This window comes from Paenibacillus sp. J22P143 (assembly GCF_059692035.1).
Genome location: NZ_JCAUAQ010000025.1, coordinates 1 through 57,452, shown reverse-complemented (window position 1 = coordinate 57,452; position 57,452 = coordinate 1). Strand labels below are relative to the sequence as shown.

The window sequence follows — 57,452 nt, the reverse complement described above, 5'->3', positions numbered from 1 at the left end:
CCGAGGTTTGCGTGAGCTGGTCGATCATATGGCGTAGCTGCTCGTTAAGCTCAACTTCCATGTCGAGGTAGCGCATCGCATCCGGATCATCCTCGGCAGGCAGCAAGCCGCCAGCGTCACCAGCAAAATGCAACTCCAACACATCGCGGAAGGACAGCCCTTGCTTCTTGTGCACCTGTTTCATAATCTGCTCGACCTGTGCCATGAATTTCGGGTCGAGCTGAATCCAGTTGCCGCGAATCTGGATCAGCTTGCGCTTCTCCTCTAACAGCTGACGGAATTCTTCTTCCGTCAGCTCCAAATCCCCAACAGCCAGCTTCCAGTCGAACTGCATCAGCTGGGTCAGCCCGAACATCGTCTCCCGTCCAGAACCGACGGAAGACTTGATCTTCGCGCGCAGCTTCGGCCGCATCTTACGGATGCGCTCCCACCACGCTGGCAGGAACACGCTTGTTCCTGCCTCAACAAGGCGGACGCTTCCCTCTGCGAGGAAGCGCCAAGCCTCTTCCTCCGTCAACGACTGACGGAGGACGCTCTCGCCCGCATCCAGCCACGGCAGGATGCGCACCCACTTCGCCGCGTCGCGTTCGACGCGGCCGATCTCAGGCAGCCACGCCTCCGGCAGTGGCTGTTCCCCCGCGACCGGCTCGCCGACGGTCGTGACGGTGCGCAGCACCTCCGGCGCGAGCCGGTCCTGCAGCAGCACGCGCAGCTGCCAGCCTGTGCCGTGCGCCAGGTCGGGCTCGACGAGCTGCAGGCACGTCCTCATCGGCGTCCGGTCCTGACGCCAACCAATGCTGACGAGCCAGTCTTCCTCGTCCAGCCACACTTCCGCGCTGGCATCCGCGCGGCGCATTAAGGGATACGCAGCTTCCAGCTTGCGTAAATTGTCTTTCATGATCCCGTCGGCATCGACCCATTCCGGGATCAGTGCATGAATCCAGCGTGCAACCGCTGGTGTCTCAAGCGTCTGCAGCTCCTCCGGCAGCTGCAGCTTCCAGCCGATTTCGCCGGACTTCCATTTCTCGTAGTCCGGCATGAAGCGGCCTGTCGCCAGCGACTCGCGAATAGCAGGAGCTAGCGCAATGACATCCGCGCAAGAAGCATGCCACTTCAATTGTAGATGCTGAACCGGCTGCGGTTCGCTGAAATAGTCGAGCGCCTCTAGTGGCTGCAGCTCGATGCCTTCCCGATTCTGCCATTCACTCGGTTCCATGAAGGTGCCGAAGAAGGAGGCGCGATGCCAGGCGAATAGCATATGTTTTAAATCAAGAGCATCCCAAATACCGCCGTTTTCACGGGAACCCCAAAGAAATAATGACCCGTTAGGTAAGGAGCTAACGTGAACGGTCAGCGCGCTGGTTTCGATCATCGAATCCATTTTCCTTTCTTGAGCTCTTCTTGGAAAGCACGCAAACGCGAGAACTTATCCGCTAAGCGGTAAATATAGTGCTCCCAGCGGTCATCCTGGCCGATGTGTTTATAAATGCTATGCAGCTTCTTCAACAGGCGGACTGCCGTCTTGTAAGAAGCCCTATTTTTCTCCAGAACAGCCCGTTCGGCTGCTTGATGATAGAGCGGAAGAAGCAGCGCTGAGTCATGCTCTTCGATCGCTTTGAGCTCCATTCCATACAGATTCAAGGGTGAAATCCGATTCGCAAGCTGCAAATCCACCCATTGACGGTACCGCTTCGTTTGAAGCAAATACGCCGTGTAATAGTAGTAGGAACGCGGCAGTAAGGACTCCATCACCTGTACCCACTCGCTATCGTTCGCTAGATGCTTGGTCGTATCTAGCCAATATTGGCAGAACGTACGGAAATCATCGTGATTCGCGTTCGTAATCGAAGGGAATAGCCAACGCAGCCAGACCAGCATGTGGTCCCACTGTCCATCGTTCGCAAATTTATTTAAATAAAGGAAGAAATCCTTCGCATGCGGATGAGCCAGCTGTCCGAGGCGTTCGAAGGCTTGCTCGGTATGCCCCTGCATAATATCAAAATGCGCCCTAGCCGCAAGCAACGTATCCTTCTTTTTCGGAAGCAGCTCCTTCTTGGCCAGAAGACCATCGAGACGCGTTACTTCCTCTTTTTGTGCGCTAGGTTGATCGGTCAGCTTCCACCAGATGAAACGATACACGAACAACCAATCAACGGGACTGTCCTTGCCTTGAAGGGCGGATTCTCCAACCATTTTCATCGTGGACAGCCAGATCTTCGGCTCCGCTTGAAAGGAATGATTGAATTTCATGCGTTCCACGAATTCGACAAGCTTATCTTCACAGTTTTTGGCGGCGATTTTGCACCCATTTTCGTGATAGTAAGACAGGTAAGAGCTTTTCGTTTCTTGATAAAATTGTTCGATCTTTCGCATCATGAACAGCACAATGTGGAACATATAGAGCTCACGCGTCGTGTCGCGCCAGCTCGCTGCATAAGGCGGCAACGACTCCAAGGCGGAATCGTAGAAGGTTTCTATGGAATGCTGATGAGAAATCGAGAAGCCGTGGAATTTCCCTTCAAAGAAACGATGCCAATCGCTAGGCATACTTTCTTCCAAAGGCACATTCGCCTGTGCGGCCGCTTTACGTTCTTGGATAACAGAAGCTGCCGCACTGCGGGCTGGCTTCTTCCGTGTATGGATTTGTTGCTTTAACTGCTGTAGGACAAGCTCTGGCCGACCATAAGGGGCGTACAGGCTAAAAAATGTAGCACCAATATGCTGACAGAAGCCCTCAAAGGAGCAAGTGCAGGTACTCGCTGCGAAATTTTCTAAATGAACTTCTGCCGTATGGATCTGTTTGCCTGCGACGGTTGCTAGGACACTCAGCCCTTTGAGATCAACCTCAGTCACTCGGCCTTTATGATAATACTCCCAGCCTTGCTCCAGACGGGTGGCGTCAAAGTGCAGCGGGATTTGCTTGATGAGGTAGTTCATTCGATTTTTGGGAATTTGAAGTTTCAACATGTGATCGTTCCTACCCTCCGAGCGGCGCATTCCTTCTTCCATAGTAACAGATTTTTTCCGAAATTGCCCATTTCCACAGTTTATGCCAAAGAGGATATTTTTAATCCGTCCCCAAAGGGGTTAACCCTGCATTCTTACCTAGAATATGATAAAGTGAAGCTAGAAGAAATGCTTCTTGAAGGGAGACTGCGCGAGTGGGTATTAAATTTGGTCGTGAATATAAGGACATTGTTACTGATTTTGTACGTGGGATCGAAATGGTGAATGGATTCTATGAGCTGCTGGAGATGAATGCAGAAGACTGGCAGGAGCTGGATGAAAGTGAACAGGAAGAATGCCTGCGTACGCTGGCTGATGATATATTTTACGGATTAGGTAGTTCACCGGTTATGCAGGTTGGAGCGGGTTCGGTTAGACATGATGCAGGTAATCACGTACTCAAGGTACATGATGGCGAAAAGTTAGTTTCGGTCATCTATCTGGTCTAAAACAGGCAGAACCGCGATATAGAAAGGTGTAAAGAAGCTATGTTGGATGGCGCAAGAAAGGTTCTACAACAGGTTTATGGGTATCCTGAATTTCGCGAGGGTCAGAAAAATATTATTACGAACCTTCTCGAGGGTAAGGATACTTTAGGCATTATGCCAACGGGCGGCGGGAAATCGATCTGTTACCAAGTGCCAGCGATGCTGATGGAGGGTGTGACCTTAGTCATTTCCCCGCTCATTTCCTTGATGAAGGATCAGGTAGATGCGCTTGGTGCGCTAGGTGTTGCTGCCACGTTCATTAATAGTACGCTGGAAGCTAGAGAAGTGGAACAGCGCATGCAGGGGGCTATGCAAGGTAAGTATAAACTGCTCTACATCGCACCCGAGCGTCTGGAGTCGGAGCGGTTTCGCGCACGCATGGCGGCTTTGAATCTGCCTCTCGTTGCGATTGATGAGGCACACTGTGTCTCGCAGTGGGGTCATGATTTCCGTCCGAGCTACGTCTCGATTGCGCCGTTCATTCGGGGGCTGCCGAATCGGCCGATTGTGGCGGCGTTCACAGCAACGGCAACGGCTGAGGTCACAGCGGACATCGCCCGATTGCTGGAGCTGGATACCGCAGGGATATTCATCAATGGCTTCTCGCGCGACAATTTGGAGCTAACCATTCTTCGTGGTGAGAAAAAGCGGGATTACATACAGAACTATGTGAAGGAACATACGCATCAGCCCGGCATTATTTACGCTGCGACGCGTAAGGATGTTGAGGATTTGTACGAGACGTTGCGTAAAAAAGGCTTTGCCGCAGGCAAGTATCATGCCGGAATGTCGGATGATGAGCGCTCCTACATGCAGGAGGCGTTCCTCTACGATGATATTCGCGTGATGATCGCGACGAACGCTTTTGGGATGGGCATTGATAAGTCCAATGTACGGTATGTTATTCACTACAATATGCCGAAAAATATGGAAGCTTATTACCAGGAAGCCGGTCGTGCGGGGCGTGATGGTGAGCCGAGCGAGTGTATTCTGCTGTTCAGTGCGCAGGATATTATGACGCAGAAGTTCCTCATTGAGCAGAACCAGCTCTCGCCTGAGCGCAAAGCGAACGAGTACAAAAAGCTTCAAACCATGATCGACTACTGCTATTCGCCGCGCTGTTTGCGGAATGCTATTTTACATTATTTTGATGAGCAAAATATTAAAGATACTTGCGGGAACTGCAGTTCCTGCAAGGACGATCGCGACACCGTCGACATTACCGTCGAAGCGCAAAAGATCTTCTCCTGCATTCGCCGCATGAACGAGCGCTTTGGGATCTCGATGGTCGCTTCGGTGCTGAAGGGCTCCAAGGCGAAGAAAATCATGGACTATCGGTTCGATCGTCTGCCGACACACGGGATCATGAGCAATTTGCCGGAAAAGGAAATCGCAGAATTGATTAATGTGCTGATTTCGGAGGGGTTTTTGCAGTTGTCCGAGGGGCAATACCCGGTTGTTCGGTTGATGCAGCCTGCAGCGGAAGTGCTTCAGGGCAAGCTGCCTGTGAATCAAAAGGTGCGCAAACAGCCCGTTCGCGCTGTCGCCGCGATGGACAATACGTTATTCGAGCAGCTTCGGTTGCTGCGTCGTGAAATGGCTGCGCGCGAGAAGGTGCCGCCGTATATTATTTTCGCCGACAGTACGCTGCGTGAGATGAGTGAGAGCTGTCCGACCACAGAAGCCGCGATGCTGCGCATCAAGGGGGTCGGTGAGGTGAAATACCGTAACTACGGGAAGCCGTTCCTTGAGCTGCTTCGCACGTATGCGGGTGAGAGCGATATGGGCGTGGTTGCTTACGATTACGAGTGAGGAAGTGCGAGGGCGTTGATGAGGGTGAAGCTAGAGAAAGCTGAAGTTGATGCTCGGCTTGCCGAGCTGGGGACGTGGAACCTAGAGGCTGAGGAGAGCAAATGGATCGTGCGCAAATACCGATTCAAGGCTTTCCTGCAGGGAATCACCTTCGTTAACGAGGTCGCTCGAATCTCGGAGGCGGTGAACCACCACCCCATGATCGCGATTGATTATAAAATGGTGACGTTGCGCCTGACCTCGTGGAGTGCAGGTGGCTTGACTGAGCTCGATTTCTCGACTGCTTTGAAATTTGATCAGGCGTATGCGGAGGTTAACGCGTTAGGATGAGGAGCGGACCGGTGTATACCATGCAGTAGAAGTCTGCGGGACCGGTCGGTGTCCACTTCTCGTAGGTATCCGTGATGGTGAAGCCGGCACGTTGGTAGGCCTTGATGGCTCGCTCGTTCCAGACGAGCACCTCGAGATCGATCTCTTGCTCGGGTTTGCTAAGCTGGGCTTCGGCCACGAGCATCTGAACGAATTGCGCGCCGAGTCCGCTGCTGCTAGCCCCGCCTTTACCGCAAAGATCTGGCCGAAGCCCAAGGCCTAGTCGGGTCACGCCCACGATGGGGAAGAACTGAACGAATCCTTGTAATGTTCCTGATTCATCGACAATACCGCGATACTGGTCATCTCTGATTTGGGGATCAGCAAATTCGAATTGGTTCTGCAGCATTGTGGTCCAGTTGGGCCAGTTATAGAGATCGTAAGGAGCGGGATAGTGCCACGTGCACAGCTCCTGACACGCTGTTTCGGTTAGCGGAACCACACGCCAAGGTAAAGTTAAGGTAATAGGTTGAGGCATATTGTGGGCAACCTTTCTATATGAAGCTGATATTACTTATTTATACCATACCAATCGAAGAATAAGGAGGGCACCCGTGATGACACAAGTGACCATTCGTGAAGCCGTAATATCCGATATCCCCCAGCTCAAAACTTTAATGCTCGCTTATATTGTGGATTTCTATCAGTACCGACAACCTGAAGATGAGAAGCTGAACGCTTTGATTCATGAACTGCTTGAACAGAAGATCGGTATTCAATTTGTGGCAGAGACGGAGGAGGGGGCATTAGTTGGCTTTGCGACCTTATATTTCAGCTACAGCACGCTGCGTGCCGCTAAGATTGCCATCATGAACGATTTGTTCGTTATTGAAACGGAGCGTGGGCAGGGAGCGGCGGCGAAGCTTTTTGCAGCTTGCAAAGGCTATGCAGCTAGACATCATTATGCCAAATTAACCTGGGAAACAGCTCCAGATAACTTACGCGCGCAAGCTTTTTACGATAAAATGGGTGGAGACCGAGGTCATTGGCTGACCTTTTCTGTGATACCTACAAGTGGGATGGGCGATTAATTATTTAGGGGAAGGTGGCAGGAACCGTGGAAAATATCGTAAGTCAGAGTTGGCTGCTAGGGCAGCTTGGGGATGCAAATATCGTCATTGCGGATTGCCGCTTTGCGCTTGGAAAGCCTGATTTCGGCCGTGAACAGTATGAGCAGGAGCATATTGAAGGAGCCGTGTATGTCGACTTGGAGAAGGACTTATCCGGTGCCTTAATGGCACACGGCGGCCGACATCCGCTTCCGGATCTCGGGGCATTCTCGATCCTCGTCGGCAGCCTCGGCATTGACGGTACGAAGACCGTCGTTGCTTACGACGATCAAGGCGGAGCCATGGCATCACGCTTGTGGTGGATGCTGAAATTCCTCGGCCATTCCGAGGTATATGTTTTGGATCAAGGATTTAGTGCGTGGAAAACTGCAGAATATCCAGTTTCTACTGAAGTACCTGCGATATTCCCGCGGACCTTCTCACCGAAGGTGCACCGTTCCATGCTAGCGAGCATGGACGAAGTGAAAGACAAGCTCGGTCGCCCAGGCACCGTGCTGGTTGATTCGCGCGAGGAGCGCCGCTACCTCGGCTTGGAAGAGCCGATCGATGCGGTGGCTGGCCACATCCCAGGTGCGCGCAACTTCTTCTGGAAAGGCGTTCTCGGTGAGAACGGCGCTTGGTTGTCAGCTGCGGAGCAGGAGCAGCACTTTGCCGCGCTGCGCGACGCTGATGAAATCATCGTCTATTGCGGCTCCGGCGTGACGGCTTGCCCGAACGTGCTGGGCCTCAGCGAAGCGGGCTTCGACAACGTGAAGCTCTACAGCGGAAGCTGGAGTGATTGGATTTCGTGGGCAGATAATCCGATTGCGACCGGGGAAGAAGAATAGTGGGAAGACCGCGTGGGACGCGGGTTTGGCGTACGGTGTACTTTTGCTGTACGTCTTTTTCGATGCTTCTAAAGAGGCTCTAAGTCAACAAGGAGTCAACAGTTGCATGCTGAAAATGCGGTACTTGGCACACTACCACGTAAGTGTCAATACTTTATGTGGATACACAAAGAGGCCGGGATACACTGGGCCTCAGAGAAGCGCTTTGAAAACGTGAAGCTGTATAGTGGAAGCTGGAGCGAATGGATCTCGTGGGAAGATAACCCGATTGCGGCTGGGGAAGGTTGTACACTTCTTTAAGCTTAACAACCATTGTTTCTCAAAAGATACATATTGATTTAGTCAACATACTGAAAATTGAATAGGGAAAATCAACGAAGAATCAACAATGTGAATTTGAAAATTAATCGAATTAAAAAGTATCATTGTTAGAGAATAGAGTTAAAGATGGATATAGCGATACTAAATGTCTTGTTTGCATTGTGGCGCGTTAGCGAGAGTCAACTTGCGGACGTCGCGCGGATAAAACAAGAATTTATGCAGGGGTATGAGGATGTACAGTCGATATCATTGGAGGAAACGATGACGGAAATGAAAGCCGGAGCGATCATCCTACTCGATGTTAGACCGCGGGATGAATATGAGGCGGGTCATCTTGCTGGGGCCATCTCCGTTCCGATGGATGAGTTGGAAACGTATCTCCACCATCTGCCTAGGCCTGCCCAAGTAGTGGTCTATTGCAGAGGTCCCTACTGCATCAGTTCGACAGAAACCGTTGCCAAGTTGCAACGGGAGGGGATCACGGCATACAAGTTGGAGGGGGGAGAGCATGAATGGCTGAAGGCAGCGAATTGATTAAAGAATATATTCATTCTCAGGAAAAACAGCAGCAGCTTTATCGCAGAACCTTAATGGTTGTGATCATAGCTCAACTATTTGGTGGAGCAGGGCTCGCTGCAGGCGTGACGGTTGGCGCATTGCTTGCTCAAGATATGCTCGGGACGGATAGCTTAGCTGGTCTCCCTGCAGCGTTATTGACGCTCGGTGCTGCATCGTCTGCACTGCTAGTTGGACGGTTATCGGGGCGCTTCGGCCGCCGTATAGGCTTAACTGCAGGCTTCCTTGCCGGAGGTGTTGGGGCGATTGGAGTCGTATTCGCAGCTATTGCGGAGAACCTTCCGCTTTTGTTTGCATCGATGCTGATTTACGGCGCCGGCACCTCGACGAACCTGCAAGCGCGTTATGCAGGAACTGACTTAGCGAGGCCTAAGCAGCGGGCAAGAGCCATCAGCATGGCTATGGTATTCACGACGTTTGGTGCCGTTGCGGGGCCGAACTTGGTGGGGGTCATGGGACGATTCGCGACATCTGTCGGCGCCCCTGCGCTGGCGGGCCCGTTTATGCTCGGGGCTGCGGCATTTGTTCTGGCGGGCTTGGTATTATGGGTAATGCTCCGCCCAGATCCCTATCTCGTGGTTAAAGCGATCGCCGAAGCACAAGAAGCGAATCCGTCTACAGGAACGGTTTCTGCGAATCCTTTGGTACCAGCTAGCCGTAACCGAGGAATTATCATCGGCACAACCGTGATGGTCCTAACGCAGATCGTGATGGTCGCAATCATGACGATGACGCCAATCCATATGAAACATCACGGACATGGGTTGAGCGCCGTCGGCATGGTGATCGGCATTCATATCGCGGCGATGTTTCTGCCTTCCTTGGTAACGGGGATACTCGTGGACAAGTTCGGGCGTACGTTTATGTCCTGCGTAGCGGGGGTTACGCTGCTGTTGGCGGGACTGCTTGCCGCATGGGCACCAGCCGATTCGATGGCCTGGCTCATCGTCGCTCTGGCGTTGCTTGGATTGGGCTGGAATTTCGGTCTGATCAGCGGAACTGCGCAGATCATCGATGCGACATCCCCAGCAACGCGTGCTAAGACACAAGGAAACGTTGATGTGTTGGTATCGTTGGCGGGAGCATCGGGTGGGGCTTTGTCAGGTATGGTCGTCGCCCATTCCAGCTTTGCCATTCTCTCACTATCGGGAGGCTTCCTATCCCTGTTGCTGATCCCGGTTATGATTTGGTCGCGTCGAGGGATAGGTCGATAATGGCCAGTTTTTTCACCAAGTAGCAACAACAAGACCCACCAAAAGCATCGCACTTCCATGCATGCTATTGGTGGTTTTTTCGCTGCGAATAAAAGCCGCTAACCTTGGCGAGGCTGTGGGTAGCATCTTTTGAAAGGGGGATTAGCAAATGAAATATGAACTTGGACGATGCATGTTACAAGAGCGATTAGATGAATACGGAATGGCTAGAGAAGAACTAACCCGTGCTTTGTTTTATAAGCCGGAGCGATTAGTCGACTATATGGAAAATAAGAGAATCATGCCCTTGAAAGTAGCCATTTCCATCGCGGATACCATCGGTTGTCAGGTGAGCGACTTGTACGAATTGATTGCGGTAGGTGCTGGTCCTACTTGTGTTGAGGATCTAGAAGTTCAGTAACGGCTGCTTTGTCAGAAATGATTTCCTGAAATTAACAATATTAAAATGATTACAAGCATTACGATTTACAATGTCGTTATACAATAATGGGATCACCGCAGGAATGAGAAGGGACAGTGAAGCCAGGCGATGCTGAAAGCCTTACTCGTGGTTGTCATCTTGTATTTCGCCCAGAGAAGCTTGGCTCTAGAACCTGCTGACCTGATAACTTTTTTAACGCACGCAGACTATCGGTTTTACATGTCTATGATTCTTTTTGCTATATTCTTAATGCTACAAGCGAGTATTTGGGTATTCATTGTCAATGCCGTAGGAGCTAGTGCGGGTAATAGCGCCAAACTGGGTTTACTGTCTGGTCTGCATATTTTTATTAACTCGCAATTCGCTAAGTATATACCAGGTGGCTTCTGGAACTATGCGGGCCGTATCGTGCTTGCCACTAAGGCGGGTATAAGTGCTCGCACAGACGTTCGATCAATACGTGGAAGAGCTGTGCGCAAGCCCACGGGTGGACAGGAAGCTAATCAGAAAACGAGCACACATGAAGCAGGATATGCGATAGGAGATTGAACATAGAAAAGCCCACTCTCAGTAAAATGGAGAGTGGGCTTTTCTAATACTACAAAGGAGGGACTGGATAAACATTGATTATGCCAGAAGAGGTTTCGATGGTTTTCGCAGTCTGACTAATAAATTGAACGGACCGGCTGGGTAAGGTTAATTGACTAATATAGATATTTTCAGCCACATAAATGGTTGACACTCTTTCATCGTTAAGCGCATTTTGTAATCCCGACCACTCATTAACAAACGCAGTAAGATTACCCGTTCCTTCAGAGACGAAGTAGTTTTGTTGCGATACTCTTTTAATAAATCCTTCAAATCCTCCTAGACCACTTACCATAACTTTATCTGGGAAGCTGCGAAGTGCTGTTTTGAGATTCGACTCGCTATTGCCAACTGTATACATAAAATCGCCGAATCGTACACTCGGATATGGTTGTGCATATTCAACTGTAAAACCTGGCGCAGTCAGTTTAATGTTGGGACTAGACACGGAGAGTCGTACGCTCCGATTGAATACGTATGGGTTGGTTAGATGTATATCATTGAGCAGTAAAATAAAAGGAATGGTTGGATTAGCCAAAGCTAATAGTAGTTCGCCTTCAGTCTGAACAGCAACACCGTGATCCAAATAATAATAAGCGGGATTCGAATTTTGCCCTTTATTAACAAAATACGATGGTATCTGTTGCGAAATATAACCTTCTTTCTCAAAAGTAAGTGTGTAGACTGCATTTGCAGGGATATTGCTAAATCGGTAATCACCATTAGCATCCGATATGACCGTTTGTACATAACTGCCGGTATTAGCCCTCAGTGTCACATTCACATTAGGTATCACCGGGTAACCCAAATCATAATCACTATCTTTAAGATTACCAGTTATTATTCCTACGGGTTGGAACTCAAGTGTTCCCATACTATTCGTATTGGGTGTAACCGTAAATGCGATTAGCGGCAGTACAGGCTGATAGTCTACAATAGCCAACTCTTGTATCGTATATCCCACAGGCAGGCAATAAAATGTGAATATACCCTCCCAATTTGTATAGGCTGTGTAGGTTGTTCCAGGTATATTAACTTGGGCATATGGTATGGGCCCGCCAGTCGAGGACTGTGCATAGCCTTGAACATTAGCTGTTTGTTGAGCAAGGCTTACCGAGACTGGCTGGGTCCCACTTTGCAGGACAGTCACCGATATATCTTGCCCCATATAATTCGCCGCTGAAATCTGAAGGGTATAGCTGCCTACTGGCAGGTTATTAATTGTAAAATCGCCAACTGCATTTGTATATTCAAATATTTCCGTACCTTTGACATGAATTTTTACGTTTCCTATGCCGCTTCCAATAATAGACGCAACATTGCCTGAAATACTTCCCGTCAACTGCGAAGGGATTTTCCTCAAAATTAAATTACCCAAATGACGTGTGTCCCCAGCCAACATATTAAAAACTTCCGAAGTAGCCGGGGTGTAGCCATCCTTCTCAACATGAACCGCCGTCTGATAGGTAATAGGGCCATCTATGAATTGAAATTGACCGTTAGCATCCGTCTCCGTGGACAAAATAGTTCCGTCAATCGTAACCATAGCGCCAACAACCGCCGCCCCCGTCTCATCAATGACAATGCCTGTAACTGTTCCTAGAATGGCACTCTGGATGTTAGGTTTAATTTGGCTTAATAGGCTTTGAATATCGGCTTTACTGAAGGTGCTATTCCCAGTAATGGAGCTTGCACCGTGATTAATGGCGTTCACCACATCCTCAATATCAACGCCATTCGTGTCTTGATCGAGTGTATAGCTGGCAAAAACCGATGTCGGTAACGTGGTTGCCAGTAAACAAATACTTATAAAAACCTTTAACTTTCGCATATGTATCTCTCTCCTACTAAGGTCATCTTTAGATAGGTAAATCGTAACATATATCGGGAGTTTTTTGTTGGTTTTTGTCGTTTTTCATTAAAAAAAGGGCAAGAAAGCCACCGATATTGGTGGCATCTAGCCCTTTTTATTTATAATCACACTGTAACAGGCATCAACTGCTCATGCTCGTCATCGTTGATTTCTTTCTTTTTACGAGAGAGAAAGTAAGCACTTGTTAGGATCACGGAAGCTACTAGGTAAATACTTAAGTAGCCTACTTGATGCCACATTTCAGCGTACTGACCGCTGGAAATGACATATCTGAACCCTTGAATCGCATAGGTCATGGGCAGCCAAGGATGAATGGCTTGCGCCCAGTTCGGCAGCAGCTCCAGCGGATACGTCCCCGCGCTTGAAGCCAACTGGAGAATCATCAGCAAGAGAACAACGAATCGACCTGGTTGATCAAGCCATGTGACCAGCATTTGAATGATCAGCATGAAGGTTAAGCCGACGACGAAGGTGAAGACATAGAACAAGGGAATACTCTGCACTTTCAAGTCTAAGACATAGGTAAGGACGGTCGTTGCAATTAAAGCTTGGAACGTACTCATCAGACTAAAGGTTAAAAGCTTGCTAACAAACAATCGAAAGCCTCGTGCACCGGGGGTAAAAGTGCTTCGTGCTGCATAGATGGTCGTGAAAACGAGTGAGCCTGCGAATAGAGCCATCGAAATGAAATAAGGGGCAATGCCATTCGCATAGATCGCAACCTTTCGGTCGTCATTTGCAGTTATTTTCACGGGCTCTGCCAGCATGCTAATCGTTTTGTCGTCCGCTTTGACGGCTGCAGTCTGCTTCGCGGCATCGTTCAATTTCGCAGCCAGTTGGCTGCTGCCATCAACTAACTTCAGTGCGCCTGCATCCAGCGCAGTCGCACCCTCATTCAGCTGCGCGGCGCCACTGGCTACTTTATGAATGCCTGCAGTCATTTGCGTCATGCCACTGGCCAAATCTCCAGCCCCGGTGCTGAGCCCCGCGGCGCCGGTTTGCAGCTTGGTGCCGCCAGCGGTTAGCTGCGGCATTTTCGAATTGAACGTGTGCAAGCCATCAGCCAGCTGCTGCTCACCCGTTTGTAGCTGAGTAGCACCAGCGACTAATTGCTGTTGTCCGTCACGGAGCTTCTCAGCTCCAGTTGCTAGCTTATCCGTGCCGGAAGCCACGGCCTGACCTCCCGTGAGAAGCTTCTTCTCGGCGTCGTGTAGCTTTTTGTTTCCTTCAGCGACCTGTTTACTGGCTGCGAGGAGCTTAGTTACTGTCTCAGAAGAAGCTAAATCCGGATGCGCCGCGACGAACGCCTCAAGACCTGAAGCAAGCCGCGTGGAGCCGTCTTCCAATTTCTCACTAGCGTTTACGGCTGATGTAAGACCTTCTACTAATTGTGCGCTGCCTTTAGAAGAGGAAACAAGGCCAGAGGCCAATTGATCCGCTCCTGTGTGGGAGGCTTGCAACCCCGAAACTAAGGAGGAGGTGCCTGCTAAGGTTTTCTGAGCACCTTGTTCCAACTGTGCGCCTGCATCTTGCAATTGGCTCGCTCCGCTCGATAGGGCAGCAGCACCCTTGCTGACCTCCAAAGCGCCTGAGCTGAGCCCCGTGGCTCCTTTTTGCAGCAAACCAGCATTGTCGTCGAGTTGCTTAGTACCGTCCGCAAGGGTGACTAAATTGGTTTTTACTTGATGAATCCCGTCACTTAAGGATTTGGTGCCAGCGCTAAGTTCAGAGGCACCTTTGCCAGCTTCACTGAGCCCGTTCGAAATGGTTTCGAACTCGGACAGAATACTTGTAGAGTAGGCCTCCGTGAGTGTTTTGGACAGCTTATTTTTCAATTCTTTCGTCGCGCTTTCCCCAATCTGACCGGCCACAAAATTGTAGTAGCTATTGGATTCGAAAATGATTTCCGCCTGCTTCGGATTGGTACTCGTAATCGAAGCTGCATCTGCTGAGAATGAAGCGGGCACGGTAATCGTGGCATAATAATGGTTATTTCTCATACCCTGAGCGGCGTCTTCTGCACTCATAAAGCCCCAGGAGAAGCTTTCGTTTTTGCGCAGCTCGTCCATAAACTCATTGCCTATATTTCGTGATTCTCCTTCAAATGCGGCGCCTTGATCGAGATTGACGACAGCGATAGGCAGTTTCTCGAGTTGACCGTAGGGATCCCATGTTCCTTTTAGTAAGAATCCGCTATATAGAATTGGGACTAATGCAACAGCGATGAATGTGATGATCATCATAGGGTTCTTAATAAAGCGGCGAAATTCACCTGCGAATACGTGTAAAATGTTTTTTTTCAATTGCAATGCTCCTTTACTTGTGACAATCGTCGTTAATGATGTTCCCTTTTTCCGAACAATTATTCGAAAGATGTATGGTGCCACCTAGGAAGGATTCGACAAGGTTCAAGAATGTTACTGTATAATACCACTGGTAACTGATAAAATATATTTAAGATTAATTTATATTAGTAAACAAAAAGTTAAGGATGATTGCAATTGAACATCATACAACTCCAGTATTTCATTGATTCAGCCGAGTCTGGTTCATTTACAGAAACGGCCAAAAAACATGGCATTACCGTTCCAGCCGTCAGTCAATCCATTAGTCAGCTAGAGAATGAATTAGAAGCTACGCTTTTTACCCGTTCCAAAAAAGGCATTGCTCTTACACAGGATGGGTTTAAGGCTATGAAATATGCACGTACCATTGTAACCAACATCCGAAATATGAGAAATGAGCTCTCCAAGTCCAATCCAATCAATACAGGGAATATCGTCATTGCTACGATACCTGGCATGGTTTCATTGGTCACAAACTCAACGATTACCTTTATGGGGATTTACCCTCATATTAATGTTCAACTTCTGGAGGGCGATAATACAGCGGTGATGAATCAGGTCATGAAAGGGGAAGCGGATATGGGGTTCGTCTCCTTGTCGCGTGAGAGTCAGGACGAAGCGTTTACTTGGGAGCCTGTGATTCGCGGGGAGGCTGTCATTGTTGTGAATAAACAATCACCTTTGCGATTTTTAACAGCCATAACAGGTTCTGAATTACATAATGAAGTATTCGTTATTTATAAAGACGCTTATATTGAGAAGATTGCAGCGGAGTTGATTTCCGGAGATACAGGGAACCGAATTGCGTTGACGACTAATAATACGGAAGCCATCATGCAAATGGTTAGCCGCGGCAATGCCATTACCATCGCGACGGATTACATTGTGACTACCATGCCGGAGAAGTTCAAGAGCGAGGTCGTCACGATTCCGATCGGGAAATATAGGAAGTACCCCAATTACTTGTGGCGGATCACGAAGAAGGACGTGGAGGTATCTGCGATTATTAAGGAGTATACGCAGCATTTGTATGCGAATTTGGAGTGAAGGGGGAAAGGGATAGCGATTTGATTGTTCGAATTATAACATATACGTTATAATCGATGAGGGAAACAAAGAACTAAGAGAGGAATGATCTAAATTAAAACATGGGATGAAATGTTTCAAGAGATGGATCCGGAAAATCAAGAAGAAATTGAGGTCATTCGGGAACGGGCGGCTATGGTTACGGAACTAATTGCAATTCGTGAACATAAAGGATGGACGCAAGACGATCTCGCTCGTAAGGTGGGTATGAAGCAATCGGCGATTGCCCGTTTCGAGGGTGGTTCTACAATGCCGCGGATGGACACTGTCTTAAAGATAGCTAGAGCCTTGGGGGTTAAAATGACATTTATGCCCCTCAGTGCGGGTATGGAAGAGGCGGCAGCTATAGTTAATTTGGAGGCATATGCTTAGTTAATATAAAGGGGATTTGATGAAATTCACTCTAAACAGGGAGGGCATTAGTATGGCGTTGACAATTTACGTAGTGGATGCTTTCACTGGAACTGCTTTCAAAGGCAACCCGGCCGCAGTTTGTTTAACTTCTGAACCTCTTGATGATGTTCACATGCAAAACATAGCTGCCGAAATGAATCTATCGGAGACGGCTTTCTTGTTCCCGCAGGACGCTGGGTACTCCCTTCGATGGTTTACTCCAGACGCAGAGGTTGACTTGTGTGGTCATGCTACATTAGCAAGCGCACATATGCTGTGGGGAACAAATATTTTAGCGCAGGATAAGACTGCGAATTTCTATACGAAAAGTGGACTTCTCACCGCGGTGAAGCAAGGTTCATGGATTCAATTAAATTTCCCTGCGGAACCCGTCAACGAAAGTGAATATCCTAAAGAATTAATTGAAGCATTACATATCGAGCCTATATTTGTTGGACGAAATAGATTTGATTATTTCATTGAAGTGGAATCCGAAGACATCGTCAAAAACTTAATGCCTAATTTCTACGTATTGAAAACAATAAACGCAAGAGGAATCATTATCACAAGCAGATCGAATGAATATGACTTTGTATCTAGATGCTTTTTCCCGGCAGTGGGGGTCAATGAAGATCCTGTAACCGGATCCGCCCACTGTGGTCTTGGTCCCTATTGGGGGAGGAAATTAAATAAAACGGAAATGGTCGCTTACCAGGCTTCTGAACGAGGTGGTTATCTTAAAATTAGTCTTTATAAAGACAGAGTATTAATGGCGGGTCAAGCAGTGACCATAATGAAGAGTGAGTTTTTAGTTGATTACAAGGAATCAGGTATCTCTGATCTCATGAGCATTAGAGGTACGATATCAGATGAACGTGCACAAGAGTGGTAAAAGGAAAATGAAGGAATGAAAAGCAGTGACTGAGGTAAGTAGTAACCTTAGCCATTGCTTTTTCTTTTACTTCTCCGCGCGCCCCTCAAAAGTAATAACCACATTCCCCTTCTTACGCCCTGTCTCCACATACCTGTGAGCCTCGGCCATCTGCTCCAACGGGTAGCGACGATCGATCACTGCTCTTATCTCTCCCATCTCAAAAAGCTCCGCGAGAAATACGAGATTTTCTTTCTTTTGCTGCAAGCCCGAAGCTGTGAACTTGGCTTTTTTGCCGCTGGATCTGGACGTCAGTAGCATGTTAAGCATAATCCCTAGCGTTGGAACCGTGGAGAGATAGACGCCTTGTGCAGTCAGCGATCCTTTACATTGTGAGAATGAACGCTTGCCTACCGCGTCGAAAATCACATCATAGGTCTGACCGTTTTTGGTGAAATCCGCTTGGGTATAATCAATGACACGATCAGCCCCTAGAGATTTCACTAGCCCCACGTTCATGGAACTACAAACCCCCGTGACCTCTGCCCCGAAGTACTTCGCGAGTTGTACTGCATAAGCCCCTACGGAACCGGAAGCTCCGTTGATCAATACCTTCTGACCGCGCTGCAGGCTTGCAGTATCTCTAAGAAATATTCTTGCGGTTAAAGCCCCGTCACAGAGACCCGCAGCCTCCTCATAGCTCGCATTAGCAGGAAGGAGAGCCAATGTGCCAGCTTCTGGCAGACAAGCGTACTCCCCATAGGCACCGAATGTAATCGGACTTATTGCGGAAACACGGTCACCAGGTCGGAAGGACGTTACGCTTTTGCCCACTGCATCAACCTCTCCAGCCAACTCCACACCTAGTATCGGATGCTTCGGCTTGCGCAGACCATACATCAAGCGGATGATAAAAGGGTCAGCCTTACGAAAAGCACAGTCCGAAGGTGTGACGATGGCTGCATGTAGTTTAATCCGTACTTCATTATCCTTAGGCGTCGGCGTTACTACCTCTTTGAGCTGAAGAACCTCGGGTGTTCCGTACTTTGCACATACAATCGCTCTCATAAGAATCCCTCCGGAATTGAGATTGGCCTTTCTCACACCTGTTCATCCTCAATAAAGAAAACATCTTCCAACGGTAATTGGAAGACACGAGCAATGCGAAAAGCCAATTCCAGTGAAGGGGAGTATTTGCCTTGTTCGAGGGCGACGATGGTTTGCCTTGTTACCCCGACTTTATCCGCCAACTGCTGTTGAGTCATTTCATCTTGATTAAAACGTAATTTCCGTATGTGATTGCTGATCAAACTTTTGCCCATCTTAAACTCCTTTCCGATAATGGTAGAGCTGTGTGGATACACCGGCTAACTCTGATAGAAATCCTGAAAAAATAAAAATGATAAACATGATAGAGGGTGACATATCCATGACAATGGATCCCATGGCGAGAAGAAAGCCAATGATGAACACATAGTGAGAAGTTCTAGTGGCTTTCAAATGAATTAGCTTGTCGAGCTCATCAGAGAAAGAAGGCTCCACTTCTTTGGACATTATGCGATTGAGGATGGTGAAGACAATGGAGATGATGATTTTGGCTATAATGGATATAGGAATTAAGATGAAGATAGCTAAGGCCCAATAGCGGAAGATTTCCGTTGGGTCCATGCTCGTATCCGGAGCCTTTTGAAATACATACAAACAATAGAAACCGAAAATCAACAAAGTGCTTATGAATGAGACGATATGCTTTTTCTCCTGATAGGACATTCTCCATGCCTCCTGTATAATTGGTTATTTTTACCTTTAGTAAAATATTACATACATAATGTAACTTACACTATACATGAAGTCAACTGTACATTACACCATTTAGCGAAATAAAATGCCTTTAACCCAAACATGATATAATCAGCCTAGAACTGATGCAGGACAAAGGGGATAGCTATGAGCGTAATTCGTTTAGAGAACGTCACGAAGAAATATGAAGATACGATGATCTTCCGCGATATTTATTTTAAGGTGAGCCAAGGTGAGCGTATCGGCCTAATTGGACGGAACGGTGCCGGGAAATCGACGGTTTTTAGACTGATCATGGGTAAGGAAGAGCCGACGTCAGGCAAAGTAGAGATAGATCCGCAGGTTAAAATAGGGTACTTCTCGCAATTCTCGGAAATGACCGGAAGCTTGTCGGTTCAGCAAGAGCTAGAAATGTGCTTCGAGCAGGTTGCGCTTATTGAACGCGAGTTGCAGGAAGTTGGAGAAAAGCTTGGTATCGTCACCGATGATGGGGAAATGGATAAGCTGTTGACGAGGCAGGCAGAGCTATTTGAGCAAATGGAGCATTTGGACGGATGGAATGTATCCGTTGAGATTAACACGGTGCTTACGAAGCTAGGCTTCAATGAGCGGTCGCGTCATCAGCCAATTGATGAGTTATCCGGTGGTTGGAGAAACCGTGCCGCGCTGGCCAAAATGCTCATCGAGCTACCTGATGTTGTCCTGTTGGATGAGCCGACCAACTACTTGGATATTGAAGGGATCGCTTGGTTGGAGCAGTGGCTCTATCGGTTCAAAGGCGCAATGATTCTCATATCCCATGACCGAGAATTCATCGATAAAGTAGTCACGCAGGTGATCGAGATCGAAAACTATCGTTTTCAGGACTATGAAGGCAATTACACCGACTATATCCGTAAAAAGAAGATGCGCAAAAAGGAGCTCGACCGCCAATTTGAGTGGGAAGAAGAGCTGCTCCTCATGGAATCGGAAGCCATCGATAGCCGCGCCAGCAAGAAAACGTCCAAGGACCGTCTCTCACGTCAGCTAGCCGATAACAAAAAGCGGATAGAACCGCACCCCGTCAACGTGCTGATCACGGATATTTATGAGCGTCTGCGGTTTCCTGACAAGCTGTGCGAGGTGAAGGGGATCGGGCAGACCTACGAGGATCGGACCATTTTTCAGAACGTCAGCTTCGATATTCAAAAGGAAGACCGCCTAGTCATCGTGGGCCCGAACGGAAGCGGGAAATCCACGCTCATTAAGGTGCTTACGGGACAGGAGAAGCCGGAGTCCGGCGAGGTCACCTGGGAGAAAGGCGTCAGCTACGCCTATTTTAACCGGATGTGGGAGGAACTTAATCCGAAGGATACCGTCAGTCATGCTGTGAATACGTATGGCCTGGGACTGGACGCCCCGCGGAAAAAGGTCAACAAATTCCTAGCCATGCTGCAATTCTCAGAGATGGATCTCAGCAAGTTTATCGGCAACTTATCTGGCGGTCAAAAAGCGCGTGTCGCGCTAGCCAAATGCCTACTCTCCGGCGCGGCGGTTATCATCTTGGATGAGCCGACGAATCATCTCGATCTCATGAGTATTCAAGTCATGGAGCAGGCTTTGATTCATTTCCCTGGTGCTGTGATTACGGTCAGCCATGATCGCTTCTTCATCGATAAAATCGGCACGAAAATGCTGACGTTCGATCCGGCGACGGGGGTAAGCGAGCAGAATTTATAATTCGGAGGGATCGCATGATGAAGCGGATTATGTCGAATTTGAAAATAGCGGCGTACGTCTAGCGATTTGTTCGAATCCTCTGATGGCTGATAATACGAATGATCATCCTTCGTTTAAGGAAGAGCGTAGAGGGCAAGCCTTTGAGTTCAATTTTCAATGTGATTCACCGGAAGAAGTGAGCGCTCTTTATCAGGAATACGTCTCCAAAGGAGCTACCCCGATTACAGAGCCGAAGCCCAAGTCATGGGGGCACACGACATGTTTCTTTGCTGACCCGGATGGGAATATTCATTCGCTGTTTGCGGTCAATCCTGCATCAACGCAGGAGACGTCCTCATAAACAAAGGACAGCCCCTTCACAATTGAACGGGCTGTCCGTATATCTATGGCTTACTTAAACGTTCAAGGGCTTTGTCATTCTTCGAGTCCCACCCGGTCTACAACTTTATTTTCTTCGTACAATAAGCCGCAATCACAACGGCCAGAAAAGCCAAAATAGCAAAAATCCAACTCCGCCGTCTTCTTCGGTTTCTTTTCACTTTGCATCCCTCACAGGTCATCGAATTTGATTTGACTCGATCGTACCATGTAGGAAGTTATTTCCAGCAGTGGCTATGGTCGGAGTGGGCACCCCTCCTGAAGTCGGGGATTGGGCTCAGTCCAGCTCACTAGGCTAATTCCAACTCCAAAACAACTGGACAATGATCGCTCCCCAGAATATCACAAGCAATCGATGCATCAGTAATCGTAGGTACTAAGCGCGCTGACGCGAGGAAATAGTCAATCCGCCATCCCACATTCCGGGCACGAACGCCTGGCATATTGGACCACCATGAGTACATGTCCGTTCTCTCCGGATAGAGATGTCTGAACGTATCGATAAAGCCTGCTGCCAGCAAGTCCGTCATTTTGCCACGCTCTTCGAGGGTGAAGCCGGAGTTGTTGTGATTGCCTTTGGCATTTTTCAAATCGATTTCGTTGTGGGCCACGTTCAAATCACCGCAAACCAATACGGGCTTAACCGTATCCAATCCGACCAAATAGTCACGAAACCGATCTTCCCACTCTAACCGATAGGGCAGTCTGGATAAATCGCGCTTCGCATTCGGTGTGTACACCGTCACGAGATAGAAGTTCTCGAATTCTAATGTTAGGATGCGACCTTCGGGCTCTGAATCTTCTTCGATGCCATAACGGACAGAAAGTGGCTCCACTTTGGAGAAAACGGCTGTGCCGGAATACCCTTTTTTCTCCGCATAATTCCAATATTGCTTATACCCCTCGCCGAGGTCGAGCTCGATCTGTCCCTCTTGCAATTTCGTCTCCTGCAGGCAAAATAGGTCAGCATCCACTTCTTTGAAATAATCCGTAAACCCTTTATTCACGCAGGCTCGCAAGCCATTTACATTCCAAGATACGAGTTTCATATGTTGTTTCTCCTTGCTTTCTGCTTATGATTTTGTACAACCTAAAAATCAGTGTACCATATGTTCGACCAATAGATCTTCGGCAGAATCCCCAATATAAGAAAATACCACACCCATTCATCAGGATTATTGATTTAAATTCCTTCACGGCTGGTGCTATACTTGGTTTATCCTACTAAACGTATAGGTTTAATATTACGCCTTTGAAAGTGAGGGTCCCCCAATGACCAAAATATATAATAACTTAACAGAGCTAATCGGCAATACACCGCTGCTTGAGCTCTGGAATTTCAATAAACGGCAAGAGGTAGAAGCGCGAATTGTCGCGAAGCTGGAGTATTTTAACCCGGCAGGCAGCGTGAAGGATCGCATTGGCTATGCCATGCTGAAGGATGCGGAACGCAAAGGGAAAATCAATCAAGACACCGTCATCATTGAGCCGACGAGTGGCAATACGGGCATTGGTCTTGCCTTTGCGGCAGCTGCCTTGGGCTACCGATTGATCATTATTTTGCCGGACTCATTTAGTGAGGAACGCCGCAAAATTGTCAGAGCGCTTGGCGCAGAGCTTGTGCTCACACCAGCTGCCGAAGGCATGCAAGGCGCAATTCGCAAAGCCAAGGAATTAGCTGCTGAACTGCCTAACTCCTATATCCCGCAGCAATTTAACAATCCAGCCAACCCCGAAATCCATCGCACAACAACAGCGGAAGAAATATGGCGAGATACGGGCGGTAAGGTTGATATTTTCGTGGCTGGCGTAGGTTCAGGAGGCACCATTACAGGTGTAGGAGAGATCCTGAAGCAGCGACATTCCGATGTTCAAATTGTTGCGGTAGAACCGGCAGATTCCCCTGTACTTTCAGGTGGCACACGAGGCGTGCACCAGATTCAAGGGATCGGCGCTGGATTTGTGCCAGATAATTTTAACCGGGCTGTCGTGGATGAAATTCTCACCGTAAGCAACGAACGGGCTATGGAGACGGCACGCCAATTGGCCAAGAGTGAAGGTCTTCTCGTCGGTATTTCATCTGGAGCGGCAGCATACGCAGCGGTCCAGTTAGCCAAACGACCTGAGAATAAAGGGAAGACGATCGTCGTCATCCTGCCGGATACCGGTGAGCGATATTTGTCATCGGCGCTTTTTGCAGAGCTCGAATAAGGGGAACCAACGAACCAATTCAACCGTGAAGGATAGTACAGTAAAAAGAGACTATGGGCCATCCCCATAGTCTCTTTCAGTTCGGGCAGAAGCCCGGCGTTTTGGCGCAGATGAGCTTGGCGTATTTCGGATCCAGCTTAGTCAGTTCATTGAAATAGCCGCTAACGGCATGATTACCTGCAAACGAGCCGGTCGGAAAGTCGAGCTCAACCCCTTTTTTAACATGAATATAATGATAGAGATCACCAGTGAGCGGAGATGTATAAACGAGCGGGGGAAGCTTAGGGACCATATCATTACGATTGTAGATGCGGTAGTGGGGGCCTGTTTTACGGTTAAATTGATTAGCGAAGGTCGTATTCCCTACGCGAGGCGAACCGTAGGTATAGACAGCAGGGTCTTTGAACTTCGTATTCGTTGCTAAATCAGAGGCGCATAATGTTGCGAGTGCACCACCTAAGCTATGCCCCGTGAGGTAAAGCTGCTTGTGAGCAGACAACTTGTTCATGGCCGTTATAATTTGCTTGCGCGCAGATTGATAGATAGCTAGAAACCCTTGGTGCGCAAGGCCGCCTTGTTTGGCGTAGGGAAATTCGGTTTGCCTAGCAATGGCGTCGGAGATCCAATCTGAGGCGGTGGAAGTCCCTCGAAATACAACGTCAATTTGGCTGTCGGATTCCGTTATGAAGCCGAATAGCTCGCGCCCGCCAAAGGCTGAATTCGCTGTAAAAGGAGTAACAATCCGATAAGTAGCAGGTAAAATAATGCCTTCCGTCCCTTGTTCAAGTTGGGTATAGCTTTGGCCGCACATCGCCGCGAGGCGAATGGCAGTTCGCGTATCCATAGAGTTGTTGAACATGATTCCATGCCTCCACAGCCAGGATATGATATACCTATTCATATGAAAATAAGGGATACATGTCCTCCGACAATTGCCTATTTGTGGAGGGTTTCAGGTATAATAGGCATGTTGCAACCAGTACAAATGCGAAGCCATGTTGGTTGTCAACGCTACGAAAGGTGGAATAGACACATGTTAAGAAGGTTTTTTTCATACTATCGGCCCTATAAGCACTTATTTATTTTGGATTTTACATGTGCTGTTGTGGCTGGGCTATTGGAACTTGGGTTCCCGCTCGCCGTCAATCAGGTTATCGATAAATTGCTTCCTGCAGGGAATTGGGCTTGGATTATATGGGCTTGTTTAGGTCTGCTTGCCGTCTATGGTATTAACACACTGCTCCATTTCGTCGTCACGTATTGGGGTCATAAGCTGGGGATTAATATTGAAACGGATATGCGCAAAAAGATGTTCAACCATCTGCAGAAGCTGAGCTTCCGATTCTATGACAACAACAAAACAGGGCAGTTAATGTCGCGTATGTCGAATGATTTGCTAGAAATCGGTGAGGTTGCGCATCATGGGCCTGAGGATCTGTTTATTGCCGTGATGACGCTCATTGGCGCACTTCTGCTCATGCTGCAAATCAATGTGAAGCTGGCGCTGCTCACGTTCGTCATTGTGCCGTTCCTGCTGTGGATTGCGGTATATTTTAATCGGAAAATGACCAAAACCTTCCGCCGCATGATGGGCGATCTCGCGGATATTAATGCCAGAGTCGAAGATAACATTGGCGGTATTCGAGTGGTTCAAGCATTCGCGAACGAAACCCATGAGAAGAAATTGTTCGATGTAAACAATGGCCGATTCCGATTGACGAAGCTGGCTTCTTATAAAATCATGGCCTGGAACATCTCCTTAAGCTACATCTTAATGCGTTCCGTTACGGTATTCGTGCTCATCTGTGGCACTTGGTTTGTGATCGATAAGCAAATTAGCTATGGCGAGTTTATTGCCTTTGTACTATTAACCAGTGTATTCTTGGGTCCCATTCAGAAAATCAATAACGTCATTGAGAGCTATCCGAAGGGGATTGCTGGCTTCAAAAGATACATCGAAGTGATTGACACCGAGCCAGAGGTGGCTGATCATCCGAATGCCCGCAAGGTGGATCACCTAGAGGGGCAGATCAAGTTTGATAGCGTCTCCTTCGGTTACGGGGACGAAGCTCGCGTGTTGAACAACATCTCCCTCTCGATTCGAGCGGGAGAGACGGTCGCATTCGTCGGGCCATCCGGCGCAGGCAAAACGACGATCTGCTCTTTGCTGCCTCGCTTCTACGACGTCACCGAAGGCAGCATTACGATCGACGGGCTTGATGTCCGTCAGATCGAACTGGAATCGCTGCGCCGCCAAATTGGCATCGTGCAGCAGGATGTGTTCCTGTTCTCCGGCACCATGCGGGAGAACATTGCGTACGGCAAGCTAGGCGCGACGGATGAGGAAATCTGGGACGCTGCGCGGCGCGCGCAGCTGCAGGGGTATATCCAGTCCCAGCCGAAGGGACTGGATACGGTGATCGGAGAGCGCGGCGTCAAGCTCTCCGGCGGGCAGAAGCAGCGCCTCGCGATCGCGCGCATGTTCTTGAAGAATCCGCCGATTCTCATCCTCGATGAGGCGACATCGGCGCTGGATACCGAGACCGAAGCGGCGATCCAGCAATCCTTGGCGGAGCTGTCGAAGGGCCGCACGACGCTCGTCATTGCACATCGACTCGCGACGATCAAGAACGCTGACCGCATCGTTGTTGTAACGGAAGATGGCATCACCGAGCAAGGCGCGCACGAGGAACTCATCGCTGTGGGCGGTGTGTACAGCCGACTGCATCATGCGCAGTTTAGCTCTTAAGTAAGGAAGCTTTCACCTCCCTGTTCGACCAGGGCGATGAAAGCTTTTTTCTCTTTCAATAGAATGTACTAGTCCATCCCAAAACCTTCGTGATAAACTATCACAATACGAAGACTATTTTACCTAAGGTAAATAATAAAGAGGTGGCATGGATTGAAGTCAATAGGACGGTGGCTTTTGCTGGGTGTGGTCACACTGATTGGTATTTTCTTGCTGAGTAATATCAGGCAGATGTTCTTGTCCGTCCAGCCCGATCAGATCAAAGTGGCGGTCAATGCCAGCATTAGCATTCAGAAGCTAAGTGAGATGCTGCCTGGCAGTAAGATTTTGAATGAGAAAAGCGGTCTGCTAGAGGTCCCCTACGGCAAGTTCTGGGAATACCAAGGTACAGCCATGACGATCAAAGGTGTACTGCGATCATCGGTCGTTCCGTTAGACAAGCCTATCATTTCGTGGCGTTATTATGGTTATACCGTCAAGGATCAGCTCAAAGGCTTCCTGCATGGCGATTTCGGTAAGTACCGAGATCCCTATACACGTAAAGAAGTGGCAATGACGCAAGCGATACCTAAAATGCTTTTAAAAACCTGCACCTACTTCATACCTGGCCTGCTGCTCGCGATCCTACTCAGTATGCTGTTTGCCCTGTGGGCTTCCATATCGAGGCGAATAGGCGTCATGCTGGATGGTATTCATGCGTTGCTTATTGGACTACCGGACTTTTTCCTGATCGTGCTTATACAATTGGCGGCAATTTACGCGACTAAGCTGTTAGGGCACTATGTTTTGCTCATCGTTCAAGTGGGGGACAGAACACCATTTCTTATTCCTTTCCTTACGATAGCCCTGATTCCGTCCGTTACGATTTATGGGACATTCCGTGTAGCCATTGCACGTGAATTGGGGCAGGATTACGTTGTAACCGCAATGGCCAAAGGATTGACGCGACGTGAGGTGCTCTTTTCGCATGTGCTGCGGAATGTGATGGAGGATGTGTTGGCTATTTTGCCAAGAGCTACGACATTAGCTCTAGCCAGTATGGCTGTCGCGGAGGCGATTTGTGGCATTGGGGGCTTGGGAGGCTTCATCATATTGCCGATCTACCAAGGGATTACCTCCATGTCCGCGATCTGCGTGGTGCTTGGATTGGTTGCGATGGCCTTTCATGTCCTGTATGCGCTATTGCGGAAGCGGTTCGTGGTACGTGCGGAGGAGGTGGCTAGACCATGAGAAAACGTCCGACTACCGCTTTTTATGTATCGATCGCTTTCCTAGCCATCTTCCTGCTTGTGATGGTGTTCGGGGGCTGGATGAAGCCGCATGGCATTACGCCAGAGGACAAAATCAACATGATCCAATATCAAGAAGACGGTAAAACCAGATACGCAATCCCGCCTTATGCACCTAACAGCACGTTCTTGCTCGGAACGGATCATCGAGGCTTCGACATGCTCAGCTTGTTATTGAATGGGTTAAAATACACACTTGGCACGGCACTTGCGCTAACCTTTCTTCGATTGGCTATGGCGTTGCCATGGGGATTGTGGAGCGGGATGACGGGCAGGGGCCGAGGCCTTCTCCGATCCTTACAGTGGGCGGTTGCAGCGGTACCGGCATTTATTTTCCTCTATCCGCCACTAGCGGGAATGTATTATGGGCTGAGGCTTGATCTCGGGGCCAAAGCGGATCCACACAACAAGCTGTTGTTCAGCACCACCTTCGTAATACTAATTACACTGATTGGCATGTTCCCATTAGCACATCAGGTCGCAGACCGTACGCGCTACTATAGCGGCAAAATGTTCATTGAAGCGTCCCGCCTCATGGGCGGTTCCTTCTGGCATCGAACGCTGCGGCATATTTTCCCCTCGATGAGAAATGAAATGATGTTTATGTTCTTAAGCGAGTTCATGCAAGTGCTCTTCCTACTCGGTCAGCTTGCCGTATTCAATCTCGTTTTGGGTGGTACCGAAACGATCGGTGACTCAGAAGCCGGCTTCCAAATCAACATCAGTACCTCCGGGGAATGGTTGTCGCTGATCGCCTACGGCGCACGCTATATTCGTCTGCATCCGTGGATTATTCTCAGCGCGGGAACGAGCTTTGCCATGCTGTTCCTGTCTCTGCAATTTTTCTTGAATCAGCTCAAACGCCGCTATGGCGAGGAACGTCAGCTAATGTAATAGGGTCGAGCGTCCATCCGTAGGGTGGGGCTCGGCTTTTTTGTCGTTCTTTGACATTGAACCTGGCCGTAATCCAACTCTAACTGGAAAATCATCATTTCCAATGCCTAACGGACACAGCAGACGCTATTTTAGCGAAAAAGGAGTTCTGCAAATTCTAACGGACGTCACAGCCGTTACTCGCTTCCTTGGGGCGCCTTTTTGCCCCCAAAACTGGAAATAACGGCGCTGGAGTCCGTTACATCGGGAACCATCCTGTTTTTCCGGAAATAGCGGCTTACAGGTCCGTTAGAAATAAAGCCATTCTTCACCATTACCAAGGAGGCATCAACCATGAGTGTAACGTTCCAGACAACCGTGATGAAAGCCCACAATAAAAATGCTGCTGGGATTTCCATTCCCGAAGAAGTCATGACTTCTTTAGCAGGAGGCAAAAAGCCAAGCGTTTCCGTGACCCTGAACGGTTACACATATCGAACAACCATCGCAGTCATGGGGGGCGAATACCTCATTCCGCTTAGCGAAGCCCATCGACAAGCCTCCGGCTTAAAGGCCGATGACCCCGTCGAGGTGACGCTGGCTTTGGATCTCGCGCCTCGCACGGTTGAAGTACCAGCCGATTTTCAATCTGCATTGTCTGAAGTAGAAGGCGCTACCGGGCGGTTCGAAGCTCTCGCATTCTCTAAGCGCAAAGAATTCGTCCGACAAGTCGAGGACGCGAAAACACAAGAAACACGCCTCCGCCGGATTGCCAATGTGGTCACGCAGATGAGCGAGGTCTAATCGCAGTACGCATTTCATTTGTACCCAAGCAGTTCGACCTCTAAGCACAGTTGTCCTAGTGCCCAGACGTAAATTTCAGCCCAAGCACACCCACCAAGATCAGGACCATAAATAGGATGCGGAGCAGGCTGATCGGTTCATCGAGAAATAGCGTGCCAATGATAATGGCACCGACAGCACCGATTCCGGTCCAAGCGGCATAGGCGGTTCCGATGGGAAGAGTTTTCGTAGCCGCCGCTAAGAAATAAAAGCTAACGATCATTCCGAGTATTGTAACCACAGTGGGGACAAGCCGTGTAAATCCGTTGGAAAATTTCAATGAGATGGCCCACACCACCTCAAAAACACCTGCAATAACCAGGTATAACCATGCCATAAGTTCTCACTCCTTTAGGTTTGCGATCGATGTTGTTAGTGTCACCAAAAAAACAGAGAAAAGCCCGAGAGTCTCGCATTGCTGCGTTAGACTCCCGGGCTTTTCTCCCTCCGTGACCACAGCGTATTCGCTGTGTGTTTTCCCTTGGACCAGCAGACGAAGACACGCCTCGGAACCCTAGAAAACGACATGCCGTTATTATAGGACGGCTCACATCCGATGTCAAGTTACACATTTTGGTTGTTTGAGCGTCTTCTTTTGGTTGATGTTCTACATCCCGAGATTCCTGCCTACGCCTCCAGCGCAATCCCGTTCAGTGCCAGATGCGCACGGAACATATCCATGCCGTCCGGCTGTTCCTGCTCGGGTACCCAAGTACCTGATTCCCAAATCCTCGACAGCTTGAGTGCGCGGCTGCAATGCACGAAGCATTCCTGCACTTCGACGCCAACAGCTGCGATCGGTGACTTGCCATTCAGCTGCATCGTCGCCAGCAATTCTTCATCCTTCGTCAAATAAGCGCGGCCATTGACACGGAGCACCATTTCGACACCAGGAATGATGAACAGGAGACCGACTTGCGGGTTGGTCAGCAGATTCTGCATCGAGTCTAGTCGGCGATTGCCGAGTCTTTCTGGGAAGATGAAACGGCGTTCATCTAAGACGCGAACGAATCCTGGGGCATCCCCGCGTGGGGACACATCGCTCGAGCCATTCGTATTCGACGTGGAGAAGAAGAATAAAGGCGATTTGGCAATGAAGGCACGTGCGTGCTCGTCAATCTGATTGATAACTTTATTTGTAACCGCGGGATGCGGCTCTCCGATATCCGCTCTAATCTCATCAATAGATTGAACAATACCGGGAAATGGGGGAAGTTTGCTAGCGTTAGTATCCATGCAGTCTGATCCTTCCTCGAATAAAAAACGTGTAGTTGTTAATTCCATACTTATGTTGCCCGAGCCCGATATATATCGTATACGCTGATGTCCTCGCTCAAATGAATAAAGCCCTGCAAGCCGCTCTTACGAGCAAAGCTTGCAGGGCTTTATTCTGTGCCGAGAACATTACTTGGATTCAGCAGTTAGTTGATTGTAGATATCATCCCACAGAACACGTCTGGCTGATACATATCGCTTCGCATAATAGGATTCGCTCAACTTATTCTTAACAACACCTTGATTGGTAGCGGAGTGAACGAATTCACCATCACCGAGGTACATCCCTACATGAGAGATACCGCTGCCATCCGTGTTGAAAAATACAAGATCGCCCTTACGAAGATCACTTTTGTCAACCCAGTAGCCTTCTTTGTTTTGTGATTTGGAGCTGTGTGGCATGTCGATGCCGAACTCGCCGAACAAGTAGGACGTGAAACCAGAGCAATCAAATCCTTTGGTTGTCGTTCCTGCCCATCTGTAAGGAGTTCCAACAAGCTCGTCTACCGCATTATCCATATCGGATGCTGCGAAAACGCTTCCTACACTAACACTCAAAAACAAAACAAGACTAAAAACAAGACCAACAACTTTCTTCAACTGCTTGTCTCCTTCCGGTGCCTACGAGGTTAGCTGGAGGGTTCGGTTGAAGGTTCCCTATGATCCCTGTCTTGCAAGATCAATTCACCCGGAGTGGTTCCCCCGTTTCCCCATAAACTGAGGAATTCGGCATGCAATATTTGGTTTTTTTGATGCTAGTCCTTTTAATTCGTCATAAAGAATGAAAATCCTCTTTTTAGTTTGGAAAATAGGCTGAAAATAAGCGAAATAGTTCGGAAATAAGACAAAAAAAAGCCCCTTTCTCAAGGAAAGGGGGTGAATGCCTGCCTATTCGCTGTTTTGCTGGCTATTAATCGGATATTTTGGCTGAAAGTAGCTGATATTGGGAAGAGATGCCCCAGATCTGGATGAAAATGTGAAATAGGGGGTACAGCTGATAAATAATTAGTGCTACCAGTCCTGCCCACAGGTAGGTGGCTGTGACCGTGACCCCTGCCAATAGTCCTGTGAATAGTAAAAGGGTGATGGCAAGTCCGATAATCGGCAGCGAATGTCGAAAGAAAGAGATAACAGTCGATAAGATACCAAGCTTAGCTGCGATCGCGAATTGCACGTACATAAAGAGAAGCTGCAGGAGAAAGCCGTACACCAATAAACTAGTTATCCAAGGCAGAAGATCGAGAAGTACCTGCTCATAAGAGGCGCTGTGTCCTAGAATGTATGTGGCCTTCGGAAAGATCCAGATTAATGGAAGCAGCGTAAAGGCGATCCGGATCAGATATACAAGCAAGAACGGAAGCATGAGCTGCTTCATCCCGCGAACAAAGCGATAGCCAGCGTTCTGGTGGGAGTGTGTAAGTGAGTAGAAGACACCGCCATTCAGGAGAGGCGTAAGCAGCATGCGAGCACATAGCAGCGCAGCAAGCCACCAGAGATACGAATAGCTGAGATCTGTTTTGATCAATTGAAACTGGCCTTCAGCTAAGAAAATTTGTAAAGCTTGTTTGGGCTGCTCAGCGCCTGGAAAACGATGCATGAGGGGGACAAGTATTCCCTGCACGAGCTTATACAGGAGAATACCCCAGCCCATCTGATACAGGAATAGAATGATCGTGGCAAAAGGCTGCGCCATAGCTGCCCTGAAGCCGGATTTGATATAGGTGGCCAACGAGGTCCCTCCTCAACATTTTCTTTAGAAAACTGGCTTCGTAAGCATACGCTCAGAGTTTGTCATAAGACGTAAGTCAAGTCCTTACCAGGCGACTGAGCCGAAGATGGCTTGCAGGAGCTGAATAATGCCGAGATTCCACCGAATTTGCCACTTTGTATTTAGTTGCGTTTGATAAAAGTTGTTGATGTGCTTATTTTCTAGGATGAGTGTGTACTTGGGATCGATCCGCACCCAGTCGACAGGGGACGCATGCGTTAAAGTGAAATCGATGCTGCTTTCCTTGCCATCCCATGTTTTATCCAGCGTTGTACCATCTGCAAAGTGGAACTGAATCGGCACTTCCGGGGAGTTGCCGCCATGCTTAACGATGCGAACTGTGCTTTCATAAGCTTCAGCGCCTTTAGGCCCCTGAGCTTTCACCTGCACACGCTCGACAGAATAATCCATCATCATGCTGCCATATACATACTGATCAAAGAAATCATCCCACTTCGTTTTGCTGACATCCTCCACAACCTGCTGGAAATCCTTCGTAGATGGATGCTTGAACTGCCACCGCTGGAAATAAGTTTTCATAATGCGGTCCATCACCTTGGTGCCGACTTGCTGCTCAATCGCTTTCAGCACGAGCTTGCCGCGCGTGTACACGTTTTCTGCATACTGATCATGTCCTTTGTAGGCCCATGCCTCTTTCTGCAGCCCATTTGGTGAAGTGATATAGCTGGACTCGACAGGTAAATTAGGCACATCGCCATATTCAGTTTCCATGACTTTATCCTCCGCATAAGAGGTGAAGCCTTCATCAAGCCATGCTTCCTCGAATTCATTACTGGCGACAAGCCCATAGAAGAATTGGTGGCCGATCTCGTGGACGACGACACGTTCCAGTTCTAAATCGGGATCTTTGTCGCTGGCACCCCACGCGGTGACCAAAGTCGGATATTCCATGCCGCCGGCACCATTCCCGCCAGGGGGCGGAACAACGATTGAAAGCGTGGAGTACGGATACGTTCCGTACCACTGGCTGTAACGCGAGAGCGCCTTTTTAGCTGCGTACATGTAGCGATCCTTCAAATCTTGATGATTGGGATCGAGATATAGTTTGATTTTAACCCCAGGAACTTGTGGGGCAGAGAAGGGCTCTTCCACATAGACGAAATGAGGCGACGCCGACCATGCGAAATCATGGACATCCTCGGCATAAAATTGGTACGTCTTCATGCCCTTGTCCGTCACAGCAGGCTTAACCTGAAAGCCTGTGGCCGCCACCATATAATTCGCGGGCACTTGAATTTTCACATCATACATCCCGAAATCGGCATAGAACTCGGAGTTTCCATGGTATTGATGGAGATCCCAGCCAGGCTCCGTCCGTCCTCTTGTCCCCTTGCGTTCATAAGCGGCAACCTTCGGAAACCATTGCCCGGCCATAACGAAGTCATCCACATACCCCATTCTGGCAAAAGCTGCAGGCAGCTTAACAAGGAATTCGGTATTAATGGTCACACGTTCTCCCGGTCCTACTGGCTTAGTCAATGGGATTTTGAGCAGTGTATGGTCGTCCTTATTACCGTCATCCGGTTGCTCGAACGACATCCGCTTGGTCAGATCGTCGCCAGTATCGGACTTCACGGATAACAGCTCCATGCTGCCGCCGCTTTCGGCCTTGGCTTCATCCTCCCGCAGCTTCCCCCCGGATTCGCGCATAAACGTCGTTTTCTTCGAAGCGAATGCATTCGGATAGAGGTGGAGATAAATTTCTTTCACAGGAATGGAGCCTGGATTTTCCCACGTGAGCGTTTGTTGCCCTTGGAGCTGCTGTGTTTCTGGTGTGTAGGCAACGTTCATGTGATATTCAGCAATACGATAACTAAGTGGTGTTGAGGTTTCTAACGGTTTGCCATTATCTGCAGGCTGCATGTCCGGTGTCTTTGCAAAAGGTACATCTTTAGAGACGACAGGAACGGTCCCTCTTGGTGTGGAGGGGAGCAAGGTGTTCGTAAGTAACACTGCGCCGGCAGCAAGGAGCATGACAGCAAACCACTGTACCTTGCGGCTATTGAATAGAGCATTCATATCCATGAGATTCACCCCGCCTAAACAAGCATCTACAGCATGTATATGTAGACAACCTAGGGAATATTTCTGCGAGGGGAAGAAATGTTTAGAAATAGGAATGGCAAGCCTCCGCCTCTTGTTCTACGGGGTGACTTTCGCTACAATGAAAGCAAGTCGTCATTTTAACCTAATGTAGAGTGGAAGGTGCCCTTATGGAAGCGGATAAGAAGAAGCTAGCCTTAAATATAGTAAGCTCAAAAGTGAATCACAAAGGCTTCGGTGCAGGAGCTATTGATCTCAGTAACGTCTCCGGTATCATTATTGACGGGGATGAAGCGTATCTGGATGAAGGAACACTGCATGCCAAGAGTAAGATTGAGAAAGGGATCAAATTCTCCACGAACAAAGAGGATGTCCCGAATGGCCGTAAAGCCTGGATTGTGTGGGTAGCGGTTGATCGAACAGAAGAGGGCGCCTACTATGCGGGGATGTCCGCTTGCGAAATGTTAGTCGATACCGAAGCACGTCGCGGATGGAAGATTCTTGCTGAGCATGTGAACAAAATGGATGGCGCGATGAAGCGTAAGTTTATCCTAGATGGATTGTCTGACAGCGAGCGAGCAGCTCTTCGAAACTGTCTGATTGCGCACAATGAGGACTGGTGGAATCGCTCCGATCAAAGCTTGAAGGACGCGCTTTCCTAAGCTTTCTTTAGCAAATACAAAGAATATGAACATTATGTGTCATCCATTGTTACACAATGTCGAAGCGGGTATACTAGACCCTAGTGTATGTTACCTCATATACTAGGACAGCAAAAAGGCAGGACTAAGACGCGCTTAGTACTGCCTTTTTGTGTTTTCTATTATTGGGGAATTAATCGTTCCACCAACGTTTAAGGTCGTTCCACCAAGAGCCGTTATCCCCTTTGGAACCGGCTTTTTGACCGCCCGCCGCATCTGGATTAGCAGGCTTGCCTGTACAATACGTAGTAGGCTCTGTCCCAGAGAGGAAAGCCTCCATCTTGGCGTTCGGGCAATCCTCATTGGACAATTTGCCGCTCACAGGATCAATGTAAACGGTCGATACACCCTCAGGGATCGGGAACAGCTTCGGCGGAATGGCATCCAAGGTCTGTTCCGTGAAATCCGCGAAGATCGGTGAGGCTAGATGAGACTCGACCGTTGAGATATCGCGGCTCTTGTCATAGCCGACCCAGACTGCGGTGGAAAGCTCAGGTGTGAAGCCGACGAGCCAGGCGTCCGTATCAGTTGTACCTGTTTTGCCGGCAATCGGCCGCTTAATGGTACTGGCGACACGGTTGCCAGTGCCTCCCTCTTCGAATACGCTCTCCATTAAATTCGTCATCACATACGCAACCGCAGGCGGGATCACTTGCTCCTCTGCCGGAGTCGCTTCATATAAGACACTGCCATTCGCATCTTCAATTCGCAAAATGGCGGTAGGTTCTCGATGTATGCCTTGATCAGCAATAGAGGCAAAGGCCGAAGCCATCTCCAGTGGACTCACGGGGAAGGAACCTAGCGCAAGAGACGGCAGCGGCCTCATGGGTGAAGCAATGCCTAGCTTACGCGCGAAGTCTATGACCTTCTGCGGACCCACTTCGAGAATCGTGTGCACCGCGTAAATGTTATCCGATTTCGAAATCGCCTGACGCATATCAATATTCCCATTCGTATACAGGTCATTGAAATTTCTTGGCGTATATTGCTGCCGCCCATCATCGTAAGTAAACACAGTGGGCTCACTTTTGACCATGCTGACAGGGGTAAAGCCATTCATCAAGGCAACCATATAGACGAATGGTTTAAAGGAAGACCCTGGCTGCCGCGTATTCGAGAGAGCGCGATTGAACTGATTTTCGGTATAGTCGCGTCCGCCGACCATGGCCTTGATCTCGCCCGTTCGCGGGTCGACAGCGACCAAAGCGGCCTGCAGCTCGGGCTTACTTTCGAGCTGCTTCGTTATCACATTCTCAGCAATTTGCTGGGCATTCTTATCCAACGTGGTATAGATGCGAATGCCGCCTTCGTCGAATTGTTCTTCGGTAATGCCGAGCTTTTCCGTCGCTAGGTTACGTACATAATCCCTGAAATAAGGGGCAGCAGAAGGCTTCTTTTTCGTTAACGGCTGAATCGTCAGCTTCTCCCTGCCAGCGGCATCCGCGGCGCTCTGGGTAATAAAGCCACTGTTCACCATTGTCTGGAGGACGATCTTTTGCCGATCCATCGCATTTTGCAGATCATAATAGGGGGAATAGTAACGCGGTCCTTTCGGAACGCCAGCGATCATGGCGCTTTCTGCTAAGGTTAACTCACTGGCATGCTTGCCGAAGAACAGCTCAGACGCGGTCTCAATACCATATGTCGAGTGGCCGTAATAGATTTGGTTCAAATAATCAGCAAGAATATCATCCTTGCTAAGCTGCATTTCCATTTGAACGGCATATACCGTTTCTTTCATTTTACGCGTCCACGTACGATCATGTGTTAAGTATAAATTTCGGGCTAATTGCTGAGTGATCGTGCCTGCTCCTTGTACCTTCGCCATCGCTTGGACATTCACAATGGCCGCACGTGCTACCGCTTTGACATCAACACCGAAATGATCGTAGAAATGCTGATCCTCCACAGCGAGCGTAGCATGTATCAAGTAGGGGGATATTTCATTTAATGAAACCACCTGTCGATTTTGACCAGAGTAAAAGGTGTCAATCACCTCGCCATGTACATCGTACATTTGGGAGGTTTGCATCGTTTTGGTAACGGGCAGCGTTTGGGAACGCAAATAAACCAGAAAGACGGCTGTCCCGATGAGCAACAGCAGGCTGCAGGTGAAGAAGAAAGAAAACGTCTTCTTGATTCGCCGCATCCACCGCATAGAAGCAGGAACCTCATTTTTCACTCTAGATGGCTGTGTATCTGATGGTTGTTGGCGGGGCTTCTCGTTCTCGGACATTTCCATGCCTCCCTTCTCTGTGCCCATAGGCGCTACTATCCAGTATGGAAAAGCATGGCAGTCCGTATTCAACGAATTGTAAATATTTTTTGTTAAATGGGTGAAAAACTAAGGAAAATATTGCATTTTGGGGGTAATGAACTATAATACAATTTGTGCATGTGAAGGGACTGGAAATTAGTGCCCGAACTCGTATGACTTTTCCAACTGGTGGAACACTGTTAGAGATATCGAATGTCAGGAATTATTCATCCAAATAGAGAAGAGAAAGAAGGGTTATTCATGGAATTATGGTACACAGAGAAACAAACCGATAGCTTCGGTATCACGGCGAAAGTCACTGAGACTTACGTGAGAGAGCAAACGGATTTCCAAGATCTATCCATGATCGAAACGGAAGAGTGGGGCACGATGCTTACACTTGACGGTATGGTTATGACAACGGTAAAAGATGAGTTCGTTTATCATGAAATGGTTGCTCATCCTGCACTCGTTACTCACCCTAACCCAGAGTTCGTTCTTGTTGTAGGCGGCGGCGATGGCGGCGTGATTCGTGAAATCATGAAGCACCCGAAAGTGAAGAAGGCTGTTCTTGTTGATATCGATGGCAAAGTGATCGAGTACTCCAAGAAATACCTGCCAACGATCGCTGGCGAATTGGACAACCCACGCGTTGAAGTTATCGTTAACGATGGCTACATGCACATTCACGATCACAAAAATACGTACGATGTCATCATGGTTGATTCCACTGAGCCTGTAGGCCCAGCTGTTGAGCTGTTCTCCAAAGGCTTCTACCAAGGCATCTTCGACGCGTTAAAAGAAGACGGGATCTTCGTAGCTCAAACCGATAACCCATGGTTCAAAGCTGATTTGATCCAAACGGTAAATCGCGACGTGAAAGAAATTTTCCCAATCGTTCGTGTGTACAGCGCAAATATCCCTACCTACCCAAGCGGTCTGTGGACATTCACAATGGGCAGCAAAAAGCACGACCCACTTCAAGTAGAAGAATCAGCAATCCCAGAATTCCCTACGAAATATTACACACCACGCTTGCACAAAGCAGCGTTCGTGTTGCCTAAATTTGTTGAAGATTTGATTAAATAAGCGGCTTGCCTGTCATTGGTGCCTATGGTCCTGCTAAGGAGCAATGGGTAGCGATGGGGATGCCGTTCCTGCGATATAAACTTTAGAAGCCTCCAAGTCCGTTTTCTAACGGATAAGGAGGCTTCTTTGTATCATTTTGCTAATATGGATATGGATTCTAAGCGTCGCTATCACCCAAGTACATTGAATTTGCTTATCCTTTCATATAAACTAATAGCAAACATGCCTTATCTTGGCATAAGGTCCAAGAGCGTAGAGAAGGGGAAGAGACGAATCATGACGGATAAGCAGCGGGTGCGGATTCGAATCGAGAGTCGAAGCGGGAGCGAGACCACGGTGCAGAAGGCGCGCGGGGATCTCTATCGCAAAGGTGATCATACGTATATCCGCTATGAAGAAGAGCCGACTGAGCTTGGACGGACTGTGACGATCATTAAACTGGAAGACAATCAGATTCGCATTATTCGCCAAGGTGATGTACAAGCGGAGCAAACCTTCGTCCCTGGGGAGAAGCGGACAGGCTTTTATCACACACCACAGCTCCGAATGGAACTGGAAATTGAGACGCACAAGCTGACCTCTGAGGCCATCCATGGGATCGGAATTACGAGGTGGAGCTATGATCTATATGCATCAGGCACGCATGCGGGAGCCTATCGAATCAAGTTGTTAATTCAGGAGGAGTAAGACGAATGGATGTACTAAACGAAGTAAAAGCGAAAGTGAAGCAAGCGATCAAAGAGGCTGTCCTAGCGGCAGGCATCGTCGCAGAGGCCCAGCTGCCAGAAATTATTCTGGAAGTGCCAAAAGAGAAGACGCACGGCGATTTCGCGACGAATGTAGCGATGCAGTTGACGCGTATTGCAAAGGTTAATCCTAGACAGATCGCGGAGCAAATTATTGCGAATCTGAACAAAGACGCGGCTAATATTTCGGAAGCGGAAATTGCTGGACCAGGATTTATTAATTTTAAAATGGACCAAGTTTATCTCTACCCTGTGATCGCAGATGTGCAACAACAAGGTGAACGCTACGGCCAATCAAACGTGGGACAAGGCCTTAAAGTGCAAGTGGAGTTCGTAAGTGCCAACCCTACAGGATCCTTACACCTCGGACATGCGCGTGGAGCGGCAGTTGGAGATGTACTCTGTAATGTATTGGACCTAGCGGGCTATGACGTTTCACGTGAGTACTACATCAATGATGCGGGTAACCAGGTTATCAACTTGGCCAAATCCATCGAAGCACGTTATTTGCAAGCGCTGGGTCAAGAGGCGGAAATGCCAGAGGATGGTTATTTTGGCGAAGATATTAAAGGCTTTGCAACAGATTTGGCAGCAGTTGAAGGTGATCGCCTGCTTAGCTTGTCAGATGAGGAGCGTCGTACTTATTTCCGTACCTATGGACTTGAGAAGGAGCTCGATAAAATCAAACGCGACTTGGGCCGCTTCGGTGTCCATTTCGACCATTGGTTCTCCGAGACGTCGATCTATGAAGATAACCTGATCCCGCCTGTGCTTCAAGAGCTTCGCGATAACGGGCATATCTATGAAGAAGAGGGCGCAACATGGCTGAATACGACGCCTCTTGGGGATGACAAGAATCGTGTTTTAATTAAAAACGATGGTTCCTTTACCTACCTAACGCCGGATATCGCCTACCACCGCAACAAATTCGGACGCGGCTACGACCGCTTAATTAATATCTGGGGTGCCGATCACCATGGCTACATCCCGCGGATGAAAGCAGCAATGACAGCCCTTGGCTTTGAAGCAGACCGACTTGTCGTACTGATTGCCCAAATGGTGAGCTTATTCCAGAATGGGGAAAAGGTCAAAATGTCCAAACGTACCGGCAAAGCCGTTACGATGGAGGACTTGATGGACGAAGTCGGCGTAGATCCGATTCGTTATTTCTTCGCTATGCGTAGCATGGACTCGCATTTGGACTTCGACATGGACCTGGCGGTTTCCCAGTCCAATGAGAATCCTGTGTTCTATGTGCAATATGCCCATGCACGGATTTGCAGCATCTTCCGCCAAGCGGAAGAGCAGAACATTGCCGTACTGCCGCTGGAACAAGTTGACCTGTCCCAGCTCTCTTCGGAAGCCGAGTTCGACTTGCTGCGCAAGATCGGCGAGCTTCCGGAAGAGATCGCCATTGCGGCTGAGCAGTACGCGCCGCACCGCTTGATCCGCTATGTCTACGAACTGGCGAGCCAGTTCCATAGCTACTACAGAGGCCACTACGTCATCACCGATGACGCAGCCTTAACCCAGGCACGCCTCGCGCTACTCGGCGCGCTGCGCACGACCCTAGCCAATACGCTTCGCGTCGTTGGCGTGTCCGCCCCTGAGCGGATGTAACACCCGCTCAAACACAGAATAAGCTCCCCTTGACCGCTGGTCACAAGGGGAGCTTATTCACTTTTCAAGCGCAGAGGTCCCCTGCGCTTCATTTATTCCTGCCCAGCTGCGCGTATCGCTCGCTGGGCATTCAATTGCCCTGGCTGCCAGCGGGCGTTCGCTCGCTTGCTCAAAGGGAACGAGCAGCGGCGTAGCGCGCTCTTAATTTGGGCTGGCGACATGGATCGCAGCGAAAGCATTAAGGCGATTACACCGCTTACATGCGCTGTTGCCATCGAAGTGCCGCTGAGCTCATTATATTTGCCGCCCAGCCAAGAGGAATACACACGCTCACCGGGAGCATAGATGTCGATTTGTGTTCCTCGATTGCTGAAGGGAGCAATCTTGCCGGTCCGTGTTGTCGCCCCAACGGAGACAACTTGGGCAAACCGAGCAGGGTAATCAATGGTTTTCTTTCTGCCATCATTACCAGAAGAGGCTACGATAACCTTCCCTCTGTAGTAGGCGTTAAGAACCGCCTGCTCCAACGTGGGATTGTACGTCTTCATGCCGAAACTCATATTAATAATATCGAGGTCATTTTGGACGCACCAATCGATACCGGCAATGATATCGGACACATAGGCACTTCCATTTTGGTCAAAAGCTTTAACAGGATGAATGATCGCCCGTGGCGCTACACCAACAATGCCGGAATTACGGCCTGTCGCCGCGATTGTACCCGCGATGTGTGTACCATGTCCGTTGTCGTCATGGGGAAGCAGCCTGCGATTTAATAAGTTGATGCCTTGCGAGATCGAGTTCCGCAAATCAGGATGCTTGAAATCGATGCCAGTATCAATGACGCCGATGTGAATATTTTGCCCGACGGATTTGCTCCAGATTTCAGGAGCACCAATTTGATCAACCCCCCAAGGAATCGTGCGCGTACGTGAACTGGATAAGATTTTAGCTCGTTTCGGAATGGTTTTTCGGCCTTTACCTTTATTTATAATTAATTTCGTATCCTCTTCGATACGTGTCGTGCTGGCAAAGCTTCTGAGTTTTGTATCTGGACACAGCGTGCAGGAGAAGGCGTGAACAATGTCTAAAGGCTGAACCATAAATAGGCCGGGGAGTTCAGACGTCATTCGGAGGAGCTCTGATTTGCAGGCAAAGTAGTCCGGCTTTGAGGTGAAGTGGATGAGATATTTTTTAGCTGGCTGTTTAGTGAGACCTAGATCTTCATGAAGCAGATGAAGAAAGGTGGCTATATCCATCGTGCCATCCCCCCGTTACAACATATGATCGTATCTCCCCTATTCTATGTACAGGTCATCTCACTTGACCGTGTCATCGCCTTTATAGAAATAAATGGGTGCGAAGCCGTGTCAGATGCGTAGGTTCAACATAGGATACATAGAGAGGCGCGGGCAGGAGTGTCTCTTTCTCAGGTAGTGGAAACGTCATCTGTTCATCAGCGGGCGGTTCCTTAGGGTACAGTCGCAGGCGGAGGGGGACCTTCGCTTGTATTCATTTCAGGGGTATTTTTAGATTCTAAGCAGTCGTGTATTTAAAAATATAGAATTTATATGTTTTACAATAAATAGGCTATATTCATGATAAAAGCACTCGACCTAAGAGGTCGATGTAGACGTTTATTGTGGGGTAGTTGCAATTTTAGAAAAAATAGGTTTTACTTAATGAAGATATTGGTTATGGTAGATAACGTAGTCAAGAAATGATCGAAAAGGATGTGCCTTAGATGAGCAGCGAATACACACTCAAAATCACCACAGAGCAAGCACGCGAAATGCCCATGGTGGATTTGGCGTTCGAATTGCTGAAGTCGGCGAATACGCCGTTTTATTACCGTGAACTTATGGCTGAAATTGCTAAAATAAAAGGGCTTTCCGAAGATAATGTCATGCAAGTGATCGCCCAACTATATACGGAGATCAACATCGATGGACGTTTTGCTTGCGTAGGAACGAACCTATGGGGCTTGAAGCGTTGGTATCCAGTTGAGAAATCCGACGATGCAGTTGGAAATGCGAAGCGTCCTAGAATCATTAACGATGAAGATGATGATTTGGATGAAGACGTCTACGCGGAAGAAGAAGATACATACGCAGAAGAAGACGAATATGATGCATTTGGTACCGAAACCGAAGAGGAAGAAGAAGCGGAAGAGGATACTGAATTCTTTGAAGACGAAGAAATCGAAGAAGATCTTGGTGAAGCGGGTATCGAAGAGAGCGATGACACTGAGGACGACGAAGATGATTTGGACGCGGAATCCGATGACACTGATGACGATGATTTGGAAGACGACGACGACAAATAACTTGTCTTGACAGTCACTACGCGTTCAGAGTAAACTATTGCATGGGCTTTAAAAGAATCTTAACAATTCGCGCATGCGTTCAAAAAGTGCCCCGTCACTACGGGTGTCACTTTTTTTGTTTTTTTGTGCTTTTTTTTGTAATTTGTTCATGAAAACACTTATTTAGCAGAAGCTAATGCTATCACACCTTTGTTCTGGCGACACCCAAGAGCTTAATTCTTACGAAGCCAGTTTTCTAGCGAAAACGCGTTTAGCTCATGCTTATGAAGTCGTTTTATACTAAAACTTTTAGGAGGCGTACATAGTGACAAAATACATTTTCGTTACGGGAGGCGTAGTTTCATCCCTTGGCAAAGGAATTACCGCAGCTTCCTTAGGAAGACTGCTCAAGAACAGAGGTTTGAAAGTAACGATCCAGAAGTTCGATCCTTATATTAACGTGGACCCAGGAACCATGAGTCCTTACCAGCACGGTGAAGTTTTCGTAACCGATGATGGTGCAGAAACGGATTTGGATTTAGGTCATTATGAGCGTTTTATCGACATTAACTTATCCAAAAGCTCGAACGTGACATCAGGTAAAGTCTACTCCTCTGTTATTACCAAAGAGCGTAGAGGCGAGTACCTTGGCGGCACTGTTCAGGTTATCCCGCACATTACCAATGAAATTAAAGAGCGTGTTATTCGCGCAGGTCGTGAGGCTGGGTCCGATGTCGTTATCACAGAAATTGGTGGTACGGTAGGAGATATCGAGAGCTTGCCGTTCCTTGAAGCGATTCGTCAAATGAAAAATGATATCGGCCGCGAGAACGTCATGTACATTCACGTTACGCTGATTCCTTATATCAAAGCAGCTGGAGAAGTTAAAACAAAACCAACGCAGCATAGCGTTAAAGAACTACGCGGCCTTGGTATTCAACCACATGTGATCGTTTGCCGTACCGAGCATTCGTTGACAGAAGATATGAAGCGTAAGCTAGCTTTGTTCTGTGATATCGATCCAGCCGCAGTTATTGAGTGTAAAGATGCAGAAACCTTGTATGAAGTACCGATGATGCTTCGTGAGCAAGGTCTGGATGATTACGTTGTGAATCATTTGAAACTTAGCACGAACCAACCGGATATGACGGAATGGGAAAGTCTCGTTCGTAAGGTTAAATCCTTGACGAAGAAAACAGAGATCGCAATCGTTGGTAAGTACGTAGCTCTTCACGATGCGTATCTTAGTATTGTTGAAGCACTAGGACACGCTGGTATCGATAATGATTCCGAGATTGATATCCGCTGGGTCAATGCCGAAGATATCTATGATCATAACGTACATTCGCTTCTCTCTGGTGTGCAAGGTATTCTCGTTCCAGGTGGATTTGGTGATCGCGGTATTGAAGGGAAAGTAGCGGCAATTCGTTATGCACGTGAGAAAGAAATTCCTTTCTTCGGCATTTGTTTGGGGATGCAAGTCGCTGTTATCGAATACGCACGTTCTGTTTGTGGTTTGGATGGCGCGAATAGCTCCGAGATTAATCCAACAACGGCGTATCCAGTTATCGATCTATTGCCAGAGCAAAAGGATATTGAGAATCTAGGCGGTACGATGCGTTTAGGCCTATACCCTTGTAAGCTAACGCCGGGTTCATTAGCTGCTACTACGTATAACGATGAGCTTGTTTATGAAAGACATCGCCACCGGTATGAATTTAATAACGAATACCGTGAGTTGATTGAATCCGCTGGCTTGCGTATTTCAGGTACATCACCAGATGGTCGTCTGGTTGAGATGGTTGAGCTTCCTGGTCACCCTTGGTTCTTGGCTGTACAATTCCATCCAGAATTTACATCCCGTCCGAACCGTCCTCAGCCGCTTTTTCGCGAATTCGTGAGAGCTGCACAATCGATAGCTCGTTAAAATTTACGTTGCGATGCAGGGGATCCGTCTCCTGTGAATCAACTTTTATGTAAAACTTTTCAAAAAGCTGCTCTCCTCAGAAGGAAAACGAAAATGAATAGCGAATACCTTGACACATAGGATTGGAACTTGTTATTCGTTTTCGGGAGGAGACTTGGATATGAAGAAAAAAGTGTTGGTAGTTGATGATCAAAATGGAATTCGCGTACTTCTCATGGAAGTATTCAGTAATGAAGGGTACGACACCTATCAAGCCTCCAACGGCAAGCTGGCCTTGGATATCGTAAGAAATGTTTCACCTGATCTCATACTACTAGACATGAAAATTCCCGGTATGGACGGACTTGATATTCTGAAGCATGTCAAAGAAATTGATGTGTCTATCAAAGTGATCATGATGACGGCGTATGGTGAACTTGATATGATCAAAGAAGCGACGGATTTAGGTGCGATTATGCATTTTACGAAGCCGTTTGATATCGATGAGCTGCGACTGGCTGTGAATATGCAATTGAATAATGAATCAAGCAGTGGTTTCGCCGTAGGATCCTAGTTATAGGGTCTTTTTTTGTTTTGGAAAAGTAAAGGCTTGGTTATCATTTGAAAAGTTATGTGCTATAATAACTCAGGTATGACAGAGAGCGGTATGCGCATCTACTAAAGAAGGTTCTAGGAGGAAGAGAAACATGGCATTGGTTTCAATGAATGAATTTTTACCTAAGGCAAAAGCGAACAAGTTCGCGGTAGGACAATTTAACATGAATAACCTTGAGTTCGCTCAAGCGATTGTTGAAGCTGCAATCGAACTGAAATCCCCGTTCATTTATGGTGTTAGCGAAGGCGCACTGAAATATATGGGTATCGAGTTTACCGTAGCTATTGCAGAAGCAGCAGCTAAGAAATCCGGTCTTCCGATCGCTTTGCACTTAGACCATGGTAGTTCGTTTGAAGTAGCAATGAAATGTATCCGTGCAGGATTCAGCTCCGTTATGTTTGATGGTTCCCACTATTCTTTCGAAGAAAACATTCGGTTGACGAAAGAAGTTGTTAAAGCTGCTCGTGCAATGGGCGTATCCGTTGAGGGTGAGCTTGGAACAATCGGTGGCGTTGAGGATGACATTTCTGTTGATGAAGAGCACGCTAACCTTGCAAATCCAGAAGAAGCGATCCGTTTCTACGAAGAAACAGGCGTGGATTGTTTGGCAATCGCAGTAGGTACTGCACATGGTATGTACGCTGGCGAGCCAAACATTCACTTTGATATTATTGAAGCAGTTTCCAAAGCAATCCCAGTTCCAGTTGTATTGCACGGTGGATCTGGCGTTCCAGACGAAATGATCCGTAGATCCATTGCAGCAGGCGTTGGCAAAATCAACGTGAACACAGAGAATCAAGTGGCATGCACAGAGAACATCCGCGCAGCTCTGAACAAAGATGCTAAAATTTATGATCCTCGTAAATATCTAACCCCAGCTCGTAACGCTATGATCGAAGTAGTAAAATCCAAAATTCAATTGTTCGGAAGCAGCAACCAAGCTTAATTCCAAATTGTATAGACAAGGTAGGAAATGCAGTAATACACAGGTGGATGGTCGACAATCGTTGCCATCTGTCTGTGTCGTTACGAGCGTTTCCTTCTTCTATTTGTTGATAACCAAGTATGAGTTTCATACTTGTGCTTCTTTTTTTGTGGATTTTCGTCGAATGTTTGTGGAATATATAGGATGTATGGATTGATATGGATTTAACGGTTAGTAAGAAGGCACCTGGTTTAGGGGGAGAAGTATGTTGGAGAAATTAATGGTGGTCGGTGGACGCCCACTACGGGGGACAGTTCAGATTAGTGGAGCAAAGAATAGTGCGATTGCACTTATTCCTGCCGCAGTACTTGCAGAAACACCAGTAACGTTGGATAACCTTCCGCATTTAAGTGATGTGGCTATATATACAGAAATATTGACTGATTTAGGCGCGACGATTGATTGGAACGAAGATCGGATGACGATAGATCCAAGTCAAATGAAATCTCTTCCGATGCCGAATGGCAAAGTGAAGAAGCTGCGGGCATCGTATTATTTGATGGGAGCTCTGTTGGGACGATTTGGAGAGGCGACAATCGGCCTTCCAGGTGGGTGTAATTTTGAACCGCGTCCGATTGACTTGCACATTAAAGGTTTTGAAGCCTTGGGTGCTGTGGTAAGCAACGAAAACGGAGCCCTTCATATTCGTGCGAAGGAACTTCGCGGGGCTAAGATTTATTTGGATATGGCGAGTGTTGGCGCTACGATTAATATTATGCTAGCAGCTTCACGGGCTAAAGGATTAACCACGATTGAAAATGCGGCGAAAGAGCCTGAAATTATAGATGTGGCAACACTTTTGAATTCGATGGGTGCGAAAATTAAGGGAGCTGGTACGGATACGATTCGTATTGAAGGGGTCTCTGAACTCCATGGCTGCCGTCATTCCATTATCCCGGACCGTATTCAAGCGGGAACGTATATGATTGCTGCTGCAGCAACCCGCGGTGATGTAACGGTAGATAACGTAATTCCCAAGCATTTGGAGGCACTTACGGCGAAGCTGCAAGAGATGGGTGTTCATGTTTACGAAATGGACGAATCCATTCGCATTGTAGGTCAGCCTATTTATGAAAGCGTAGATGTGAAAGCATTAATTTACCCAGGATTTGCAACGGATCTGCAATCTCCTATGGCTAGCTTACTTTGTCAAGCCAAAGGTGTAAGTATATTAACTGATCATGTATATAGCAATCGTTTTAAGCATATCCCAGAGCTTGTACGCATGGGCGCAAAAATGAAGGTTGAAGGGCGTTCCGCCATCATTGAGGGCTCGCAATTGAGCTCGGCGAAAGTAAGGGCGACAGATTTGCGTGCAGGAGCTGCTCTTGTCATCGCTGGCCTCAGTGTTATGACAGGTGGGGTGACGGAAGTATCTGGTGTGGAGTTTATCGACCGTGGTTACGAAAATTTAGTATTTAATCTATCTTCCCTAGGTGCGGAAGTTTGGCGTGAGAACGAGGAATAAAGTACCAAACAACAGGCAATGCTAGAATCCAATTGAAAATTTAATAGTTTGGTGGTTGAAACATGAGCATGCAGCTTGCTGAGCTTGAAGTACTCAAGCTTACTGAATTATATAAACTAGCTAAGAAACATCAGATCCCATATTACGGTACGTTGAAGAAAAGAGAACTCATTTTTGCCATTTTACGCGCACAGGCTGCAGAGAGTGGATTCTTGTTCATGCAAGGTGTTTTGGAAATTTTGCAGGAAGGATTTGGATTTTTACGTCCAATTAACTACCTTCCTAGCTCAGAGGATATCTATATTTCAGCCTCTCAAATTCGCAAATTTGATTTACGCTCAGGTGATATCGTATCTGGTAAATGTCGACCGCCTAAGGAGAATGAGCGTTACTATGGACTTCTCCAAGTGGAAGCTGTCAATGGTGAGAAACCGGAAACAGCAGCGGAGCGCTTGCATTTCCCGGCGTTGACACCTCTTTATCCAGATACGCGGATTACGCTTGAGACGGAGCCGAACAAGATTTCCATGCGGATCATGGACTTGCTTGCGCCTGTAGGTCTCGGCCAACGTGGGCTTGTCGTGGCGCCGCCTAAGGCGGGTAAAACATTGTTGCTCAAAGAAATTGCGAATAGTATTTCTACGAATTATCCAGAGATTGAACTGTTCGTTCTGTTGATCGACGAGCGTCCCGAGGAAGTTACCGATATGCAGCGCTCTGTCAAAGGCGAAGTAGTGGCTTCGACCTTCGATGAGCTTCCAGAGAATCACATTAAAGTTGCTGAACTTGTCCTAGAACGCGCGATGCGTCTAGTTGAACATAAGAAAGATGTTGTTATCCTACTTGATAGTATTACGCGCTTAGCAAGAGCGTATAACCTCGTAGTACCGCCTTCAGGTCGGACGTTGTCCGGTGGTGTTGACCCCGCGGCTTTCCACCGTCCCAAGCGTTTCTTCGGAGCTGCTCGTAACATTGAAGAGGGCGGCAGCTTGACTATTCTTGCTACAGCACTCGTAGAAACCGGCTCCCGTATGGATGACGTTATTTATGAAGAATTTAAAGGGACAGGTAATCTGGAACTTCATCTCGATCGTAAAATGGCTGAGCGCCGTATTTTCCCTGCTATTGACATTCGTCGTTCAGGAACTCGCCGTGAGGAAGCGTTGCTGGGAAAAGATGAACTCGAGAAAGTATGGGCACTTCGCAAAGGCATGAATGATTCACATGAATATACTGAAACCTTTATTAAGAAGCTTGCGGATACGAAGACGAATCAAGAGTTTTTGGACTCGCTGAACTCCCCATCTGCGGGATCGTCCTCAGGACCGAATAAAGGCAAAGTCAAAAACTCAGCATCTTAAGCTTTAGTACAAAGGGAGTACCGTTATGAACTTGGTTTATTCAGATTCACAAGGAAACGTATTTGATCATCCTGATTATTTGGCCCTAGGTCGAAATGCAGAAATGATCACCGAAATATTAGATGAAGAACTGATCCCTCTGCCGGAGGGATCCACACTCGTTAGTCTGCCCTTCACTCGTCCTGTTGGCATTGATGCTGCAACCGGTGAGATGAAGCTGGTGGAGGGTGATTATCACGCCGTTGGAGCATTGCTTCCACAAGGCTTCACAAGACTTCTCCTCCCAGGGTATGTGAAGTCTGATAAAACAAAGGCACTGCCTTTATTCGGATACACTGCAGTGGTGTGGAAGGAAGATGGCTTCTATGTAGCCGCGCGGCTGACAGATAATCCATACTTCTGGAACCCGATTCATTGTGACCCGGATGTGCTCGAGGTTGAAGTCAAACGGCTGGTTGCCAAGTATCCCGAGAATCGCTTATATGCGCATCTATCGAACTGCGCGCTGGGCTACGAGTGCTTGACCGCTTCGAACACATTCCTACAGCGCTGGGAAGGGGCTGTCCCCGTCTCGTATTCCTGTAACGCAGGATGCTTCGGATGTATATCCGAGCAACCAGACGAGAGTGGCTTTGTTGCTCCGCAAACACGTATGAATTTTAAACCCAAAGTCGAAGAGATTACAGAGATCATGCTAGAACATCTGCGGACACCGGAAAGTATCATCTCCTTCGGACAAGGCTGCGAAGGCGAGCCGAGCACGCAGGCTGTCATCATTATTGATGCCATCAAGCGAGTGCGTGAGCAAACGAAGATGGGGTACATCAATATCAACACGAATGCGGGCCTTACGGACCATATTCGCGGTATTGTAGATGCGGGACTCGACCTCATGCGTGTAAGTACGATCAGCGCTTTGGATGATCACTACAACGCCTACTACAAGCCGAGAGCCTACACGCTCAAGAATGTAGAAAAGTCTCTCCGGTATGCAACCGATAAAGGTGTCATCACATCGATCAACTATCTCGTGTTTCCAGGTGTTACCGATCGGGAAGAGGAAATCGAAGCGATGATTGAATTTGTACGTAGAACGGGATTGAAATTGATCCAGATGCGCAACTTAAATATTGACCCCGAGAGCTACTTGAGCATTATTCCCAAGGCTCAGGGTGAATTGCTAGGGATGAAGCAAATGTTAGAAATTTTTGAACAAGAATTACCGGATGTGGTGATCGGTTCCTATTCTCATACACCTAAGTTCTATACAAGCGAGCGTACGCTCACGCCGGTCTTATAGACCAACTGGGTGGAAGGTTTAACCGATTGTTTTTCCAAAAAATAGCGTTACTTGTTTCACTCAAGAATTTGGCTATTTTTCTTGATAAACGCACTCGTCCAAGAGGACGATGGAGTCGTTTATTGTGTTGCATCCAGACTTGCGAATATGCTACAATGCAATAGTACGTCCATTAACTCTGTTTCAGCAAATGATTCAGGGCGGAAAGAGGTGAACCAAATGAAAGCAGGAATTCATCCTACTTATCATGCAACCACAGTGACTTGCGCTTGTGGTAACGTGTTCGAAACGGGTTCAATCAAGCCAAATCTTCGTGTTGAGATTTGCTCCAATTGCCATCCTTTCTACACAGGTAAACAAAAGTTTATCGATGTAGGCGGCCGTGTCGACAAGTTCAAAAAGAAATACGGAATCTAATTGGCATCATTTGCTTGATTGCCAATCAGCATAAGACAACCTCCCTTGGTCATCCTAAGCTTAGGCTTAGAGTCCAATGGGAGGTGTTTTTATGTTCAAGGGTCTAGTTAAGCTTACAGGAGCTGCTTTCCTTATAGCGAGTTTAGTAGGTTGTGGCATGTGGACGGGGAACAACAAGAAAACGAATGACGACTCTACGTATAAGGTTCAGAATTATAAGCAAGATGGTATGTTGGGCATTACGAGTGTAAATCCGAACAATCCATTGAATCCGACGTATCATCATTACGAGGATGATGCCAATCTCATGAAGGCTGTGCTTGCTCAGCTGCCAGGCATAGAGAAAACCAATATCGCCATCAATGGGCCATCAGCCAACGTAAAAATTAAGCCGCAAGCTTCCTTGACGGCAGCCCAAGTTGAGGAGCTGCGGTCGCAAGCTCAAATGGCTTTAGAGACGAATATGCCGCGGTATAAAATACAAGTGAGAATGGCGCATTAATTAGAGAGACTTTAGCTAACGCTAAAGATCCCAAAGCAGAGAGACTTTAGCTAACGCTAAAGATCCCTATATTAGGTACTTTTTTCCCTCAGGTTGCTATTTAGCAGTGAATCAGCTATACTATTTTTACTGTGCTAGACGGGGAGGTAGCGGTGCCCTGTAACTCGCAATCCGCTGTAGCGAGGTTGAATTCCTGTTAGCGGTACTGTGATGTGAGGTCTGGCTCTTACACGTGGTGTTGAGAGTTGGGTCCTTCGCAATGGATGCTCATGAACCCGGTCAGGTCTGGAAGGAAGCAGCCGTAAGTGAGATGTTTCATGTGCCGAGGGGTTGCCTGATTTGAGCCAACGATAAGAGTTCGCTTGTATCACTTTATCAATAACAGGTGCACGGTGTAATCATAACTTATATGAATGTACACATAACCGAAACGCCATCAAGTGTGGCGTTTTTTTCTTTTGCGTGTAGCAGGAAAAATATGGCTATATAGAGAATATTTATACAATACATACATGAACTGATGCCGCTCGAAGATAGTTCGACAAGAGAAAGTGAAGGAGCTGTTGATATGCCCATTCATTCGCCTCAGATGTGCTCGGTATCGATAGACGAACTACGGAAGTTATTCAATCATAGTACACAAACAGGAATGCTGATGGTTGATGAGGATGAGAAGATTCTTCTTGCAACGGATCAGCTCTTGAAAGTTTCAGGTTACTCAGCAGATGAAATTACCGGTGTTCCGTGTCCTCGTTTTTTTAAAGTGAGGGCTACTTTGCGTGAGTTATACGAGTTTCATTTTAAGCATGAAGCAGATGTAGGCGAGTGGCCCCATGGCTTTCTGATGGCTAAGAATGGGGGGATGATCTACTTCCAATTCTCGATGCTCAAACTGAACTGCGATAATAAATGTATATATCTATTATCTTTGGAAAATAAAGAAGAAGGCAAAGCATTAAACTTGCTGCAACGCTTTTCCGATGCCTTTTTGAAAGATATTAATTTAGGTGTTTTGTTAATTGATATGGATTATCGACTAGTCGACATCAGTGATCGGGCCTGCCAAATGTTGGCCAAGGAGAAAGAGCATATACGTAATAAGTCGTTGGATGACATTTTTGCCACAGTTCCCAGCCAGCATCAGCTCGTGCAACGAACGATTTTGAATGGCGCGATTGTCCGGAATCATGCCGTTTCCTGGACGAACAATCAAGAACGGTTTGAGCTGCTGCTCGATTCTAATGTCTTGAAGGATGGTCAAGGGAATATTGTAGGTGCCTACGTTATTTTCAAAGATGTTACCAATATACGCTCACTGGAACAAATGGTCTGGCGAAGCGATCGTCTTGCCATGATCGGGCAAATTGCTGCGGGTACGGCCCATGAAATCCGCAATCCGTTAACATCAATCAAAGGCTTCTTACAGATACTGCGACGCACATTCGGTGACCGTGGCATGGATAAGGAACAGAACTTTACAGATGTGATGCTGGGAGAGATTGATCGAATTAATGCACTGGTGAATGAGTTTCTGATGCTGAGTAAACCCAAACATGTGGCCTATGAGCGTATTCATGTTACGGATGTACTGCATGGCATAGTGCCAGTTATACATAATGAAGCGATCCTTTATAATGTTCAGCTCCACTATGAGGCTTCGGCGCACTTGCCTGAAGTGATAGCAGATAATGAGCTATTGAAGCAAGTATTCTTGAATGTTTGCAAAAATGGGATCGAAGCCATGCCCGAAGGTGGGGTCTTGACAATTTCCGAACGCGTGGACACGAATGAACGAAATGTGTGTGTAGATATTCATGACACAGGCTCAGGGATTCCGATGTTCGTCATTGATAAAATATTTGATCCCTTCTTTACGACGAAGGATACGGGCACTGGACTTGGACTCTCTGTATGTCAACGTATCATTCATGATATGGGTGGGACAATCCGCGTAGCTTCCAAAGGTTTTGGAACGACATTCACCATAACGATTCCCTATACGTGATCCTCTATTTCATCCCTTGGAGCGTTATAGTATAATGAATACAGTCAATCCACCCAGGGATTATTGGAGAGGAACACTATGGCACACATTGCTTTGTATCGTACATGGAGGTCGCAGACGTTTCGTGATGTTGTCGGACAGAGGCATATCACACAAACACTGCAGAATTCTCTGCGAGAAAATCGCCTAACCCATGCTTATTTGTTTAACGGACCCCGTGGAACGGGTAAAACAAGTACAGCCAAAATTTTAGCCAAGGCTATCAACTGCTTAAACGGACCCTCTGAAGAGCCTTGCAACGAATGCTCTGCCTGTGAGCGTATCACGGAAGGTGCTGTAATGGATGTTGTGGAGATCGATGCGGCTTCCAATCGCGGTGTGGAAGAAATTCGAGATATCCGAGATAAAGTCAAATACGCACCGACTGAAGTTAGGCAGAAAGTGTACATTATTGATGAAGTGCATATGCTGACCACAGAAGCATTCAATGCCTTATTGAAGACACTGGAAGAGCCGCCGGCGCATGTGATGTTTATTTTGGCGACAACGGAGCCTCATAAGATTCCAGCAACCATCATTTCCCGCTGTCAGCGCTTCGACTTCCGTCGCGTTTCCATGGAGGATGAGGTGGGGCGTCTACAGTATGTTTGTGATCAAGAGCGAATTTCAATTGATAAAGAAGCTCTTCACTATATAGCAAGATTATCCGACGGCGGGATGAGGGATGCGTTAAGTCTGCTTGATCAGGCTGCGTCTTTTGCAACGGGAGAGATACAGCTCGCTGATATTTTGTCGATTACAGGCGGTATAGCATCGGATCAATTTAAGAGACTTGTTACGTATATCAAGGAACAGAATCTGGGGGCTGCCCTAGAGTTAATTGATACCTTTATGCAAGAGGGGAAGAGCGCAGACAAGTGTATCGAAAATTTGATTCACTATTTCCGCGATTTGCTGATGGTGCGTATGGTGCCGAATTCACCTGTGATCTCCGAACGCGTATTTGATATGGCAGAGCTTAAAAAAATTGCGAGTCACTTCACGCCAAGTGAAATGATGAGTATGATTGAAACGCTGAACCATTATCAGAGTGAGATGAAATACTCGGTACAACCTCAGACCTTGCTCGAAATTGCCGTTATGAAAATCAGCGGTGGCCATCGCGGCCTCGAAGGAAGCTCGGTTGTTCGTTCTTTGGAGGACGCTGGAGGACGTGCACCGCAAGGTGATCTTTTCGCTCAGATGACCCAGAGAATGAAACAACTTGAAGATCAGCTAGCAGTACTGGTAAAATCGGGAGTGACAGCTGCTTCTGGTGATATGTCTAAGCAAGCGCCTGCGGCGAAAGTGGCTGTAGCCTCAGCACCATCTAAGAAGTCTGGGCTTAAGCTGGATCCGTATTTGAAGGCCTCCGAAAGTCCTGAGACGAAGACCGCGCTGATGAAGTGGAGTCAAGTGTTAGGTGATGTCAAAGAGAAGAAAATAACCGTTCACGCTTGGTTTGTTAATGGTGATCTGGTAGCGATGCTAGATGATGTTGTACTCGTAGCATTCAAGAATGAGATGCATCGCAATACAACGGAAAAACCAGAGAATAAAGTCATCATTGAACAAGTCCTTTCGTCTGTCTTTGGTAAGTCGATGCGCTTGTTGACCTTGATGCGTAAGGAATGGGATGATGCGAAGAGTGAATCGACGCACGCCACGCCGGAAGAGATGGAACTAGTGGCAGAGGATGGTCGCGGAAACGCGGTCAAAGAAGAATGGATTTCCGAAGCCATCCAATTGTTTGGCGAAGAGTTAGTAACAATTAAAGAAGACTAAATACAAGGGAGCGACCTATTATGAATAACATGAACCAAATGATGAAGCAAGTGAAGAAAATGCAAGAGCAAATGATGAAGGCACAAGAAGAACTAGGAACCAAGATGATCGAAGGAACGGCTGGCGGCGGTGTGGTAACGTGTATCATTAACGGACACAAGAAAGTACAAAGCATCACGATCAAACCAGAAGCGGTTGATCCAGAGGATGTTGAAATGCTGCAAGATCTCGTGTTGACTGCTGTGAACGACGCAATGTCCAAAGCAGAAGAAATCGCTAACAAAGATATGGGCAAATTCACAGGCGGTATGAATATCCCTGGATTGTTCTAAGACAACGAAGAACCAACGATTCTGTACCATGAAGGAGTACTTCCTTTGTATTACCCCGAACCGATAGCGAAGTTAATCGATGCCTTCTCCCGATTGCCGGGAGTAGGTCCTAAGACAGCGGGACGCTTAGCCTTTCACGTGCTTAGAATGAAAGAAGAAGACGTGATCGACTTTGCTAAGTCGCTTGTTAATGTAAAGCGGAACCTGCACTATTGCTCCATTTGCTGCAATATTACCGATGTGGATCCTTGTCGAATTTGTCAGGATAAAAGCCGCGATAATTCCGTCATCTGTGTTGTACAGGAGCCGAAGGATTTGGTTGCTCTGGAGCGAACCAAAGAATTTGAAGGCTACTATCATGTGCTGCACGGTGCGATATCTCCCATGGAGGGTATCGGTCCTGATCAAATTCATATCGCGGAACTCCTGAAGCGTTTGGGTGATGAAACGGTGCAGGAATTGATTCTGGCCACCAATCCGAACATTGAGGGCGAAGCCACAGCGATGTACTTATCTAGACTGATCAAACCCTTTGGGTTGCGTGTTACACGTATTGCCCATGGTCTGCCTGTTGGCGGCGATTTGGAATATGCGGATGAAGTAACCTTATCCAAGGCGATGGAAGGTCGCAGGGAATTATAAAAGCATACATCTTAGGGAGAGCTGCGAAGCTCTCTTTTTTCTGTCTAATAAAAGAGTGACAATGGTTCTGAAACTTCCACGATTCCCATATGTATTAATCAACCCAATTGTGGGAGGAATGGAGGTTTGCCTATGAAACCGGCTCTATTAGGCATGCGTGGATTTAAGAGTCCGCGAGCGAAGACAGTTCGGGAAGAACTGAAAAGGGACAAGATTATGTTGATTCAGGAGATACGTTCAGCGCATCAGACTTGGGTGGCGGCACAGGCTCACTTTGAGTTCGCTTTGGACAAGGATCAGATCGACTATACGATCTACGCAATGGAAGCAGCAGAGAAGAGATTTGAAATGCTTATCAAACAAGCCAAGAAGCTAGGGATAAGTCTGATTGACAGCGATCATTTAATGGAGGTGTAGAACGTGATTCTCAAATATGCCATTTGGGGGGTGCTGATACTCTCCTCTCTTATGTTGGTGTTAATTGTATTCCGAAGCCGCAGTGGCGGTAGACTAGTAGCATCACTAGGTTTAAATGTGGTAGTTGCAGCATTTCTGTTATATATACTGAATCTACTGAGTTCGTATACGCATATAGACCTGCCTATTAATACGGCCACCTTAGGTACGGCTACTCTATTAGGTATCCCTGGTTTAATATTGCTGATTGGTGTGAAGTTGGCACTGCTCTAACTGTAAATATAATACATTAGTATTTGGGTTGACTCAGTTGCGGCATCTGTGTTATCTTATAAAAGTTGCCGCTGAGACATGCGGAAATACAAAAGTAGCTTGAGAAAAACAAGTTGCAAAAGAAAAGTAACTATGGTATATTGATCTTCCGGCTTTCGAGAGAGAGCAGGTTGGACAAGCGTGATTGATCTTTGAAAACTGAACAACGAGTGAGTAAGCACGAACGAGAAATCGTTCAAAAAAAGAGATTGCAAAATCTCGCTAGCAACGCAAATGAGCAATTAAGCTTTCAGATATACGGACATAATATAGGGATCTTTGATCGTAGATCAAAGTCTCTCTGCTGTGTCCAAACTATTATGGAGAGTTTGATCCTGGCTCAGGACGAACGCTGGCGGCGTGCCTAATACATGCAAGTCGAGCGGGTTTATCCTTCGGGGTAAGCTAGCGGCGGACG

Annotated in this window: 56 protein-coding genes, 1 rRNA gene, 1 other RNA gene and 2 riboswitches (1 of these 60 running past the window's edge); of the genes, 41 read left to right on the top strand and 17 right to left on the bottom strand. The window is 47.7% G+C overall.

All coding sequences use genetic code 11. The features are described from left to right. Nucleotides 1-1,381, bottom strand: partial view of a DEAD/DEAH box helicase gene (locus tag AC58PQ_RS24180; protein WP_497246137.1) — the beginning only. It extends 1,496 nt beyond the left edge of the window; the window shows 1,381 of its 2,877 coding nt (coding positions 1-1,381); it begins with the start codon at nt 1,379-1,381; the stop codon falls past the left edge of the window. Next, nucleotides 1,369-2,967 carry an SWIM zinc finger family protein gene (locus AC58PQ_RS24175; protein WP_497246135.1) on the bottom strand — a complete coding sequence of 533 codons (1,599 nt, stop codon included), beginning with the start codon at nt 2,965-2,967 and terminating at the stop codon, nt 1,369-1,371. Before AC58PQ_RS24175 ends, AC58PQ_RS24180 begins: the two co-directional genes overlap by 13 nt. A gap of 194 nt (nt 2,968-3,161) precedes the next feature. On the opposite strand from AC58PQ_RS24175, the gene AC58PQ_RS24170 reads away from it, so the two are divergent. The 3 genes from AC58PQ_RS24170 to AC58PQ_RS24160 are packed head-to-tail and all read left to right on the top strand — an operon-like array spanning nt 3,162 to nt 5,636. Continuing rightward, nucleotides 3,162-3,455, top strand: a complete 294-nt coding sequence (locus AC58PQ_RS24170) for a hypothetical protein (protein ID WP_497246133.1) — start codon at nt 3,162-3,164, stop codon at nt 3,453-3,455. A 39-nt stretch (nt 3,456-3,494) separates the two neighbouring features. Next, nucleotides 3,495-5,306 carry a DNA helicase RecQ gene (gene recQ / locus AC58PQ_RS24165; RefSeq protein ID WP_497246131.1) on the top strand — a complete coding sequence of 604 codons (1,812 nt, stop codon included), beginning with the start codon at nt 3,495-3,497 and terminating at the stop codon, nt 5,304-5,306. Nucleotides 5,307-5,324: 18 nt separating this feature from the next. Then, nucleotides 5,325-5,636 (top strand): 4a-hydroxytetrahydrobiopterin dehydratase, encoded by a 312-nt coding sequence (locus AC58PQ_RS24160; protein ID WP_497246129.1) that lies wholly within the window; start codon nt 5,325-5,327, stop codon nt 5,634-5,636. Here AC58PQ_RS24160 and AC58PQ_RS24155 read toward each other — a convergent pair. Beyond that, nucleotides 5,620-6,153: a GNAT family N-acetyltransferase gene (locus AC58PQ_RS24155; RefSeq protein WP_497246127.1), complete on the bottom strand. Its 534-nt coding sequence runs from the start codon at nt 6,151-6,153 to the stop codon at nt 5,620-5,622. The genes AC58PQ_RS24160 and AC58PQ_RS24155 overlap by 17 nt on opposite strands. A gap of 79 nt (nt 6,154-6,232) precedes the next feature. Here AC58PQ_RS24155 and AC58PQ_RS24150 point away from each other — a divergent pair, with 79 nt between their 5' ends. From AC58PQ_RS24150 to AC58PQ_RS24120, 7 genes are all read left to right on the top strand, one after another. Beyond that, entirely contained in the window at nt 6,233-6,706 is a 474-nt protein-coding gene (locus AC58PQ_RS24150) for a GNAT family N-acetyltransferase (protein WP_497246125.1), read from the top strand. A 26-nt stretch (nt 6,707-6,732) separates the two neighbouring features. Next, complete coding sequence (locus tag AC58PQ_RS24145; RefSeq protein ID WP_497246123.1) at nt 6,733-7,572, top strand: sulfurtransferase; 840 nt, start codon at nt 6,733-6,735, stop codon at nt 7,570-7,572. Between the two features lie 156 nt (nt 7,573-7,728). Next, entirely contained in the window at nt 7,729-7,872 is a 144-nt protein-coding gene (locus AC58PQ_RS24140; protein ID WP_497246121.1) for a hypothetical protein, read from the top strand. A gap of 147 nt (nt 7,873-8,019) precedes the next feature. Further along, nucleotides 8,020-8,427, top strand: a complete 408-nt coding sequence (locus AC58PQ_RS24135) for a rhodanese-like domain-containing protein (protein WP_497246119.1) — start codon at nt 8,020-8,022, stop codon at nt 8,425-8,427. After that, on the top strand, nt 8,406-9,683 hold the full coding sequence (locus tag AC58PQ_RS24130) for an MFS transporter (protein WP_497246117.1): 1,278 nt from the start codon (nt 8,406-8,408) through the stop codon (nt 9,681-9,683). The genes AC58PQ_RS24135 and AC58PQ_RS24130 overlap by 22 nt, the downstream gene beginning before the upstream one ends. Nucleotides 9,684-9,831: 148 nt before the next feature. Further along, nucleotides 9,832-10,083, top strand: coding sequence for a helix-turn-helix domain-containing protein (locus AC58PQ_RS24125; protein ID WP_497246115.1), 252 nt, complete (start codon nt 9,832-9,834; stop codon nt 10,081-10,083). Nucleotides 10,084-10,212: 129 nt separating this feature from the next. Then, the gene (locus AC58PQ_RS24120; protein ID WP_497246113.1) at nt 10,213-10,653 is read left to right on the top strand and encodes a hypothetical protein; all 441 of its coding nucleotides are present in this window, start codon (nt 10,213-10,215) and stop codon (nt 10,651-10,653) included. Nucleotides 10,654-10,702: 49 nt separating this feature from the next. Here AC58PQ_RS24120 and AC58PQ_RS24115 read toward each other — a convergent pair whose 3' ends face one another. Further along, nucleotides 10,703-12,523: an MSCRAMM family protein gene (locus AC58PQ_RS24115; RefSeq protein ID WP_497246111.1), complete on the bottom strand. Its 1,821-nt coding sequence runs from the start codon at nt 12,521-12,523 to the stop codon at nt 10,703-10,705. A 146-nt stretch (nt 12,524-12,669) separates the two neighbouring features. Beyond that, the gene (locus AC58PQ_RS24110) at nt 12,670-14,868 is read right to left on the bottom strand and encodes a YhgE/Pip family protein (RefSeq protein ID WP_497246109.1); all 2,199 of its coding nucleotides are present in this window, start codon (nt 14,866-14,868) and stop codon (nt 12,670-12,672) included. A gap of 198 nt (nt 14,869-15,066) precedes the next feature. Here AC58PQ_RS24110 and AC58PQ_RS24105 point away from each other — a divergent pair, with 198 nt between their 5' ends. The 3 genes from AC58PQ_RS24105 (at nt 15,067) to AC58PQ_RS24095 (ending at nt 17,281) form a co-directional block, all read left to right on the top strand. Further along, nucleotides 15,067-15,957, top strand: a complete 891-nt coding sequence (locus AC58PQ_RS24105) for a LysR family transcriptional regulator (RefSeq protein WP_497246107.1) — start codon at nt 15,067-15,069, stop codon at nt 15,955-15,957. Nucleotides 15,958-16,068: 111 nt separating this feature from the next. After that, nucleotides 16,069-16,368, top strand: a complete 300-nt coding sequence (locus AC58PQ_RS24100; protein WP_497246105.1) for a helix-turn-helix domain-containing protein — start codon at nt 16,069-16,071, stop codon at nt 16,366-16,368. Between the two features lie 52 nt (nt 16,369-16,420). Then, on the top strand, nt 16,421-17,281 hold the full coding sequence (locus AC58PQ_RS24095; protein ID WP_497246103.1) for a PhzF family phenazine biosynthesis protein: 861 nt from the start codon (nt 16,421-16,423) through the stop codon (nt 17,279-17,281). Between the two features lie 66 nt (nt 17,282-17,347). On the opposite strand, the gene AC58PQ_RS24090 is transcribed toward AC58PQ_RS24095, so the two are convergent. The 3 genes from AC58PQ_RS24090 to AC58PQ_RS24080 are packed head-to-tail and all read right to left on the bottom strand — an operon-like array spanning nt 17,348 to nt 19,030. After that, nucleotides 17,348-18,328: an NAD(P)-dependent alcohol dehydrogenase gene (locus AC58PQ_RS24090; protein ID WP_497246101.1), complete on the bottom strand. Its 981-nt coding sequence runs from the start codon at nt 18,326-18,328 to the stop codon at nt 17,348-17,350. A 32-nt stretch (nt 18,329-18,360) separates the two neighbouring features. Continuing rightward, complete coding sequence (locus AC58PQ_RS24085; RefSeq protein ID WP_497246099.1) at nt 18,361-18,582, bottom strand: helix-turn-helix transcriptional regulator; 222 nt, start codon at nt 18,580-18,582, stop codon at nt 18,361-18,363. A gap of 1 nt (nt 18,583) precedes the next feature. Further along, the gene (locus AC58PQ_RS24080) at nt 18,584-19,030 is read right to left on the bottom strand and encodes a hypothetical protein (RefSeq protein WP_497246097.1); all 447 of its coding nucleotides are present in this window, start codon (nt 19,028-19,030) and stop codon (nt 18,584-18,586) included. A gap of 177 nt (nt 19,031-19,207) precedes the next feature. Between AC58PQ_RS24080 and AC58PQ_RS24075 the strand changes: the two genes are divergently transcribed. Beyond that, nucleotides 19,208-20,779 (top strand): ABC-F family ATP-binding cassette domain-containing protein, encoded by a 1,572-nt coding sequence (locus AC58PQ_RS24075; protein WP_497246095.1) that lies wholly within the window; start codon nt 19,208-19,210, stop codon nt 20,777-20,779. Beyond that, nucleotides 20,772-21,119, top strand: a complete 348-nt coding sequence (locus tag AC58PQ_RS24070) for a VOC family protein (protein ID WP_497246195.1) — start codon at nt 20,772-20,774, stop codon at nt 21,117-21,119. The genes AC58PQ_RS24075 and AC58PQ_RS24070 overlap by 8 nt, the downstream gene beginning before the upstream one ends. A 328-nt stretch (nt 21,120-21,447) precedes the next feature. Here the strand turns inward: AC58PQ_RS24070 and AC58PQ_RS24065 are convergent, their stop codons facing one another. Further along, a complete protein-coding gene (locus AC58PQ_RS24065; RefSeq protein ID WP_497246093.1) occupies nt 21,448-22,206 on the bottom strand; it encodes an exodeoxyribonuclease III in 759 nt (252 codons plus the stop codon). 223 nt (nt 22,207-22,429) lie between these two features. Here AC58PQ_RS24065 and cysK point away from each other — a divergent pair, with 223 nt between their 5' ends. Beyond that, nucleotides 22,430-23,368 (top strand): cysteine synthase A, encoded by a 939-nt coding sequence (cysK, locus tag AC58PQ_RS24060; protein ID WP_497246091.1) that lies wholly within the window; start codon nt 22,430-22,432, stop codon nt 23,366-23,368. A gap of 76 nt (nt 23,369-23,444) precedes the next feature. Here the strand turns inward: cysK and AC58PQ_RS24055 are convergent, their stop codons facing one another. Then, a complete protein-coding gene (locus AC58PQ_RS24055; RefSeq protein WP_497246089.1) occupies nt 23,445-24,227 on the bottom strand; it encodes a lipase family protein in 783 nt (260 codons plus the stop codon). A gap of 174 nt (nt 24,228-24,401) precedes the next feature. Here AC58PQ_RS24055 and AC58PQ_RS24050 point away from each other — a divergent pair, with 174 nt between their 5' ends. The 4 genes from AC58PQ_RS24050 (at nt 24,402) to AC58PQ_RS24035 (ending at nt 29,083) form a co-directional block, all read left to right on the top strand. After that, a complete protein-coding gene (locus AC58PQ_RS24050; protein WP_497246087.1) occupies nt 24,402-26,117 on the top strand; it encodes an ABC transporter ATP-binding protein in 1,716 nt (571 codons plus the stop codon). Nucleotides 26,118-26,270: 153 nt separating this feature from the next. Next, nucleotides 26,271-27,347: an ABC transporter permease subunit gene (locus AC58PQ_RS24045; RefSeq protein WP_497246085.1), complete on the top strand. Its 1,077-nt coding sequence runs from the start codon at nt 26,271-26,273 to the stop codon at nt 27,345-27,347. Beyond that, a complete protein-coding gene (locus AC58PQ_RS24040) occupies nt 27,344-28,300 on the top strand; it encodes an ABC transporter permease subunit (RefSeq protein WP_497246083.1) in 957 nt (318 codons plus the stop codon). The genes AC58PQ_RS24045 and AC58PQ_RS24040 overlap by 4 nt, the downstream gene beginning before the upstream one ends. Nucleotides 28,301-28,633: 333 nt before the next feature. Then, complete coding sequence (locus AC58PQ_RS24035; protein WP_497246081.1) at nt 28,634-29,083, top strand: YdeI/OmpD-associated family protein; 450 nt, start codon at nt 28,634-28,636, stop codon at nt 29,081-29,083. 55 nt (nt 29,084-29,138) lie between these two features. On the opposite strand, the gene AC58PQ_RS24030 is transcribed toward AC58PQ_RS24035, so the two are convergent. The 5 genes from AC58PQ_RS24030 to AC58PQ_RS24010 form a co-directional block, all read right to left on the bottom strand. Next, on the bottom strand, nt 29,139-29,459 hold the full coding sequence (locus AC58PQ_RS24030; protein WP_497246079.1) for a DMT family transporter: 321 nt from the start codon (nt 29,457-29,459) through the stop codon (nt 29,139-29,141). 89 nt (nt 29,460-29,548) lie between these two features. After that, nucleotides 29,549-29,651, bottom strand: a riboswitch (guanidine-I (ykkC/yxkD leader). Nucleotides 29,652-29,749: 98 nt separating this feature from the next. After that, a complete protein-coding gene (locus AC58PQ_RS24025; RefSeq protein WP_497246077.1) occupies nt 29,750-30,358 on the bottom strand; it encodes an MSMEG_1061 family FMN-dependent PPOX-type flavoprotein in 609 nt (202 codons plus the stop codon). A 168-nt stretch (nt 30,359-30,526) separates the two neighbouring features. Further along, entirely contained in the window at nt 30,527-30,997 is a 471-nt protein-coding gene (locus AC58PQ_RS24020; protein WP_497246075.1) for a C40 family peptidase, read from the bottom strand. Between the two features lie 3 nt (nt 30,998-31,000). Next, a riboswitch (cyclic di-AMP (ydaO/yuaA leader) is annotated at nt 31,001-31,139 on the bottom strand. A gap of 168 nt (nt 31,140-31,307) precedes the next feature. Next, on the bottom strand, nt 31,308-32,126 hold the full coding sequence (locus AC58PQ_RS24015) for a hypothetical protein (protein WP_497246073.1): 819 nt from the start codon (nt 32,124-32,126) through the stop codon (nt 31,308-31,310). Between the two features lie 84 nt (nt 32,127-32,210). Continuing rightward, nucleotides 32,211-34,205 (bottom strand): M1 family metallopeptidase, encoded by a 1,995-nt coding sequence (locus AC58PQ_RS24010; RefSeq protein WP_497246193.1) that lies wholly within the window; start codon nt 34,203-34,205, stop codon nt 32,211-32,213. Between the two features lie 194 nt (nt 34,206-34,399). On the opposite strand from AC58PQ_RS24010, the gene AC58PQ_RS24005 reads away from it, so the two are divergent. Then, nucleotides 34,400-34,891 carry a YwhD family protein gene (locus tag AC58PQ_RS24005; protein ID WP_497246071.1) on the top strand — a complete coding sequence of 164 codons (492 nt, stop codon included), beginning with the start codon at nt 34,400-34,402 and terminating at the stop codon, nt 34,889-34,891. Between the two features lie 172 nt (nt 34,892-35,063). Here the strand turns inward: AC58PQ_RS24005 and AC58PQ_RS24000 are convergent, their stop codons facing one another. Beyond that, on the bottom strand, nt 35,064-37,166 hold the full coding sequence (locus tag AC58PQ_RS24000) for a transglycosylase domain-containing protein (protein WP_497246069.1): 2,103 nt from the start codon (nt 37,164-37,166) through the stop codon (nt 35,064-35,066). Nucleotides 37,167-37,448: 282 nt separating this feature from the next. On the opposite strand from AC58PQ_RS24000, the gene speE reads away from it, so the two are divergent. The 3 genes from speE to argS all read left to right on the top strand — a co-directional run bounded on the left by speE (nt 37,449) and on the right by argS (nt 40,642). Beyond that, on the top strand, nt 37,449-38,276 hold the full coding sequence (gene speE / locus AC58PQ_RS23995; RefSeq protein ID WP_477588496.1) for a polyamine aminopropyltransferase: 828 nt from the start codon (nt 37,449-37,451) through the stop codon (nt 38,274-38,276). 276 nt (nt 38,277-38,552) lie between these two features. Further along, entirely contained in the window at nt 38,553-38,963 is a 411-nt protein-coding gene (locus tag AC58PQ_RS23990) for a YwiB family protein (RefSeq protein ID WP_497246067.1), read from the top strand. Between the two features lie 5 nt (nt 38,964-38,968). Then, nucleotides 38,969-40,642 (top strand): arginine--tRNA ligase, encoded by a 1,674-nt coding sequence (argS, locus tag AC58PQ_RS23985; protein WP_497246065.1) that lies wholly within the window; start codon nt 38,969-38,971, stop codon nt 40,640-40,642. Between the two features lie 92 nt (nt 40,643-40,734). Here argS and AC58PQ_RS23980 read toward each other — a convergent pair whose 3' ends face one another. Continuing rightward, complete coding sequence (locus AC58PQ_RS23980; protein ID WP_497246063.1) at nt 40,735-41,901, bottom strand: S8 family peptidase; 1,167 nt, start codon at nt 41,899-41,901, stop codon at nt 40,735-40,737. A 485-nt stretch (nt 41,902-42,386) separates the two neighbouring features. Between AC58PQ_RS23980 and rpoE the strand changes: the two genes are divergently transcribed. From rpoE to AC58PQ_RS23895, 17 genes are all read left to right on the top strand, one after another. Next, nucleotides 42,387-42,968, top strand: a complete 582-nt coding sequence (gene rpoE / locus AC58PQ_RS23975; protein ID WP_497246061.1) for a DNA-directed RNA polymerase subunit delta — start codon at nt 42,387-42,389, stop codon at nt 42,966-42,968. 304 nt (nt 42,969-43,272) lie between these two features. Continuing rightward, nucleotides 43,273-44,874 carry a CTP synthase gene (gene pyrG, locus AC58PQ_RS23970; protein ID WP_497246059.1) on the top strand — a complete coding sequence of 534 codons (1,602 nt, stop codon included), beginning with the start codon at nt 43,273-43,275 and terminating at the stop codon, nt 44,872-44,874. Nucleotides 44,875-45,034: 160 nt separating this feature from the next. Continuing rightward, nucleotides 45,035-45,427 carry a response regulator gene (locus AC58PQ_RS23965; protein WP_497246057.1) on the top strand — a complete coding sequence of 131 codons (393 nt, stop codon included), beginning with the start codon at nt 45,035-45,037 and terminating at the stop codon, nt 45,425-45,427. A gap of 133 nt (nt 45,428-45,560) precedes the next feature. Next, a complete protein-coding gene (fba, locus tag AC58PQ_RS23960; protein WP_497246055.1) occupies nt 45,561-46,415 on the top strand; it encodes a class II fructose-1,6-bisphosphate aldolase in 855 nt (284 codons plus the stop codon). 247 nt (nt 46,416-46,662) lie between these two features. Then, nucleotides 46,663-47,922: a UDP-N-acetylglucosamine 1-carboxyvinyltransferase gene (gene murA, locus AC58PQ_RS23955; RefSeq protein WP_497246191.1), complete on the top strand. Its 1,260-nt coding sequence runs from the start codon at nt 46,663-46,665 to the stop codon at nt 47,920-47,922. Nucleotides 47,923-47,984: 62 nt separating this feature from the next. Next, nucleotides 47,985-49,283, top strand: coding sequence for a transcription termination factor Rho (gene rho, locus AC58PQ_RS23950; protein ID WP_477588467.1), 1,299 nt, complete (start codon nt 47,985-47,987; stop codon nt 49,281-49,283). 25 nt (nt 49,284-49,308) lie between these two features. Then, nucleotides 49,309-50,583, top strand: coding sequence for a radical SAM family protein (locus tag AC58PQ_RS23945; RefSeq protein WP_497246053.1), 1,275 nt, complete (start codon nt 49,309-49,311; stop codon nt 50,581-50,583). Between the two features lie 219 nt (nt 50,584-50,802). Further along, nucleotides 50,803-51,000, top strand: a complete 198-nt coding sequence (gene rpmE / locus AC58PQ_RS23940) for a 50S ribosomal protein L31 (RefSeq protein ID WP_056621960.1) — start codon at nt 50,803-50,805, stop codon at nt 50,998-51,000. A 91-nt stretch (nt 51,001-51,091) separates the two neighbouring features. Beyond that, entirely contained in the window at nt 51,092-51,502 is a 411-nt protein-coding gene (locus AC58PQ_RS23935) for a hypothetical protein (protein WP_497246051.1), read from the top strand. Nucleotides 51,503-51,631: 129 nt separating this feature from the next. Continuing rightward, an RNA gene (gene ffs / locus AC58PQ_RS23930) (signal recognition particle sRNA large type) lies at nt 51,632-51,895 on the top strand. Nucleotides 51,896-52,070: 175 nt separating this feature from the next. Then, complete coding sequence (locus tag AC58PQ_RS23925) at nt 52,071-53,507, top strand: ATP-binding protein (protein WP_497246049.1); 1,437 nt, start codon at nt 52,071-52,073, stop codon at nt 53,505-53,507. Nucleotides 53,508-53,585: 78 nt separating this feature from the next. Continuing rightward, nucleotides 53,586-55,331, top strand: a complete 1,746-nt coding sequence (gene dnaX / locus AC58PQ_RS23920) for a DNA polymerase III subunit gamma/tau (RefSeq protein ID WP_497246047.1) — start codon at nt 53,586-53,588, stop codon at nt 55,329-55,331. 20 nt (nt 55,332-55,351) lie between these two features. Continuing rightward, the gene (locus tag AC58PQ_RS23915; RefSeq protein ID WP_310501899.1) at nt 55,352-55,663 is read left to right on the top strand and encodes a YbaB/EbfC family nucleoid-associated protein; all 312 of its coding nucleotides are present in this window, start codon (nt 55,352-55,354) and stop codon (nt 55,661-55,663) included. A 45-nt stretch (nt 55,664-55,708) separates the two neighbouring features. Further along, nucleotides 55,709-56,305: a recombination mediator RecR gene (gene recR, locus AC58PQ_RS23910; RefSeq protein ID WP_497246045.1), complete on the top strand. Its 597-nt coding sequence runs from the start codon at nt 55,709-55,711 to the stop codon at nt 56,303-56,305. A gap of 132 nt (nt 56,306-56,437) precedes the next feature. Further along, a complete protein-coding gene (locus AC58PQ_RS23905) occupies nt 56,438-56,722 on the top strand; it encodes a DUF2508 family protein (RefSeq protein WP_497246043.1) in 285 nt (94 codons plus the stop codon). A 3-nt stretch (nt 56,723-56,725) separates the two neighbouring features. After that, nucleotides 56,726-56,995, top strand: coding sequence for a pro-sigmaK processing inhibitor BofA family protein (locus tag AC58PQ_RS23900; RefSeq protein WP_497246041.1), 270 nt, complete (start codon nt 56,726-56,728; stop codon nt 56,993-56,995). A gap of 356 nt (nt 56,996-57,351) precedes the next feature. After that, nucleotides 57,352-57,452 (top strand): 16S ribosomal RNA (locus AC58PQ_RS23895); the annotation flags it as partial.

What these genes read in the sequence shown, in the direction of transcription:
- AC58PQ_RS24175 (WP_497246135.1), bottom strand. Translation starts at nt 2,967, where the DNA reads ATGTTGAAACTTCAAATTCCCAAAAATCGAATGAACTACCTCATCAAG.
- recQ (WP_497246131.1), top strand. Translation starts at nt 3,495, where the DNA reads ATGTTGGATGGCGCAAGAAAGGTTCTACAACAGGTTTATGGGTATCCT.
- AC58PQ_RS24160 (WP_497246129.1), top strand. Translation starts at nt 5,325, where the DNA reads ATGAGGGTGAAGCTAGAGAAAGCTGAAGTTGATGCTCGGCTTGCCGAG.
- AC58PQ_RS24155 (WP_497246127.1), bottom strand. Translation starts at nt 6,153, where the DNA reads ATGCCTCAACCTATTACCTTAACTTTACCTTGGCGTGTGGTTCCGCTA.
- AC58PQ_RS24150 (WP_497246125.1), top strand. Translation starts at nt 6,233, where the DNA reads ATGACACAAGTGACCATTCGTGAAGCCGTAATATCCGATATCCCCCAG.
- AC58PQ_RS24140 (WP_497246121.1), top strand. Translation starts at nt 7,729, where the DNA reads ATGTGGATACACAAAGAGGCCGGGATACACTGGGCCTCAGAGAAGCGC.
- AC58PQ_RS24135 (WP_497246119.1), top strand. Translation starts at nt 8,020, where the DNA reads ATGGATATAGCGATACTAAATGTCTTGTTTGCATTGTGGCGCGTTAGC.
- AC58PQ_RS24130 (WP_497246117.1), top strand. Translation starts at nt 8,406, where the DNA reads ATGGCTGAAGGCAGCGAATTGATTAAAGAATATATTCATTCTCAGGAA.
- AC58PQ_RS24125 (WP_497246115.1), top strand. Translation starts at nt 9,832, where the DNA reads ATGAAATATGAACTTGGACGATGCATGTTACAAGAGCGATTAGATGAA.
- AC58PQ_RS24120 (WP_497246113.1), top strand. Translation starts at nt 10,213, where the DNA reads ATGCTGAAAGCCTTACTCGTGGTTGTCATCTTGTATTTCGCCCAGAGA.
- AC58PQ_RS24115 (WP_497246111.1), bottom strand. Translation starts at nt 12,523, where the DNA reads ATGCGAAAGTTAAAGGTTTTTATAAGTATTTGTTTACTGGCAACCACG.
- AC58PQ_RS24100 (WP_497246105.1), top strand. Translation starts at nt 16,069, where the DNA reads ATGTTTCAAGAGATGGATCCGGAAAATCAAGAAGAAATTGAGGTCATT.
- AC58PQ_RS24095 (WP_497246103.1), top strand. Translation starts at nt 16,421, where the DNA reads ATGGCGTTGACAATTTACGTAGTGGATGCTTTCACTGGAACTGCTTTC.
- AC58PQ_RS24090 (WP_497246101.1), bottom strand. Translation starts at nt 18,328, where the DNA reads ATGAGAGCGATTGTATGTGCAAAGTACGGAACACCCGAGGTTCTTCAG.
- AC58PQ_RS24085 (WP_497246099.1), bottom strand. Translation starts at nt 18,582, where the DNA reads ATGGGCAAAAGTTTGATCAGCAATCACATACGGAAATTACGTTTTAAT.
- AC58PQ_RS24080 (WP_497246097.1), bottom strand. Translation starts at nt 19,030, where the DNA reads ATGTCCTATCAGGAGAAAAAGCATATCGTCTCATTCATAAGCACTTTG.
- AC58PQ_RS24075 (WP_497246095.1), top strand. Translation starts at nt 19,208, where the DNA reads ATGAGCGTAATTCGTTTAGAGAACGTCACGAAGAAATATGAAGATACG.
- AC58PQ_RS24065 (WP_497246093.1), bottom strand. Translation starts at nt 22,206, where the DNA reads ATGAAACTCGTATCTTGGAATGTAAATGGCTTGCGAGCCTGCGTGAAT.
- cysK (WP_497246091.1), top strand. Translation starts at nt 22,430, where the DNA reads ATGACCAAAATATATAATAACTTAACAGAGCTAATCGGCAATACACCG.
- AC58PQ_RS24055 (WP_497246089.1), bottom strand. Translation starts at nt 24,227, where the DNA reads ATGTTCAACAACTCTATGGATACGCGAACTGCCATTCGCCTCGCGGCG.
- AC58PQ_RS24050 (WP_497246087.1), top strand. Translation starts at nt 24,402, where the DNA reads ATGTTAAGAAGGTTTTTTTCATACTATCGGCCCTATAAGCACTTATTT.
- AC58PQ_RS24040 (WP_497246083.1), top strand. Translation starts at nt 27,344, where the DNA reads ATGAGAAAACGTCCGACTACCGCTTTTTATGTATCGATCGCTTTCCTA.
- AC58PQ_RS24035 (WP_497246081.1), top strand. Translation starts at nt 28,634, where the DNA reads ATGAGTGTAACGTTCCAGACAACCGTGATGAAAGCCCACAATAAAAAT.
- AC58PQ_RS24030 (WP_497246079.1), bottom strand. Translation starts at nt 29,459, where the DNA reads ATGGCATGGTTATACCTGGTTATTGCAGGTGTTTTTGAGGTGGTGTGG.
- AC58PQ_RS24025 (WP_497246077.1), bottom strand. Translation starts at nt 30,358, where the DNA reads ATGGATACTAACGCTAGCAAACTTCCCCCATTTCCCGGTATTGTTCAA.
- AC58PQ_RS24010 (WP_497246193.1), bottom strand. Translation starts at nt 34,205, where the DNA reads ATGAATGCTCTATTCAATAGCCGCAAGGTACAGTGGTTTGCTGTCATG.
- AC58PQ_RS24005 (WP_497246071.1), top strand. Translation starts at nt 34,400, where the DNA reads ATGGAAGCGGATAAGAAGAAGCTAGCCTTAAATATAGTAAGCTCAAAA.
- AC58PQ_RS24000 (WP_497246069.1), bottom strand. Translation starts at nt 37,166, where the DNA reads ATGTCCGAGAACGAGAAGCCCCGCCAACAACCATCAGATACACAGCCA.
- speE (WP_477588496.1), top strand. Translation starts at nt 37,449, where the DNA reads ATGGAATTATGGTACACAGAGAAACAAACCGATAGCTTCGGTATCACG.
- AC58PQ_RS23990 (WP_497246067.1), top strand. Translation starts at nt 38,553, where the DNA reads ATGACGGATAAGCAGCGGGTGCGGATTCGAATCGAGAGTCGAAGCGGG.
- argS (WP_497246065.1), top strand. Translation starts at nt 38,969, where the DNA reads ATGGATGTACTAAACGAAGTAAAAGCGAAAGTGAAGCAAGCGATCAAA.
- AC58PQ_RS23980 (WP_497246063.1), bottom strand. Translation starts at nt 41,901, where the DNA reads ATGGATATAGCCACCTTTCTTCATCTGCTTCATGAAGATCTAGGTCTC.
- rpoE (WP_497246061.1), top strand. Translation starts at nt 42,387, where the DNA reads ATGAGCAGCGAATACACACTCAAAATCACCACAGAGCAAGCACGCGAA.
- AC58PQ_RS23965 (WP_497246057.1), top strand. Translation starts at nt 45,035, where the DNA reads ATGAAGAAAAAAGTGTTGGTAGTTGATGATCAAAATGGAATTCGCGTA.
- fba (WP_497246055.1), top strand. Translation starts at nt 45,561, where the DNA reads ATGGCATTGGTTTCAATGAATGAATTTTTACCTAAGGCAAAAGCGAAC.
- rho (WP_477588467.1), top strand. Translation starts at nt 47,985, where the DNA reads ATGAGCATGCAGCTTGCTGAGCTTGAAGTACTCAAGCTTACTGAATTA.
- AC58PQ_RS23945 (WP_497246053.1), top strand. Translation starts at nt 49,309, where the DNA reads ATGAACTTGGTTTATTCAGATTCACAAGGAAACGTATTTGATCATCCT.
- rpmE (WP_056621960.1), top strand. Translation starts at nt 50,803, where the DNA reads ATGAAAGCAGGAATTCATCCTACTTATCATGCAACCACAGTGACTTGC.
- AC58PQ_RS23935 (WP_497246051.1), top strand. Translation starts at nt 51,092, where the DNA reads ATGTTCAAGGGTCTAGTTAAGCTTACAGGAGCTGCTTTCCTTATAGCG.
- AC58PQ_RS23925 (WP_497246049.1), top strand. Translation starts at nt 52,071, where the DNA reads ATGCCCATTCATTCGCCTCAGATGTGCTCGGTATCGATAGACGAACTA.
- dnaX (WP_497246047.1), top strand. Translation starts at nt 53,586, where the DNA reads ATGGCACACATTGCTTTGTATCGTACATGGAGGTCGCAGACGTTTCGT.
- AC58PQ_RS23915 (WP_310501899.1), top strand. Translation starts at nt 55,352, where the DNA reads ATGAATAACATGAACCAAATGATGAAGCAAGTGAAGAAAATGCAAGAG.
- AC58PQ_RS23905 (WP_497246043.1), top strand. Translation starts at nt 56,438, where the DNA reads ATGAAACCGGCTCTATTAGGCATGCGTGGATTTAAGAGTCCGCGAGCG.